The organism is Actinomyces succiniciruminis, from assembly GCF_900002405.1.
GTDB classification, from domain to species: Bacteria; Actinomycetota; Actinomycetes; order Actinomycetales; family Actinomycetaceae; genus Actinomyces; species Actinomyces succiniciruminis.
Genome location: NZ_LK995524.1, coordinates 1 through 41,765 on the forward strand (window position 1 = coordinate 1; position 41,765 = coordinate 41,765).

Consider the following 41,765-nt stretch of genomic DNA (forward strand, 5'->3'; position numbering starts at 1 on the left):
GGTGGCGGCAGGTACCCTTGCTTCAGCGCACCCGGGCGCCTCCCGTGATCATGCGGTCGTGTCCACCACCTCTTCAAAGGAGGCACTGTGACGATTCAGTCCCCTCAGCAGATGCTTGCCGGACGTTATGAGCTCCGCGAGCTCATCGGCCGCGGCGGCATGGCCGAGGTGCACCTCGGCTATGACACACGCCTGAGCCGGATCGTCGCCATCAAGCTGCTGCGCTCGGACATCGCCGGTGACCCGACCTTCCAGGCGCGCTTCCGCCGGGAGGCGACGTCGGCGGCCGCACTGAACCACCCGTCGATCGTGGCCGTGTACGACTCCGGTGAGGAGGAGCTGACCCAGCCCGACGGCACCCGCCGCGTGGTCCCCTTCATCGTCATGGAGTACGTGGAGGGGCACACGGTGCGCGAACTGCTGGGTGAGGGCGAGGCCGTCCCCATCTCCGAGGCCGTGGAGATCACCACCGGCGTGCTTGACGCCCTGGAGTACTCCCACCGGGCCGGCATCGTGCACCGCGACATCAAGCCCGGCAACATCATGCTGACCCAGGCCGGCGCCGTGAAGGTCATGGACTTCGGCATCGCCCGCGCGGTGGAGGACTCCGCCGCCACCGTCACCCAGACGCACGCCGTGGTCGGCACCGCCCAGTACCTGTCCCCCGAGCAGGCCCGCGGCGAGGTGGTTGACGCCCGCAGCGACCTGTACTCCACCGGCTGCCTGCTGTACGAGCTGCTGACCGGCCAGCCGCCGTTCACCGGCGACTCCGCGGTGGCGATCGCCTACCAGCACGTGCGGGAGATCCCCAAGCCGCCGTCGTCGATCGCGGCGGACATCCCCGACTCCCTGGACCGGGTGGTGCTCAAGGCCCTGGCCAAGAACCGGGACGACCGCTATCAGGATGCCGCCCACATGCGGGCGGACCTGCTGGCGGCCGCGCGCGGCCTGGATGTGGCCGCTCCGGCCACCGACACCTGGGCGGCCACCACCGTGCTCCCGCAGGAGGCCGAGGCCGCCGCGGCGGCCCCCTCCCCGCAGGAGCAGACGGCCGCGGAGGAAGAGGACGAGCCGCGCCGCCGCTGGTGGGTGTGGGCGCTCGTGCTGGTCGCCCTGATCGCCCTGGGCACGCTGCTGGGCCTGTACGCCTCCGGAAACCTGGGTGGCGGGGGCACCACGCCGACGCCGTCGGCCTCACCGACGGCGGTGGCCGTGCCGGACGTGTCCGGGATGAGCGAGACCGCAGCCCAGTCCACCATTGAGGGTCTGGGCCTGGTTTACGAGAAGGGCGACGACGTCAACTCCGACACGATCGACGCGGGCCTGGCGGTATCCACCGACCCGGGTGAGGGCACCTCCGTGCTGCTGGGGTCGACGGTCACCGTGCACTTCTCCTCCGGCTCGGCCATGGTGGACGTGCCCGACGTGTCCGGGCAGTCCCAGGCCGACGCGCGCACGGCGATCACCGACGCGGGCCTGACCGTGGGCGATGTGACCACCGAGGACTCCACCGAGGTCGCCTCCGGTGCGGTCATCCGCACCGACCCGGTGGCGGGCACCTCGGTTGAGCGCGGCTCGTCGGTCTCCCTGGTGGTGTCCTCCGGGAAGACCACCGTGCCCAGCGTGGTGGGCCTGTCACAGGAGGAGGCGCAGTCCGCGATCACGGCGGCGGGCCTGACCTACAACAGCTCCACGGTGGAGGAAACCACCGACGATGAGAGCAAGGACGGCCAGTACCTTGTCACCGCCGTGGACCCGAGCGAGGGCTCCAGCGTTGACGCGAACAGCTCCGTGACGCTGACCGTCACTCACTACACCTATGAGGCGCCTGCCACCACCGAGCCGACGCAGCAGGCGACGGACGCAGACACCTCCGGCTCTGCCGACAACGGCAAGGACGGCAACGAGGGCTAGCGGCCCGAGCTAGACGGTCGCCTCGCCGGACAGGTTCCAGACCTCGTTGGCCCAGGGGAAGACGACCTCGAACAGGAACAGCACCACGGCCGCCGCGAGGATGAGCGCCTCGAGGGCGCGCAGCCAGGCCGGCCCGGGCAGGTGACGCCAGATCCATCCGTACATCAGTTGACCCCCTCGTCGTTCAGCACGGAGGCCGGGCGGCCCTCGGAGCGTTCCATCCAATACTCGAACTTGGCGTGAGTGATCCAGCGGTGGTCGTTGCCCCACTCGCCGACGGTCAGGGAGTGGCAGGTGGTCATGGTCAGCATGCGCTCGGTGGGGGCCTCGCCGGGCCGGCCGGGCACCGGTGCGATGACGTCCACGTCGGTCGGCGCGACGATCTCATGACTGGTAACCGTGTACACGTACCAGGTGTCCCTGGTGGCGACGATGACCTCGTCGCCCTCCTCCAGCAGGTCGATGCGACGGAAGGAGTTGCCGTTGGTGCGGCGGTGGCCGGCGATGGCGAAGTTGCCGACGGCGCCCAGCTGCTGGGTGTCGGGATAGTGACCGGCGGCGGCCTGGTCGAGCACGTCGGCACCGATGCCCTCCAGGATCGGCATGTTGTTGTTGGTGATGCCGTACCACTTGGGGACAACCAGCATGCCGATCACCTCCCCGTAGCCGACCGGGGCCACCTCGGGCGGGTCGTCGTAGTGGCGGGTGCCCTCTACGTTCGGAGAGTCGACCTGGGTCTGGGTGAAGTCGGCGGCGACGGCGTCGGCCTTCGCGGTGGCGTCCAGGCCGGTCCACCACAGCTGCCACACCAGGAACAGCGCGACCACCAAGCCGGCGGTGATCAGCAGCTCCCCGAGCCCGAGCAGGAGCGAGTTGACTACGCTCCGTCGCCGCCGGGCGTGCCGCCTGCGCCTCGCCGTCATAATGCTCCGTTACTTCCAGCGCAGCAGGCCGAGGAAGCCGACCAGCATGATGGCGAAGCCGAGGTAAAGGTTGCCGTTCACCAGCCAGTCGCTGGCGTGGTTCTCCACGAAGTACGGCAGCGGATAGGCGCCCTTGAACAGGTAGGTGACCACCACCCACAGCAGGCCCACCACCAGGAATGTGACCATCACCGGCGCGTACCAGCGGGGCGAGCCCGTCTCCTTGACCTTCCGGGGCACGCGGGAGACCCGGTTGGCGGCGGCCCGGGACTCCTCCATGCGGGCCCGCTCCGCGGCGGCGCGCTTGGCCGGGTTGCCGGATCGCTCCGGGCGGGGGTGCTTGGCGTCGTCGGACCTGCCCCTCGGCTTGAGCTTCGACCCGGCCTTGACCTTGGTCTTGTCGGCGGCCTTTCCGGAGCCCCGGTCCGTCTCATCCTGCGTCTGCGCCACGCGCATCTCCTCACTGGTCACCGGGCCACGACGGCGGCTCGCAACTTCAAGCTTGCTGGACCCTAGCCTAAGCGATTACCGGGCGCACGCCGGTTGATCCGCCGCGGCGGGCGGAAGCGCGGTCGGCTCAACGGCTCAGATCTGCACCCGGTCGGGGTGGGAGCCGGTGCGCAGGCCACGGTCCAGGGCGTCGACGGCGGCCATCTGTGCCTCGGTGAGCTCAAAGCCGAAGACGTCGGCGTTGGTGCGCATGCGCTCGGGATGCGTGGTCTTGGGGATGACCACCAATCCGTGCTGCAGGTGCCAGCGGATGATGACCTGGGCGGGGGTGACGTCCAGTTCTGCGGCCAGGCGCGCCAACTCGGGGTCATCCAGTACCCGGCCGCGGCCCAGCGGTGACCAAGATTCGGTGATGATGCCGAGTTCGTCGTCGACGGCGCGCAGCTCGGTCTGGTTCAGGTAGGGGTGCAGTTCGATCTGGTTGACGGCGGGGGTGACTCCGGTGGCGTCGATGATGGTGTGCAGGTGCTCGGGCTGGTAGTTGGATACGCCGATGGCGCGCACGCGCCCGGAGTTGAGGATCTCGATCATGGTGCGCCAGGTGTCCACCAGGTCGATGCCGGGTGAGGCGGCCAGCGGCCAGTGCACCAGGAACAGGTCCAACACGTCCAGGCCCAGGTCCGCCATGGTCGCGTCAAAGCTGCGCAGGGCGTCGTCACGCCGGTGGTTGGGGTTGTTGAGCTTTGAGGTGATCCACAGCTGCTCGCGCGGAATGCCGGAGGCCGCCAGGGCCCGACCGACGCCGGCCTCGTTGCCGTACATCTGGGCGGTGTCGATATGCCGGTAGCCGACCGCGAGGGCGGCGGTGACGGCACGCTCGGCGTCGGGACCGGTGACCTTGTAGGTGCCGAATCCGAGCTGGGGGATGGCGACGGGTTCGGTTCCAGACGTGCCCTGGCGGAGCGTCAGAGCCTTTGCGGGAAGGGCGGTGCTCATGCCGCCAGCCTAGCGACGCCGGCGTGAGCACGGCTACACCCCTGGTGGCGGAACTGCGGGACCGAGGCCACGGCGTCGGCGGACGGGGCGGTCCGGACGCACGACGGCGCCCACCGGCCAGGACGTGGCGGGTGGGCGCCGTTGTGAGGCTGCGGGCGGCGCCGGTGCACGACGCTCGCGCGGGTCAGCGACTCAATGCCGCCGGCCCGGGCCGACGCGCTACTCGGCCGCGGGCGGCTCGGGCGCCTCCGACGGCTTCTCCTCGGCCGCGGGGGTCGGCTCGTCGGTGGAGTCGGCCCAGTACTCCTCGGCCCAGGGGTCTTCCACGGGCTGGCTGCGGCGCCAGACCACGTAGGCGGCGCCCGCGGCGCAGCCGGCGACGGCGAGCCAGCAGAACGTCTTGAGAACGGGGTGCTTCTTCTTCACTGGTACCTCCGGTGTCAGCGCCGCTTCCTTGGCGGCGACGGCGATGCGCTGGGCGCGCTCGGTCAGCGTGCCCTCGGTGTTGGCGGCCTCCTGGGCGGCTAGGGCGGCGCGCTGGGCGGCGGGGACGTACTCCTCGATCACCCGCACGCGAGCGCCCTCGGCGGCGCGCTGGGCGGCGGGAACATATTCCTCCACCACCCGGGTGCGCGCCTCCTCGACGACCGGCTGCGCGCGCAACTGCGCCTCCTTGGCGGCCTTGACGAACTCCTCCCGGGCGCGGTTGACGCGAGGCGCCGCCCAGCCGGCGGCACGGCCGGCCTGAGCCGCCAGGCTGTCCGCGAGCGTGGTCGCCTCCTGGCGGGCCTGATCGAGGTCGATCTTCTTGTCGAGGATGTAAGCCATTTCGGTCTCCCTGCTCGGAACGATGAGGTGGTTCACCTCAATGGTGGCACTGTAACGCAGGTCGCACCCACGAAGCTGGGTGCCGTTCTGCCTGGGGTGAACACCGGGTCCCGGGATCCTCCCGCTCTCCCGTGCGACGATGCGGGCATGGAAGCGACCATCGAAGCGACACTCCACACCAACCTCGGCGACATCCGACTCGAGCTGTACCCCGAGCAGGCGCCGCAGACCGTCTCCAACTTTGTTGGCCTGGCCACCGGTGAGAAGACCTGGACCGACCCGCGCACCGGCGCGCAGTCCAACGCCCCGCTGTACGAGGGCGTCGTCTTCCACCGAGTGATCCCCGGTTTCATGATCCAGGGCGGCGACCCGCTGGGCACCGGCACGGGCGGCCCCGGCTACGTCTTCGATGACGAGATCGACCCCTCGCTGACCTTCGCCGCCCCCTACGTCCTGGCCATGGCCAACGCCGGCCGGCGCCTGGGCAAGGGCACCAACGGCTCCCAGTTCTTCATCACCACCGCCCCCACCGAGTGGCTGCAGGGCAAGCACACGATCTTCGGCGCCGTGGCCGACGACGCCTCCCGCCGGGTCGTGGACGCCATCTCGGCCGTGCCCACGGACCCGCGCGACCGTCCGCTTCAGGACGTGGTTATCACCTCCGTCACCATTCAGCGGTGAGGCGGGTCCAGCGTCGTCGAGACGGGAGCGATTCATGACCGATTCGAACCCGCAGGTCGGCGCCCCTCCCGTCTGCCCGCGGCACCCGGATCGGGTGGCCTATGTGCGCTGTCAGCGCTGCGGCCGCCCGGCGTGCCCTGAGTGCCAAGTACCCAGCGCCGTCGGCATCCACTGCGTGGACTGCGCCCGCCGGTCCAGTTCCGGTCGTCGCGGCGTTCGCACCGCCCTGGGCGGCCGCCCGGTGGCCGACGCGTTGGTGACCAAAATCCTGGTGGGCGCCTGCGTGATCGTGTACGTGGGGCAGCTGGTCTACCCGGCAATCACCGGCTGGTTCGACTTCGTGCCCGCACTCGCGGCGACTCAACCGTGGCGCTTCCTGTCCACGGCCCTGCTTCACGGTTCGCTGGCACACCTTGGCCTGAACATGTGGGCACTGTGGGTGCTCGGCAATACCCTCGAGCCGCTGCTGGGGCGCTGGAGATTCATCTGCCTGACTGCCCTGAGTGCGCTCGGCGGCTCGACGGCGATCTACTGGCTGGCATCACCGAACTCGACATCGTGGATCTCCGGGACAGTGGGTGCGTCCGGCGCCATCTTCGGGCTGTTCGCGGCCGTATTCGTCATCCAGCGGCGCTTCGGGCGCGATACTTCGACCATCGTGGGCCTGCTCGTGATCAATGTGTTGATCTCGGTGCTGGGAACCAACATCTCCTGGCAGGGACACCTGGGCGGTTTTCTCACCGGCCTGCTCCTGGCCGCGATCTACGCCTGGGCGCCGCGGGAGCGCCGCACCGCCGTGGGCGCGTGGGGGACCGTCGGCGTGGCCGTGCTCCTGGTGGCCCTGGCCGCCGCCCGCATTCTCCTGGTGTAGTCGCAAGACCAGCCGCCGACCCGCGCCCCTGCGGACACCTGGTAACCCAGACCCGGATGCCGTTCCAGCTGGTGCAGGCTCTCGGGCCCCTGGTCGTTGCTCGGCACCACCTCGGCACCTCTACGGCGTCATCACACGTACGAGTTCCCGCCCCACGTACGCGTAGCTGTTCCGGCATCGGCGCAAGGGCCCGGTCCACCGCCATCCCGCGTAGCTGTTCGTACTTGTGGGTGCGGCGGGTTGGGCGCGGCTGGTGGTGTGGTGGTCGTGTTAGGGGCTCTGTTTGACGAGAACCGGCCCGCCAGGTGGTCGTTTTCGGGTTGGCGAGGTCGTGTTCGGACGCGGGAGGTCGTTGTCGGGCTGGAAAAGCCGTGTTTGGGAGGTCGTTGTCGGGCGTATGAGGTCGTGTTCGGCGGGTGCCGGTTTGCCGAAAACGTCCTCGTCGGCCCGAAACCCTCCACATTCGGGAGGGTTTCGGGCTGATGAGGACGTTTTGGCCGATGAGGACGTTCTCGGGCCAGCGGGAACGTCCTCGGGCCGGCGGAGGGCGGCGTCGGGGAGCGGACGGTTCGTGTGTTCCGGTGACGGTTCGTCAGGTAGCAGCAACGGTTCGGCATGGACGGCGACGGTTCGTACACCTACCCCACGAACCGTCGCAAGAAGTGCCGAATCTTCGACCGCAACGTACGAACCGTCACCCATCCGCACACGAACAGCCCGTCTTTGGAGTATTCCGGATGCTGAGTACGGGGACCGCCGCAAAACGCGTACGTAAGAGATGAACGCATGTATAGGGGACGGGCTCGTGCCCGAATGAGCGCCTGCACCGCCGATCGCATTTTCCACACCCGAACTCATCGCTGTGGATTCTGGGGAAGCACATCCCTGTCATTCCTCCACACCTGTGGACACTCCTGGGGAAACACACCGATGTGGTTCTCCACAGAGTTGCGCACAGCTGGGGATGATGCCGCCAGATGCGCATACTTCCGCCGAAAAGCCGGTCATCCACACCGTGGGGAGTGTTCCGGTTCCGACCTGTGCACGCGAATCGGCACCGCCTGTGGAGCAGCACTCACACGCCGAACGGCATCACGGCCCGCAGTGGATTCTGGCCAGCCACGCCCGAAACCATCGACGCGGCGTTTCCGACTTGAGGGTCGCGGCGGGTACCGCGCGAGGTCGTGGCTAGGCGCGAGAGGAGATCTTCGGGCGGACTGACGCTCATCTCGCCCCCTATGTACTCCGCACGACCTCGGGCCGCGTTCCACGACCTTAGTGTGTGTTGCACGACCACCCCCGGGTCGTGCAACACACACCGAGGTCGTGCAGTGTCGCCCAGGGTCGTGCAAAGGCACCGCCTCCGCACGCCGCCGGGCTAAAGCACACGTCCGCGAAGATTTCGGGCGCACCAGGACGGTTTCGGCAAACGCCGGTCGTACTCAGGCCGATGGGGTCGTACTCGCGCCGATCGGGTCGGTGCCGGACCGACAGCGCGCGATCCGCCCGCGGCCTTTCCAGGGTGCGCGCCCGCGGGCCAATCGACACCGCTGCGGCGGGTATCTACACCTCCGGGTCAGGGCTCGACGGCGGCGGCGTGCCGTCCTCGGACTCATTCACACCGTCGACGTCGGTGCGCTCCACCTCCAGGGTGACCTCGGCGACCATGGCGGCGATGACGCCGATGGCGGCGAGAACCGGCGCCGCCAGCACCGTGATACCGCCGACCACCGCGCTGGCCGTCAGGGGCACGCTGAGGAACTCTCTGCCGGAGGAGTCGCGCAGGATCACCCGGCGGACGTTCCCGTCTGCCACGAGCTGCTTGATGGTGGCGATCAACTGGTCACCGGCCACGGTAATCCAGTCGACGACGGTGCGCGGTGCGCCGCCCGCCGAATCCGGACCGGGGTTGTGGTTGGTACCGGAGGAGAACCCATGAGAATCTGTGCTCATGCCTCAAGTCTGACGCGACCGAAGCGCCGGCACCATGGGGAAGCGCCCTGATTCATCCCCGAGCACCCCCGGGGTCGTGCAATATCACCGAGGTTCGCCGCCGGACACGCCGTTAACAGTGTCCCGGGGTATCGCCGGTCCCGATGTGCTCGGCCGGGAGGAATGAGTGGAGCCAACGGGACTCGAACCCGTAACCCCCTGCTTGCAAAGCAGGTGCGCTACCAATTGCGCCATGGCCCCCGGTCATGCGATGGGGTCGGTGACCTCCGCCCAGGCGGCCCGCTCCGCGCGGTTGGCCGCCAGCTTCAGCCAGGCGGCGTAGCCGGCCACCCCGAGGCATGAAAAAACCGCGGCCAGTACGAGCGTTCGGCTCTTCATGAAGCCTCCTCACGTTCCACCGCGGGCGGTGGGCCTAGCTGGACTTGAACCAGCGACCTCATCCTTATCAGGGATGCGCTCTAACCAACTGAGCTATAGGCCCTTGCGACGCGGAAGAGACTAACCTACCGAGTCGCCAGCATCCAAATGCGATCACTCATCTGCGAGTGTGAGATGAACCCCACCGACGAGCGCGGCCGTGATGTTGTACAGGAACGCGCCGATCGTGGCCAGCGCGGTCGTCAGGATGATGTTGACGACGGCGATGACGGTGGCCATGGAGATGGCCCGGGAGAACTTCATGTACTCCAGCAGCGCCGAGTAGGCGTTGTAGCTCGAGTCCATGATGGTGCTCAGCAGGTCTTGGATGGTGGAGAACACGTGCATGGCGTCCAACATGAACCACACGAAGGCGGCGGCCACCACCAGCATGATGCCGGCCGCAACACTCAGCAGGAAGGACGCCTTCATCACCGACCACGGGTCGATGCGGGTCAGGGCGAGCCGCACACGGCGCGGCCCCGCAATGGTCTTGGCGGCCGGCTTGGGCTGATTGGGGCTCTGCTGGCTCGCGGCGGGGGCGGCCGGCTCGGGCGCGGCCGCGGGGGACTGTGTCGGTCCGCCCGTGGCGGGCGGGAAGGACTCCGGCTGACTCATGCCTGGACCTCACTCTCGTCGTCCTCAGACGATACCGCGTCGGCACCCTCACCCGCAGCGTCCACTCCGGATTCGGCCGCCGCCTGCTCCGCCGAGTCGGCCGACGGCGCCGAGGCCGATTCCTCGTCGTCGCCATCGAGCTCATCCTCGGCGTTGCGGGCGACGGCGATGATGCGGTCGCCCGCGTCGGGCTTGGCGAAGGTGACGCCGCGAGTGTTGCGGCCGGTGCGGGAGACCTCGGCGACGGCGCTGCGCACCACCTTCCCGGAGGCCATGATGCACATGACCTCATCGGTGGGGGCGGTGGTCAGGGCGCCCACGAGGTCGCCCCGCTCCTCCACCAGGTCGGCGACCTTCACGCCCAGGCCGCCCCGGCCCTTGACCGGGTAGTCGGTGGCCAGGGTGCGCTTGGCGTAGCCGCCCTCGGTGACGACGAACAGATCGGCGTCCTCCCAGGCGGGGTCCACCACGTCCATGGCCAGCAACGAGTCGCCATCGCGGAAGCGCATGCCGGTTACGCCGCTGGTGGCGCGGCCGGTGGGGCGCAGGGTGGCGTCGTCGGCGGTGAAGCGCAGGGCCTGGCCGTGCCGGGAGACCAGCAGCAGGTCCTGCCCGGCGGACAGCAGCGCGGCGGAGACCAGTTCGTCGGGGTTGCCGTCGGCATCCTCACGCAGGTTGATGGCGATCAGCCCCGCCGACCGGTTGGAGTCGTACTCGGTCAGGCGGGTCTTCTTAACCAGGCCGCGGCGGGTGGCCAGCACCAGGTAGTCGGCCTGCTGGTAGTCGCCCAGTTCCATCACCTGGGCGATCTCCTCGCCCGGCTGGAAGGCGAGCAGGTTGGCCACGTGCTGCCCCTTGGCGTCGCGGCCGCCCTCGGGCAGCTCGTAGGCCTTGGCGCGGTAGACGCGGCCCAGGTTGGTGAAGAACAGCAGCCAGTTGTGGGTGGAGGTGACGAAGAAGTGGTCCACCACGTCGTCCTCCCGCAGGGCGGCGCCGCGCACGCCCTTGCCGCCGCGGTGCTGGGAGCGGTAGGCGTCGGTGCGGGTCCGCTTGGCGTAGCCGGAGCGGGTGATCGTGACGACGACCTCCTCCTCGGGGATCAGGTCCTCGGCACTCATCTCCCCGTCGAAGGGCAGGATCTTGGTGCGGCGATCGTCGCCGTACTTGTCGACGATCTCGGCCAGCTCCTCGGAGACGATGCGGCGCTGGCGGGCCGGGTCGGCGATGATGTCCTTCAGGTCGGCCACGCGGGCGGTCAACTCGTCGGACTCCTGCTGGATCTTGAGGCGCTCCAGGGCGGCCAGGCGGCGCAGCTGCAGGGAGAGGATGGCCTCGGCCTGAGCCTCGTCGACGCCGAGCAGCTCCATCAGGCCGGTGCGCGCCTCATCGGTGGTGGGCGAGTGACGGATCAGGTCGATGACGGCGTCGAGGGCGTCGATCGCCTTGAGCAGGCCCCGCAGGATGTGCAGCCGCTCCTCGGCCTTGCGCAGCCGGTACTGGGAGCGGCGCACGATCACGTCGATCTGGTGGTTCACCCAGTGGCGCACGAAGCCGTCCAGGGACAGGGTGCGGGGCACGCCGTCGACCAGGGCCAGCATGTTGGCGGGGAAGTTGTCCTGCAGCTGGGTGCGCTTGTAGAGGTTGTTCAACACCACCTTCGCGACCGCGTCGCGCTTGAGCACGATCACCAGGCGCTGACCGGTGCGGCCGGAGGTCTCGTCGCGGATGTCCGCGATACCGCCGATCTGCCCGTCGCGCACCAACTGGGCGATCTTGTCGGCCAGGTTGTCGGGGTTGACCTGGTAGGGCAGCTCGGTGACCACCAGGCACTGGCGGCCCTGAATCTCCTCGACGTTCACCACCGCCCGCTGCGTGATCGAGCCGCGGCCGGTGCGGTAGGCGTCCTCAATGCCGCGTCGGCCCAGGATGGTGGCGCCGGTCGGGAAGTCGGGGCCGGGGATGCGCTGAATCAGCGCCTCCAGCAGCTCCTCACGGGAGGCCTCGGGGTGGTCCAGGAACCACTGCACGCCGGCCGCGACCTCGCGCAGGTTGTGCGGGGGGATGCGGGTGGCCATACCCACCGCGATGCCCTCGGAGCCGTTGACCAGCAGGTTGGGGAAGCGCGAGGGCAGGATGACGGGTTCCTGGTTGCGGCCGTCGTAGTTGTCCTGGAAGTCGACGCTCTCCTCGTCGATGTCGCGGACCATCTCCATGGCCAGGGGCGCCATCTTGCACTCGGTGTAACGGGGTGCGGCCGGCCCCAGGTTGCCGGGGGTGCCGAAGTTGCCCTGCCCGGCCACCAGCGGGTAGCGCAGTGACCACCACTGCACCAGGCGGGCGAGCGCGTCGTAGATGGCGGCGTCACCGTGCGGGTGGTAGTTACCCATGACCTCGCCCACCACGCGGGAGGACTTGGAGAAGGAGGCGGTCGGGCGGTAGCCGCCGTCGTACATGGCGTACAGGACGCGGCGGTGAACCGGCTTGAGTCCGTCGCGCACATCCGGCAGGGCGCGCCCGACGATCACGCTCATGGCGTAGTCGAGGTAGGAGCGCTGCATCTCCATCTGCAGGTCGACCGGGTGGATGCGGTCTCCGGTCGGCTCCAGGGCGGGGAGCTCGGTGGTCTCGTCGCTCACGAATTTCCTTTGCTTCTGCGTTAGTTGCGGTACGTGGGGGCGGCCGGATCAGATGTCCAGGAAGCGGACGTCGGCGGCGTTGCGCTGGATGAAGGAGCGGCGCTGCTCGACGTCGTCCCCCATGAGGATGGAGAAGGTTTCGTCGGCGTCGGCGGCCTCGTCCAGGGTGACCTGCTTGAGGATCCGGTTGGCCGGGTCCATGGTGGTCTCCCACAGCTCGTGGTCGTTCATCTCGCCCAGGCCCTTGTAGCGCTGGATCCCGCCCTCCTTGGGCAGGCGGCGGCCCGCCTCGGCGCCGGCCTTGAGCAGCTGGTCGCGTTCGGCGTCGGAGTAGGCGAACTCGTGCTCGGTGCCGACCCACTTGAGCCGGTACAGGGGCGGCATGGCGATGTAGGTGTGGCCCTGCTCGATCAGGGGGCGCATGTAGCGGAACAACAGGGTCAGCAGCAGGGTGGCGATGTGCTGACCGTCGACGTCGGCGTCCGCCATGATGACGATCTTGCCGTAGCGCAGCTTGGAGATGTCGAAGTCCTCGCCGATGCCGGTGCCGAAGGCGGTGATCAGGGAGCGAATCGTGTCCGAGGACAGGGCCCTATCCAGGCGGGCCTTCTCCACGTTAAGGATCTTGCCGCGGATCGGCATGATGGCCTGGTGCTCGGGGTCGCGCCCGCCGACGGCGGAGCCGCCGGCCGAGTCGCCCTCGACGATGAAGATCTCGCACTCCTCGGCGTTGCGGGAGGAGCAGTCGCGCAGCTTGCCGGGCATGGAGGCGGACTCCAGCACGCCCTTGCGGCGGGTGGCCTCGCGGGCCTTGCGGGCGGCCATGCGGGCGGCGGCCGCCTGGGAGGCCTTGGTCAGCACCGCCTTGGCGTCGGCGGGGTGGGAGTCCAACCAGTCGCCGAGCCGGGCGTAGACGGTCTGCTGCACGAAGGTGCGGGCCTCGGTGTTGCCGAGCTTGGTCTTGGTCTGGCCCTCGAACTGCGGGTCGGTGAGCTTGACGGAGATGACGGCCGTCAGGCCCTCACGGATGTCTTCACCGGTGAGGTTGTCGTCCTTGTCCTTGATCAGGCCCTTCTCGCGCCCGTACTTGTTGACCAGGGTGGTCAGTGCGGTGCGGAAGCCCTCCTCGTGGGTGCCGCCCTCGGTGGTGTTGATGGTATTGGCGTAGGTGTGGACGGACTCGGAGTAGGCGGCGGTCCACTGCATGGCGATCTCCAGGCTGATGGCACGCCCGTCGCCGAGGTCCTGCTCGGCCTCGAAGTCGATGATCTCGGGGTGGATCAGCTCGACCTTCTTGGAGCGGTTCAGGAAGGCCACGTAGTCGCGCAGACCGTGCTCGTAGCAGTAGGTGACGGACCGGTGCCCCTTGACCGGGTCGTCGGCGGTGCCCAGTTCGTCGCCGGTGATCTCATCCCCGGAGTCGGTCACGCCCTCGCGCTCGTCGGTCAGGGTGATGCGCAGGCCCTTGTTCAGGAAGGCCATCTGCTGGAAGCGACGGCGCAGGGTCTCGTAGTCGAAGACGGTGGTCTCGAAGATGGCCGGGTCCGGGTAGAAGGTCTGGGTGGTGCCGGTGACGTCGGTGGCCTCGCCGCGCTCCAACGGGGTCAGTGGACGGCCGCCGTCGCCGAAGCTCATGCGCCACACGTAGCCCTGGCGGCGCACCTCGGTGTCCACGCGGGTGGACAGGGCATTGACCACGGAGATGCCCACCCCGTGCAGACCACCGGACACGGCGTAGCCGCCGCCGCCGAACTTGCCGCCGGCGTGCAGGATGGTCATGACCACCTCGACGGTGGGCTTGTGCTCGGTGGGGTGCTCGTCGACGGGGATGCCGCGGCCGTTGTCGACCACGCGCAGACCGCCGTCCGCCTGGATCGTGACCTCGATGTGGTCGCAGTAGCCGGCCAGCGCCTCATCCACGGCGTTGTCCACCACCTCGTAGACCAGGTGGTGCAGGCCGCGCTCACCGGTGGAGCCGATGTACATGCCGGGGCGCTTGCGGACCGCCTCCAGGCCCTCCAGGACGGTGATGTCGCCGGCGTCGTAGCCGTGCTCGGTGCGGGTTGTCGCGCCGGTGTCGGCCTCCGGGGCGGGCGCGGCGGTAGGCTCGACGCTGCCGGCATTGCTGCTTGTGGTCACAGGCTGATCCAGGTCAGACACGTATCAGTTGCTCCTCGTCATGTGCGCCGGGCTGACTCCCATGCGGGCACCCAGGCGCCGGAATTCGGGCTTGGGACCCGGCGCGTGTAGGTGGGTACCTGGTGCATGGCCTTGGGCGCACCATGGGCATTTCCGCGCCGATTCTACCGTGTTCGACTCCGGTTTCGGGCGTCATGGCGCCAATCGCGACGTGGGCAACGTCACCCGGTAGATCACCCGTAGGTATCGCGTGGGCCGCGGCCGCCGCGGGCGGCACCGAAGCGACCGTGCCGCCAGGTGGGGCCGGCCGGGCCCAGGATGCGAATTTCGACGGCGCCGCCGTCCCGGCCCAGGGCCTGCTCCACCTGGCGTTCGATGCCGGGCAGCAGTAGCCGCAGCTGCTGCGCCCAGGCGCTGGAGGAGGCGCGCAGGGTCAGGCGGCCGGGTTCGAAACGCTCGATGACGGCGTGCTCGGCGATCTGTTCGCCGACGATCTCCCGCCAGCGCACCGCCACCGACGCCATGGCCAGTTTGGAGGCCCAGCCGTGCCGCTCGGCGTAGCGGCGCAGGTCTTGTTTGCCGGTGCGCGGGTCGAAGCGGGTGGGACCGGGCCGGTCGCGGCCGGGCGGCAGTCCGGGGCCACGGTCCATATCGGCACTGTCGGCGCCGCCCGCCTCGGCGTCCCGGCCCGGGCGCCGACGGCGCTGGTCCCAGGCGGCCACGCCGTCGGCGTCCGCCGCCTGCCGGGACAGCCGGCTGCGGGTCTGCCCGGCCTCCCAGGCGCGGCCGCGCTCACGGGCCAGGGCGCGGGCGGCGAGTGCGTCGGCCGGATCGGCGTCGTCCGGGGATGCCGGGGTGCGGGGTTCGGTCACGGTTGCACCTGCGAGCCGGATTCGGTGCGGGTGACGTGGAAGCGTCTTCCCGCCAGGGCCGCGGGCACGTCGTCGTCGACGGCGGCCGTGAGCAGCACCTGCTGGGCGTCGGCGGCGATCCCGGCCAGGGCGCGACGGCGGGCGTCGTCCAGGGAGGCGAAGACGTCGTCGAGGATGAGCACGGGCTCGCCGTCGCCGGCGTAGGCGTCCACGTCGTGGCGCAGCATCTCGTAGGAGGCCAGACGCAGCGCCAGGGCCAGCGACCACTGCTCCCCGTGGGAGGCGAAGCCCTTGGCGGGCAGAGCGTCAAGGAACAGTTCCAATTCGTCGCGGTGGGCGCCCACCAGGTTGGCGCCCCGGTCGATCTCGCGGGCATGCAGCTCACCCATGGCCGCCTCCAGCCGGGCGGCGGTGGCCGGCACGTCGCGCAACGGTTCTTCGGCGGCCAGGACGGCGGCCGCATCGGCCGGGTCCGGCTCGTCGGCGCCCTCGTGGGCCAGCAGGCTGGCGCGGTAGGCGATACGGGCGTCGGTGCGGCCCTCGCTGACCCGGCCGTAACAGTCGGCCACCCAGGGGCGCAGCCGCTGCACGACGTCGATGCGAGCGGCGATCAGGCGGGCGGCCGCCGCGGCCAGTTGGGCGTCCCAGACCTCCAGGGTGGAGAGCATGGAGGCGGTTGAGGCGCGGGCGGCCCGGGCCGACTTCAGCAGGCTGGCGCGCTGGGCGAGGATCTTGTCGTGCTCGGCACGCACGCCCGCGAGCGTGGGTCGCAGGGTGACGGCGAGGTCGTCCAGGAAGCGGCGGCGCACGCTCGGTTGCTCACGCACCAGGGCCAGGTCCTCCGGGGCGAAGACGACGGTGCGCAGGATCCCCAGCAGGTCGCGGGGGCGGGCGTTGGCGCGGTTAAGCCGGGCCCGGTTGGCGCGCCCGGCGATCAGCTCCAGCTCCAGGACGCTGGGCCGTTCGCCGTGGACCACCTTGGCGCGGATGACGGCGCCGGCGGGTTGGGGGGTGCCGGGTGCGGTGCGGCGTACCAGGGCCGCGTCGGTGCCGGCGCGGTGACTGGACAGGGTGGACAGGTAGGCGATCGCCTCCACCAGGTTGGTCTTGCCCTGTCCGTTGGGTCCGATGAACGCCGTCGGCCCGGGCTCGAGGGTGAGGACGAGCTGGTGGAAGGAGCGGAAGTCGTCCAGGGCCAGGTCAGAGACGTACATTCCGTCTCACCTCCCGTGGACGAGTCACGCTTGGGACCGTGTGACCACCGATTCCTCGCACCGTCACCCCGCACAGGCGGATGGTGCGGCTGAGAGCCGGAAGCATTTGGGCCGGGGCCGTCCTCAGGCACCGAAGCGGATCGGCATGATCAGGTAGCGGAAGGAGGTGTCCTCCTCGCCGTCGATGGCGCTCATGCCGGTCAGCACCGCGGGCTTGGACGGGTGGGTGAAGTCGAAGCGCACGTACGGCTGGGTGATGGCCCCCAGGCCATCGAGCAGGTACGCGGGGTTGAAGGCGGTGGCGATGTCCTCGCCGTCCAGGTGGGCGACCAGCTGCTCGGATGCCTGCGCGTCGTCACCCTGCCCGGCGTCGAGGGCCAGGTTCCCGGCGGTGAAGGACATGTGGATCGGGGCGGCCCGGTCCGCCACCAGGCTGACGCGGCGCACGGCGCTCATGAGTTCTTCGCGGCCGACGGTGGCGTGAATGGTGGTGGTCTCGGGGAACAGGCGCAGCACCGGCGGGTAGTCGCCGTCGGTCAGCAGGCTGGTGGTGCGGCGGCCGCCGGCCTCGAAGCCGATCAGGCTGGAGCCGGCCGAGTCGGCTTCGGTCAGCGCGATGGTCACGTCGCCGGTAGAGGTCAGGGACTTGGCGACGTCGGACAGGGTGCGGGCCTTGAGCAGCGCCTGCGTGGCCATCTGCGGGTCCTGCGGCTGCCAGGTCATTTCGCGCACGGCCAGGCGGTAGCGGTCGGTGGCCATGAGGGTCAGGGAGGGGCCGTCGACCTCCATCTGCACGCTGGTCAGCAGCGGCAGGGTCTCGTCGCGAGAGGCGGCGACGGACACCTGGGAGACGGCCTGGGCCAGGTCGTGGGCGTCGACGGTTCCAGCCACGCCGGGCATCTGCGGCAGCGCCGGGTAGTCGTCGGCGGCCATGGCCGCGAGTGCGAAGTGGGAGGCGCCGCAAGTGACGGTGACCTTGGTGCCCTCCACCTCCAGGTCAACGGGCTTGGCGGGCAGAGACTTGGCGATGTCCGCCAGCAGTCGCCCGGAGACCAGGACGACGCCCTCCTCCTCGACGTCGGCGGGAATCTCGCAGTGCGCGGAGACCTCGTAGTCGAAGGAGGCCAGGATCAGGGAGGTGGTGGTGGCCTCGAGGCGGACGCCGGCCAGCACGGGCACCGGGGGACGCGCCGGCACGGAGCGTGCGGTCCAGGTGACGGCGTCGGCGAGGACGTCGCGGTCGACCCTGAGCTTCATTTAGTGCCTCCTCGGCGGCCGGGCGCTCCCGGCATAAACGTGGTGTGTGCGGTTTTTCGCTGAGTGTAGACGCATCAGCCCCGTTGACGCACCGCGCGCCCGGAGCCCGTGGTCGGCGCCGGTTCACACGGAGTGTGGGCGTGGGCGGCTCGGCAGGGAATTGAGGTGCAAGTGCGGGCCGGAGTCGATGCGCGGTGAATGACAAGTCTGGTAGGGGTTGTAGGTGGTGTGGATGCTGGGGATAACCGGTGTTTGCGGCGTCGGGGTGCGGCGCGCGGATGTGGAATTACAAATTCGTGGTTCCGTGGACGCGCGACCGCGGCGGTGGATTGTGTAGTTCCTCCGCGTCGGCGTCCCCAGACGCGGTCCAGGCAGTCCACACGCCGCACCCGCGTTGTCCACCGCCGTTCCGCAGCACCGTCCACACCCCCTGACCCCTTCTAATACGAGCTCTAGTGCGAGCTTTTGCACCCTGGTACGCGGCTACGGCGTGCGCAGCAGGGTGCAATAGCTCGCAACAGGGCACGAACTCGTGTGTCAGACCGCCCCCGCGGCTGTAAGGCCGTGGGGAGGTGTCGGCGCGTCAGCCGGCGGAGGACTGGGCGGCCTGCTTGATGCGGGCGGTCAGCTCGGCGACGTGGTTATAGGTCTCGCGGCGCTCGGGCATCTGGGTGCGGATCTTCTTGTCCGCGCTCATCACCGTGGTGTGGTCGCGGCCGCCGAACTCGCGGCCGATCTGCGGCAGGGACATGTCGGTCAGCTCCCGGCACAGGTACATGCCGATGTGGCGGGCGTGGACGATGGTGCGCGACCGGTTGGCCGAGCACAGGTCGTCGATGCTGATGCCGAAGTAGTCGGCCGTCTGCGCCATGATCAGCGCGGAGGTGATCTCCTCGCTGGCCGGGTCGGTGATGATGTCCTTGAGCACCAGCTCCGCCAGGGTGCGATCTACGGGCTGCTTGGTCAACGACGCGAAGGCGGTCACCCGGATGAGGGCGCCCTCGAGCTCACGGATGTTGGTGGTGACCCGGCTGGCGATGTACTCCAGCACGTCCGCCGGCAGATCGAGTCCCTCGGCGCTGGCCTTGCGGGACAGGATCGCGGTGCGGGTCTCGAAGTCCGGCGGCTGCACGTCGGCCAGCAGGCCCCACTCGAAGCGGGAGCGCAGTCGCTCCTCGAAGCCGCCCAGGGCCTTGGGCGGCTGGTCGGAGGTGAGCACCACCTGCTTGTTGGCGGTGTGCAGAGCGTTGAAGGTGTGGAAGAACTCCTCCAGCGTCTGCTCCTTGCCCTGGAGGAATTGGATGTCGTCAACCAGGAGGATGTCCACCTCCCGGTAGCGGCGCTTGAAGGCGTCCATGCGACCGTCGGCCACCGAGGCGATGAAGTCGGAGACGAACTCCTCGCTGGAGACGTACTTGACCCGGATGGAGGGGTACAGACGGCGGGCGTAGTGGCCGATGGCGTGCAGCAGGTGGGTCTTGCCCAAGCCGGAACCGCCGTAGATGAACAGGGGGTTGTAAGCCTTGGCGGGTGCCTCGGCGACCGCGATGGCGGAGGCGTGGGGCAGTCGGTTGGAGGAGCCGGTGACGTAGGTGTCGAAGGTGTACTTCGGGTTCAGGTCCGAGTCGGCGTTAGGCGGCTCCGCCGTCGGGGAGGGTGGACCGCTCATGTAGCCGGGGACGGTTGCCGGTGCGGCTGCGGGTGGGGTTGAGGAGGTCACGGCCGGGGTGGGTGCATCGGGCAAGGGCTCGACGGCGGGGCCGGTCAGGTGGGTGGTGGGCGCCTCGGGCCGATTGGCGAGCACGGGCGCGGAGGACTCCAGCGAGGTGTCGACGATCACCTCGAAGGGGACGTCGTAGCCGGCGGCCCGGCGCAACGCCTGGGTGATCAACTCCCGGGAGCCGTCGACGACGCCCCGGGCGAACCCGGAACCGACGATGAGTACGAGCGTGCCGTCGACGTCGACGGCACGGGTCGTGCGAATGATGGATAACTTGCCCTGGCCGAGCTCGGCCGAGGAGGCAAGTATTTCGAGGGCCGAGCGCCATTGTGCTGTCGCTTCGTCGGCCACGGCTGACTCCTGACTGACTGTTTGGAAACTGGTCGATGGTTGAGGATGGGTGTTTCGATGATTGCCCGGTCGGCTGGAAGCCGGCTGGGCGGATGCGCTAGTGGAACCGTAGTCGATCCCGAACGCATGTCGGTCGGCCGTGCGTTGCACACGCCCGGACGCGCCGCCCGCTGCACAGGCAGTTGCACACAGGTTTGTCCACAGTTGGGGATGAGTATGGCACCCCGGCGCGGGTGTCGCCGGGCCCTAAGGCATGCCCCGCGACGTCGGGGACGGGTGGGGTTGCGTTGCATCGGACTCGGCCGGCACCGGCGTCGAATGTGCACAGGCGCGGGTGCCGGTAGTTCACAGGCTTGGGAAAAGCTGCCGACGGCTGGACATCGGACGTACGTCAAGGTCAGTGGACGGCTCGGCACCGCGGGTGGGTGGGGCCGGGTGGTCGGCAGGTAGGGGTTCGGCTGCTCGCCCTGTGTACGCCCAGGGTGAGCGTGGGTCGGGCGTGTTCGGGTTCTCATCACATTGCGGCCGTAATCGTTTGACCGCGGGGAAAGCCTGCCCCTATGGTGGTGCGGACGTTCGTGTGGAGTCACGTCCCGGACCATGGGGCAGCCAACACGAGCGACCGTGCCGCGACTGGCGATGCACGGTTCCGATCATCGCACCAGGAGAACACCCGTGAGCAAGCGGACCTTCCAGCCCAACAACCGTCACCGCGCCAAGGTGCACGGCTTCCGTAAGCGCATGCGCACCCGCGCCGGCCGCGCCGTTCTGGCCTCGCGCCGCCGCAAGGGCCGCGCCCGTCTCGCGGCCTGAGGTGCTTCCGGCGGCGCACCGGATGCTGCGGTCGGAGGACTTCTCCGCCGCAGTGAGGTCCGGTGCGCGCAGCGGCAGTCGCCGACTGGTGGTGCACTACTGCGCCGGACCGAATTACGGCCCCGACTCTCGTCCTGAAGCGGACGCGGCCGGGGCCGTAGACGCGCTACCGCAGGCCCGCGTCGGCGTCGTCGTCTCTAAGAAGCAGGTTGCCCGCGCCACCCACCGCAACCGGATCAAGCGGCGTGTGCGCGCACTGATGCGCGCGCGCCTGGACACGTTGGAGCCGGGTGCGCGTGTGGTCGTGCGTGGCCTGGCCGGTGCCGACGGCGCCACCAGCGAACAGCTGGCCGCCGACCTGGACCGCTTGCTCGCCCGCAGCCGCCACCTCGCACACACCGGACGGCGTCGATGACCTCCTCACCACAAGCTCCTCTCCCCTCCGCCGCGGCCCGCGCGGCCCTGGCCCTGATGGGCCTGTATCAGCGCTGGATCTCCCCGGCTCTGCCGCGCCGCTGCCGCTACTACCCCACCTGCTCCGCCTACGCCGTCGAGGCGATCAAGGTGCACGGTGCGCTCAAGGGCACAGTGTTGGCCGCCTGGCGGCTACTGCGTTGCAACCCGCTCACGCGCGGGGGCGTCGACCACGTCCCCGACCCGGGGCGGTGGCGCTACCAACTGCCCCCCGACGTGCCGCGCTTTGCCGCCAACACACAGCACTGCCCGGATGGTCGGCCCGCTCGGGCGCCCCGCCCGACGCCGAAGGACGCGTGCTGCCAGCGGGTGCCACCGCCTAGCGCCGCCGCCCCCACCGCAAGTCCGCCGGCCCACCCCGCGCCGATAGCGCCCGGGCGGTCGGCAGCCCATCAGGCGCCGTCGGCGTCGTTAGCGTCGTAAATTCGTAAACAAGGAGTGCAATGGACACGATCCTGTGGCCCCTCAAGGTCGCGGTCGCCTGGGTCATGGTCACCATCCACCGATTCCTGGTCTTCATCGGATTCTCCGATGGGCCCGGCGTCGCCTGGGTGATCTCGATCGTCGGCCTGACCATTTTCGTGCGGCTGCTGATCATGCCGCTGTTCGTCAAGCAGATTCGCGCCTCCCGCGGCATGCAGCTCATGCAGCCCGAACTGCAGGCGTTGCAGGAGAACTACAAGGGCAAGAAGGACCCCGCCTCGCAGCAGCGCCAGCAGGAGGAGATGATGGCGCTGTACCGCAAGCACAACACCAACCCCTTCTCCTCCTGCCTGCCGATTCTGATCCAGATGCCGGTGTTCTTCGCGCTGTTCCGCGTGCTGGCCAACCTGGAGGCGGTCGCCACCGGCACCTACCCGGACCACGACTCCATCGGCCCGCTGACGGCCGCCCTGGCCGAGCAGGTGCAGGCCTCGACGCTGTTCGGTGCGCCGCTGTCGGCGTCCTTCATGAACTCCAGCGATGTCACGGTCAAGCTGGTGACCGTGGTGATGATCATCCTGATGAGCGTCACCCAGTGGTACACGATGGCGCAGCTGAGCATGAAGAACATGCCGGAGGCGACCAAGAACTCCGATAACCCGGCCATGCGCTCCCAGCGCATGATGATGACGATCATGCCGATCTTCTTCGCCTTCACCGGCGTGCAGTTCCAGATCGGCGTGCTGGTGTACTGGGTGACCACGAACCTGTGGACCATGGGGCAGCAGTTCTTCACCATCCGCAAGATGCCGGCACCGGGATCCGAGGCCGAGAAGAAGATGCGGGCGCGCGAGAACGCCCGCCGCGCCCGCAAGGGACTGCCCTCGCTGGAGGAGGAGGAACGCGCCAAGGCCGAGGCCGAGGGCACCATCCGCACCGGGCAGCGGGCCCAGCCCGTCCGCAAGGACCGGCAGAAGAAGCGCCCGCAGAACGCCTCGACCGCGGCGAACCTGGACAAGACCGCGCCCGAGGACACCGAGTCGGACATCAACGACGCCGACCAGCGCACCAACGCCGTCGGCCTCACCCAGGAGGAGATCGCCCGGCGCCGCTACGAGCGGCGTGCTCGGGCCCGCAAGCAGGCGGCCGCCAAGCGCAAGGGTCAGGCCGGCAAGAACAAGAAGAACAACAAGCGCAAGCCCCGCTGAGTCCGGATCACCGGAGGCAGGGCACCCACGAGAGGCGAAGCAGACAGTCCCATGAGTGAGCACGCACAGCACCCCAAGCACCAGGCCAGCAGCGTCAAGGACCTCGAGGAGGAGGGCGAGATCGGCGCCGACTACCTGGAGGAGTTCCTCGACATCGTCGACCTCGGCGGCGACATCGACATCGACGTCGACCACGGCCGGGCCTCGGTGGCGATCATCGCCTCCGAGGCGGGCGACGAGCGCGAGTTGGCCGACCTGGTCGGCCGCGACGGCGAGGTCCTGGAGGCGATCCAGGAGCTTACCCGCCTGGCCGTCCAGGCGCGCACCGGCAATCGTTCCCGGCTGATGCTGGACATCAACGGCTACCGTGCGGCGCGCCGTGCCGAGCTGACCAAGGTTGCCGCCGAGGCGGTCAACAAGGTCAAGGCGACCGGCGAGCCGGTGGCGCTGGAGCCCATGAACCCCTTTGAGCGGAAGGTCTGCCACGACGTCGTCGCCGCGGCCGGCCTGTTCTCCGAGTCCGAGGGCACCGAGCCGCACCGGCACGTGGTGGTCATGCTCCCCGACGACGAGCCGGAGGACGTCGATGAGGTCGACGGCTCGGATGAGGTGGAACAGAGCGCGCCGGATGCGGGCGCCGCCGACGAGCCGACCGCCGACGAGCAGGCCTGAGCCGATGACGACGCCCGACCCCGCCGCCCCGCAGTCCGACGAGCCGGTGGTGGTGGAGCAGCCGACCGCGGAGATGCGGGCGATGTTCGGCCCCGCCTTCAGCGCGGCCGAACACTTCGCCCTCATGCTCGCCGAGGAGGGTGAGCTGCGCGGGCTGGTGGGGCCGCGCGAGCTGCCGCGCCTGTGGACCAGGCACATCGTCAACTCCGCCGCCGTGGTCCCGTTCCTGCCCGACCATGGCAGGGTGGCGGACATCGGTTCCGGCGCCGGCTTTCCCGGCATCGTCGTCGCCCTGCTGCGGCCGGACCTCGATGTGGTGCTGGTGGAGTCCATGGAGCGGCGTACTCAGTGGCTCGACGACGTCGTCGCGCAGCTCGACCTGGACAATGTCACCGTCCAGCGCGCGCGGGCGGAGGAGTTGCGCGCCAAGTACGACGCCGTCACCGCACGCGCAGTGGCGAACCTCTCAAAGTTGGTAAGGCTGACCTCACCTCTGCTGCGGCCGGGCGCCAGCCTGCTTGCACTCAAGGGCGCGCGGGCGGAGGCCGAGGTGGCGGACGCCAAGTATGTGATCAAGCGGGCACGTCTCGAGCCGGCCGTCATCCACGAGGTGGTCACCCCCGGCGAGGAGGTCACCAAGGTCGTTGAGGTTCGACGGCCCGCCTCGCGCTGACCGATCGGCGGCGGCCGCTCACGTAGACTGAAGCGCCGAAAGGCGTACGCCAACCGGACGCCGTAGGAGAAGCAGATTGTCAGGATCGTCCATCTTCGATCAGCTCCGCGCTGACCGCTCAGCCCTGGATGAAGTCGCCGAGGGCGGATTCCCCCGGCCCGAGCACACCCGCATCATCGCCGTCGCCAACCAGAAGGGCGGCGTGGGCAAGACCTCCACCGTGGTCAATGTTGCGGCCGCACTGGCCGAGGCCGGGCTGCAGGTGCTGGTGGTGGACGCAGACTCGCAGGGCAACGCCTCGACGGCGCTCGGGGTCGAGCACGACGAGGATCAGGCCTCGATCTACGACGTGCTGGTGGAGGGCGCCCGCATCCAGGACGTGGCGGTGCGCACCCGCTTCGCCGAGACCCTGTGGTGCGTGCCCTCGACGCTCGACGTCGCCGCAGTGGAGATCGAGTTGATCAACTCTTCGCAGCGTGAATCACGCATGCGGCTGGCGCTGGAGGAGTTCCTGCGGGACCGTGAGGCGCAGGGGCTGCCTCGCATGGATTACGTACTCATCGACTGCCCGCCCAGCCTCGGCATCATGACGATCAACGCCTTCGTGGCCGCCGGGGAGGTGCTCATCCCCATGCAGGCCGAGTACTACGCACTCGAGGGATTGGCGCTGCTGACGCGCTCGGTGGATCGCATCGCCCAGATTCACAACCCTGACCTGAGCGTCTCCATGATCGCCCTGACCATGTTTGACGCGCGCACCACCTTGGCCAAGGAGGTGGAGGCGGAAGTACGCACCTACTTCCCGGCGGCCACGCTCACAACTCGCATACCCCGTTCCGTGCGCGTGGCGGAGGCGCCATCCTTCGGTTCCCCGGTCGTATTCTGGGATCCCCGCTCGAGCGGCGCCGTCGCCTACAAGAAGCTCGCGATGGAGATCGCCGCGCGCGGTGTTGAGCAGGCTCGGCAGGACGAACCCACGGAGGCATGACGATGGCTCAGAAGAAGCGCGGCCTGGGACGCGGGCTGCAGGCACTCATTCCCGACGCCCAGGTGGAGAACCCCAGCCGCCGCCCCTCCGACGTCTTCTTCCCCGAAAGCCGCAGCGCCGATGCAGCCGTGGGGACCGAGCCCGAAACGGCGCGCCACGCGGATGACATCGCCGCCACCCTGCTCGCCCCCTCCAAGCGCTCCCGGCGGGGCGGGCGCGGCGCCGGATCACGTCTTCGGACGGCGGCAAGCCCTGGCGCGGCGGATAGTGCCCGGATCGCCGCCGCCGGCTCCCCGGGCACCGACCAGGGCCCGGCGGAATCGGCCGGTCTGACCGAGGCGGCCGCGGCGAGCACCGTCGATGTTTCACGTGAAACATCGGCCGCCGGCGCTGACACAGAGGCCGACGTCGAGCTGGTGCCCGTGCCGGGAGCGACCTTCGCCGAACTGCCGGTTGCAGCGATCGTGCCGAACCGGCGTCAGCCGCGGCAGGTCTTCGACGAGGACGACATTGCGGAGCTCGCCGACTCCATCAGGGAGGTCGGCCTGCTCCAGCCCATCGTGGTGCGCCGTGTGGACGCGCCAGTGGACGGCTCCGTCGGCTCCGAGAGCGCGGACGCGGCGGAGGACGCCGCCTACGAGCTGGTGATGGGTGAACGCCGCCTGCGCGCTGCGAAGGCGGCCGGGATGGAGACGATCCCGGCGGTGGTGCGTTACACCGCGGACGAGGAACTGCTGCGCGACGCGCTGCTGGAGAACCTGCACCGGGTGCAGCTGAACCCGCTCGAGGAGGCGGCCGCCTACCAGCAGCTGCTGGAGGACTTCGACTGCACCCAGGCGGAACTGTCCGAGAAGATCGCCCGGTCCCGCTCCCAGATCTCCAACACCCTGCGGCTGATGAAGCTGCCGCCGCTGGTGCAGCGGCGGGTGGCTGCGGAGGTGCTGTCCGCCGGCCATGCGCGCGCCCTGCTGGGCCTGCCCGACGCCGCCGCCATGGAGCGCGTGGCGCAGCGAGTGGTCGCCGAGGGGCTGTCGGTACGCGCCACGGAGGAGATCGTGGCCGTGTACGGAGAGCCGGCCGAGGCGCATCCCGGTGCGAAGACGGTGGGGCACTCGCGCAACACCCCCCTGCCGGCCCTGTCCACGCGCCTTTCCGATGCCTTCGACACGCGCGTCAAGGTCACCCGGGGCGCCAAGAAGGGCCGCATCACCATCGAGTTCGCCGGGGATGAGGATCTGGCGCGGATCGTGGAGGCGCTGGCGCCGGGAACCTCGCTGGACGAGGGCTGACAAAATCGCTCATCCAGCCACGGGACTCAAGGGCCTTGAGACGACTCGTGCGCGTGAGTCGAATCGGACCGAGTCGGCTGCGCCATGGAGATGCGCGTCGGCGGGATCGAATGAGCTGATGGCGTGCGGTGCCCGGCCCGGACCGGAAGCGGTTATCAGATGAAGGCGAGAGGGCCGCGATGTTTCACGTGAAACATCGCGGCCCTCTCGGCTCGAGGATGCCGGTCGGTCAGGGGCGCACCGCCGGATGGCGCACGATCTCGTCGTACAGCTTCGGCAGGTCGCCGGCGGCCTGCGCGGCCATCGGGAACAAGGAGACCTCGGTCATGCCGGGGATGACGTTGGCGTCGATGAACCAGGGCTGGCCCTCGGCGTCGACGATCAGATCGGTGCGCGAGAGGTTGCCGAGTCCGAGCGCGCGGTGCACGGTTACGGCCATCTCCTGGGCGCGCGCCTGCACCGAATCGTCGACGCGGGCCGGGACGAAGTACTCCGAGCGGCCGGGGTTGTAGCGGGCGTCGAAGTCGTAGCGGCCCTGGGAGACGACCTCGACCGCGGGCAGTGCGCGCGGGCCTTCGCCCGTGTCCACCACGGACACCGCGAGCTCGGTGCCTTCGACGTACTTCTCGATCAGCGCACGCTCGTCGTAGGCGAAGCAGGAGACCATCGCGGTGCGCAGTTCGTCGGCGTTCTCGGCGTAGGAGACGCCGAGCCCGGAGCCGCCCTGGTTGGGCTTGACCACCACGGGCAGGCCCAGATGACCGGCGACGACGCCGAGCACCTCCTGCGCGCCCAGCTGGCTGAAGTAGGCCTTGGGCAGCGTCACCGAGTCCGGTGTGAGGACGCCGGCGGCGCGCACGGACGCCTTGGCGGTCGGCTTGAAGGATGCGCGCTGGCAGCCGTCGGAGTGCGTGCCCACATACGGCAGGTCGAGGGCGATCAACACGTTCTGCAGCCCGCCGTCCTCGCCGTGACCGCCGTGCACCAGCGGCCACACGACGTCGGGGCTGAACGCCTTCAGAGAGGCGATGGTGCGCGCGTCCACGTCCATGACCAGCACGTTGTGGCCCAGGTGCTTCAGGACGCTGGCGACGCGGTGCCCGGAGCGCAGCGACACGTCGCGTTCGTGGCTGAGGCCGCCTGCAAGTACGGCTATGCGCAGCGGCGCGTCGGGGTTGGTTTCGGCGGTGTCGGACATGGACGGCTCCTCGTTGTTCAAGGTCGATTCAATGTAGGTGCGTCGGTGCGGGTTATGGGTCAGACCTGGTCCGGTGAGGGCGCGGAGACGCCGCCCGAAGGCCGCTGGCAGGCGGGTCCGAACAGGTTGACCAGTTCCAGGTCGTGTGCGACGACTTCGGACAGGCGCCGCACTCCCTCGCGGATGTCGACGGGCTCCGGATAGCAGAAGGACAGACGCATGTGGTCGCGGCCTGCGCGGCCGCCCGCGTAGAAGGCGGTGCCGGAGACGTAGGCGACGAGGTTGGTGACGGCCCGCGGCAGCATCTCCTTGGCGTCGAGGCCATCGGGCAGCCCGACCCAGACGTAGAAGCCGCCCTCGGGCACGTTCCACGTGCACATGGGCATGAACTCGGAAAGAGCGTCCACCATGGCGTCGCGGCGCCTGCGGTACATGGTGCGGAAGTCTTGGATCTGACCGCGCCAGTCGAAGTTGTCCAGGTAGTTGGAGATCGAGAACTGGCCCACCGAGCTCGGACACAGGATGGCGGCCTCGGAAGCCAGCTTCATCTTCTCCCGCACCGCCGGCGGCGCCACGGCCCACCCGACGCGGTAACCGGGTGCGAAGATCTTTGAGAAGGATCCGAGGTAGACGACGTCGTCGGGCGCCAGGGTCTTCAGCGCGGTGTGCGTGCGGCCCTGGAAGTCGAGCAGGCCGTAGGGGTTGTCCTCGATGATGAGGATGTGGTGGCGGCGGCAGATCTCGATGACCTGCGGGCGCCGCTCCTCCGAGAGGCTGACGCCGGCCGGGTTGTGGAAGTTGGGCAGGCAGTAGAAGAACTTGACGTTCCGGCCCTGCCGCTCCAGGTCGGTAATGGTTTGCTCGAGCGCTTCGGGAATGACGCCGTCGGCGTCTATGGGCGCCTGTTGGACGTCGGCCTGGTAGGTGGAGAAGATGGACAATGAGCCCACGTATGTGGGCGCCTCGGTGAGGATCACGTCGCCGGGGTCGATGAACAGCTCGGTGACGATGTCCACCGCCTGCTGGGAGCCGGTGGTGATGACGACGTCCTCGGGGTCGGCGTCGATCCCCTCCAGCGCCATGACTTCGGGGATCTGCTCGCGCAGTCGCGGCAGTCCCTGTCCGTTGCCGTACTGGAGCGCGCGACCGCCGTTCTTGCGGATCATGCGGGCCGTCGCCTCGGCCAACTCGTCGAGCGGTAGGTCCTTCAGGTTGGGCATGCCGCCGGCGAGGGAGACGACTTCGGGCCGGGAGGCGACGGCGAACAGGGAGCGAGTCTCGGACTCGCGGAGGCCGTACGCTCGCGTGGCGTAGGAGTCGAGCCAGGGGTCCAGCCGGTTGCCTCGTTGTGGGTTCGTCTCGTTCACGTGGTAATCCCTCCCGGCGGGTGGTGCTTCGTCAGAGGACAGTCTGCCACGCTTGGGCTTGGCGGCGATGTTTCACGTGAAACATCACGCGACCGGGGAATTCGCTGCGGCGGTGAGTGAGGCCGCCGTCGGCGCGGCCACCGCGGGTGAATGTGAGGGCTGAGTGAGTCGCTGCCAATGACGCAGCATGTGCGGTACGCACGTTGATGTTTCACGTGAAACATCAACGGCCGACGCGAGTGTTTCACGTGAAACATGCCGGCGTCGTCGGCTTGGCGGCCCGCCTTCAGGGACGCAGCGCGTCGGTGGCGATAAGCGCCCGCAGCCGCGACTCGTCGCAGGGGATGCTCACCACGTGCTGCTCGGCGTCGAGAAGACGCTGAATCGTCGCGGGCACGGGCTGCGGGGCGCCGAGCGCCTCGGCGACGGTCTCCGGGAACTTCTCCGGCCGGGCGGTCTCCAGCACGAGGGTCGGAACCTCGGCTTCCATCAACCGCAGGGCCACGGTCACGCCGTCGGCGGTGTGCGGGTCGATGGGCGCACCGGTGGCCTCGTGCACGCGCCGGATCACGGCGAGCCGGTCGGCATGAGTGGAGGTGCCGGAGACGAAGCCGAACTCATCGCGCATCCGTGCCAGCTGATCGGAGAGGTCCAGCACCCCGGTGCGCTCCAGCTCGGGCCAGCGGGAGTGGAACTCCTCGGCACCGAGCAGAGTCCAGATGAAGCGCTCGAGGTTGGAGGCCTTGGAGATGTCCATGGACGGACTGGAGGTGGCCAGGGTCTGTGCACTCGAGCGGGGCCGATAGACACCGGTGGAGAAGAACTCATCCAGCACGTTGTTCTCATTCGTGGCCAGGATCAACCGGCGGATCGGCACCCCCATGGTGCGGGCGAGATGACCGGCGTAGATATTGCCGAAGTTGCCGCTGGGCACGGTCACGTCCACGCGGAAGGTGCGCTCGCCGGTCGGCTCACCAACCCCGGCTCCCGCTGCCGCCCCGGCGAGGCCCTCCGCGACGCCGTCCGAGGCGCGCAGCCAGGCCCACACGTAGTAGACGACCTGGGCGGCGATGCGCCCGAAGTTAATGGAGTTGACCGCGCCGATGGCGTATTCGGCCTTGAAGGCGGCGTCGCCGTTGATCGCCTTCACCAGGTTCTGGCAGTCGTCAAAGACCCCATCGACGGCGATGTTGTGAATGTTCGCGTCGGCCAGCGAGTACATCTGCGCGCGCTGCACATCGCTCATGCGGCCCTGCGGTGAGAGCATGAAGACGCTGACGGCGTCGCGGCCGCGGAAGGCGTGCTCGGCGGCCGAGCCGGTGTCCCCGCTGGTGGCACCGAGGATGTTGAGCACGCGTCCCTCGCGGGCCAGCTGGTACGGGATGGCCTGCCCGAGGAACTGCATGGCGAGGTCCTTGAACGCCATGGTCGGTCCCTCGGACAGTCCCACGAGGGCGAGCCCGGGAGCGACGGCGTCGAGCGGGCGCAGCGGCACCACCGGCGCCGGGAAACGCTCCGGACCGTAGGCGGCTGCGGTCAGCGCCCGCAGATCGGCGGCCGGGATGTCGGTGGCGTACAGGCCGATGACCTCGGCGGCGAGCTCCGGGTAGGTCAGTGTCCGCCAGGACTCCAGAGTGGCGGCGGATACCCGCGGGACCTCCGCGGGGACGGCGAGGCCGCCGTCGGGAGCCAATCCGGACAGGAGCACGTCAAGGAATCCGGTGGGCGCCATGCCGCCCCGGGTGGAGATGTAACTCGTGTCCTGCGTCCGGTGCATGTGCCGCCCTCCCGTGCGCCGTGGTGAACTGGGGCCCATCCTATGCGACCGGGTGACGGCGACGGAGGAGGGCCCGGCGGCCCGCCGGGCGACTCAGGCGATGACCTTCTCCAGCTGCGCCTTGAAGGAGGCCTTCGGGCGGGAGCCGGCGAACTGGTGGACCACCTCGCCGCCCGAGACGACGGCGAAGGTCGGGATGGAACGCACGCCGAAGGAGCGGGTGGTGGCCGGATTGGCGTCCACGTCCAGCTTGACGAACTTGGCCCGCTCGCCCAGCTCGGCGGCCACCTCGTCCACGATGGGGGCCATCTGCCGGCACGGCCCGCACCACTCGGCCCAGAAGTCGATTACGACCGGGACGTCGGACTGCATGACCTCCGCCTCGAAGGTGGCGTCGGTGACGGCGAGGGTGTCAGACATGGGTCACTCCTAGTCAACAATGAGTCTGAATACGTATGAGTTGATATGAATGAACTTGCGTACCGTGTGTCGTCGCCTCAGGCGTCCAGGTCGGCCAAGTAGGCCTCCGCGTCCAGGGCCGCCCGGCACCCAGAACCGGCGGCGGTTACCGCCTGCTGGTACTCCGGGTCGGCGACGTCGCCGCAGGCGAAGACGCCGGGAATGTTGGTGCGCTGGGAGGGAGAGTCGACCTTGATGTAGCCGGCGTCATCCAGCTCCAGCACGCCCTTGACCAACTCCGAGCGCGGGATCTGCCCGATGGCCACGAACAGGCCCGCGGCCGGAATATCCCGGCGCTCGCCGGTGATGGTGTCCTCCAGGGTCACCGACTCCAGACCGTCGGTCCCATTCAGGCCGACCACCCGGGAGTTCCAGGCGAAGTCGATCTTCTCGTTCTCGCGGGCACGCTGGGCCATGACCGCGCTCGCGCGCAGCTGGTCGCGCCGGTGCACCACGGTCACCGAGGAGCCGAAGCGGGTCAGGAACAGCGCCTCCTCCATGGCGGAGTCGCCGCCGCCGACCACCACGATCGGCCGGTCCTTGAAGAAGAAGCCGTCGCAGGTGGCGCAGTAGGACACCCCGTGCCCGGACAGGCGCTCCTCGTCGGCCAGACCCAGCTTGCGGTACTCCGAGCCGGTGGACAGGATCACGGTGCGCGCCTCGTAGACGGCGTCGTCGGTGGTGATGCGCTTGATGTCGCCGGTCAGGTCGAGGGCAATCACGTCCTCGTAGCGGATATCGGCGCCAAAGCGCTCGGCCTGCTCCTGCATCTGCGTCATGAGGTCCGGGCCCATGACGCCGTCGCGGAACCCGGGGTAGTTCTCCACCTCGGTGGTGTCCATCAGGGCGCCGCCGGCGGTGACGGAGCCGGCGAGGACGATCGGGTGCAGCTGGGCGCGGGCGGCGTAGATCGCCGCGGTGTAACCGCCGGGGCCGGAGCCGACAATGACGACGTCGTGGACCATGACTCTCCTGATTCTGCGTCTTTCTGGTATGTGCCGGGTGCCGCCGCGTCTGCGGGCAGCGCCCGCCCGATGCCCGATGAACCGGGGCGCGGGGCGCTTTGTTCCGGCGGGGCCGGCTACTTGAAGGTGATCTCCGAGATGGTCACCTTGAACTGACCGTCCGCGGCGGCGGGCAGGTCGGTCACCCAGAGCACCACGGACCCGGTGGTGGTGGGATCGAACTCGAAGGAGGTGGTGCCCTCGGTGAACGCGCCCTCGGCCAGCAGCGTCCCCCCGGTGGGATCGTCGGCGCCGGTGGCGCGCACCTGCACGTTCCCGCCGGTGCCGGTGCCCTGCACGTCGATGCCGGAGATCTCGGCCTCCTGCTCCAGCGTCACCGCCATCCCGATGCCCTGCTTCCAGGCCAGGGAGGCGTCGTAGTAGTAGCGCGACGACCACGCCTGATCGGTAGCGCCGTCAATGACCAGGCCCGCGTTCTCCGGGTGCTCATTGTTGTCCCCGAAGGGATCGAGGGACTGGGCGGAGGCGGGCTTGATCGCCGCGGCCGGCTCGGCCTGCTCCTCCTGCGGCTCCGACTCCGGCTCGGGCGTGGGGGTGGCCGAGGCGGTGGGCACGGTCTTGGCGGCCGGGATGTTGTCGTCCTGGAACTTCACGCCGGCCAGTCCGAGCAGGTTGTTCACGGCGAAGGCCACGCCAACCAGCACCGCCAGCACTACGGCGATCAGCACGGCGGTGGTGGTCCGGTTGACCGCCCGTTCCTGCGCGTCCTCCTCGTAGTCCGCTTTCGGCTCCTGCGCGGCGAAGTCGAGGGCCTCCAGGTACTCCTGACGCGGCAGCGCCGCGGTCTCGGAGGACGGTGTCGGCGCCGCGGTAGCCGCGCCGCCTACCGGAGCCGTGGTCGGCTCACGCTCCGGCTGGGTGGCGGCCTGCTCGCCTGCGGCGGGGGCCGGCGCGGATTCATCCACGGAAGCCGCCGGGCGGGCGCTGGACCGACGCCGTAGCCGCGCCAACACCCCGCCGGCCATGCCGGTCCGCGCGCCGGCCGACTCCGACGCCGCTGCCGACTCCGGCTCGGCCGGTGGTTCGGGAGCCGGACCGGGCGCGGTCGGGGCGGCGAGTGCGGCAAGCGCGCCGGCGTCCCAGGGGGCCAGGGCGCCCGCGACCTCGGCGGCGGAGGTGGGCGCACCGGCCGCGTCACCCCAGGTGCGGGCCACCAGCCGGTCCAGGGCGGCATCGACGTCGTCGGGCGTGCGCGCGATCTGGGAGGGGGGTACGGGGGCGCCGCCGGCCATGGGGGCGGCGGGCAGGCCGGCGCGCTTGCCCGGCCAGCGCCGGGTCAGTCCGAAGTACAGCAACTCGACCAGGGCACGGGCGTCGGCGCGGTCGCCCGCGAGCGGGTCGGCCTGCGTGCTCCCCTCCAGCCCCAGCACCGCCGCTTCCACGCCGATGCCGGAAACCTGCACGGTGCCGTCGGGCCGCACCCGCACCGACTCCGGCGACAGGTTCAGGTGGTGCAGGCCGCGGCGCGAGCAGGCGTCCAGGGCCTGGGCGGCCTCACCCACGATGGCGCGCACCTGGTCGGCCCGCAGCCCGGAGTTGACCAGCGCGGAGAAGGTCCGGCCCGTCATCGGCTCGGTGACAATGAACGACGGGGTGGCCGCCTCGACGTCGTAGACGCGCTGAATCCGGGTGTCGTCGACCAGCACGGCGCGGGTCGCCACTTCCAGCACGTCCCGGCGGTGCGGGGTGGCGTCGGTGAGCATGAGTACCGTGACCGGGCGGTCCAGGATCGTGTCCCGGCCCAGGTGCCGCACAATGCGCGGCAGCGTGGCCGGCATGGTGGACAGCAGCTCATACCGGCCGGAGCCGATCGGCGTCGCGTCCGCCATGAGGCCGCCTCCCACGACTGGTAGTGCCTGCGTATTAAAGGCGAGTCTAGCCGGATCTGCGGGCCACACCGCGGCCGGGGCGAAACCGATATGCGAGGCCGCCGGTGCCGGCCTGGGCGCGGGCGGGAACGACGGCGGCAGGACCGGGGTCGGCTCCACCGGCGCGTGCGCGGCCAGCGGCGGCGGTGGCGCCAGGGCGCGGCCCATGCGCACCACCGCCCGGCCCACCGGCCCGGGCAGCATCCGGCCGACCTTCGCCACGATCCGCGAGAGCGGGCCGAAGAACACGTCCAGTTCCTGCACCCGCAGCAGCTTGGCCACGGCCAGGTACACCAGGGTCATGACGACGGCGACCACCAGCACGGTCACCAGGGCATCCACCTGCCGGGTTCCGGTCAGGGAGCCGTCGGCCGAGCCCAGTAGGCGGCGCACCCCCAGCCCGACGAGGATCGCGGGCAGTGCCGCCACGATCAGTCGCACATAGGTGCCCACCACCCGCGGCCCGTCCAGGTCCGGCAGGTGGCGGCGGATCAGTGGCACCAGCACCAGGAATCCGGCGATCTGGCAGGTGGCCGAGCCGACCGCCGCCCACACCATCCAGTGGTTGGCGGGGGCCAGCAGGTAGGCCATCAGGCAGATCAGGACCGGGATCAAGCCCACCACCGCGTCGGCGATCAGCAGCCGCTTGGTGTCCGCGTAGGCGAGCATGACCCGCTGCATGGTGAACCACACGCCCTGCCCCACGATGCCGACGGCCAGCACCGTCAGGATCGGCGCGGAGGCGTGGGCCTGCTCCGTGGACAGGGAGGGGACGAACACCTGCAGCGCCGGGGCGGCCAAGGTGCCGATACCCGCGGCGAACAGCACCGTGAACACCGCGATCGAGCGCAGCCCCAGGGACAGGTCGTCGCGCACGCCTGCGCGGTCCCCGGCGGCGGCCTTCTCACTCATGCGGGTGAACAGGGCGGTGATGATCGAGGTGGTGATCAGGGACTGCGGCAGCATGTACACCAGCTGGGCGTTGGCGTACATGGTCGTCGACGGGACGATCACGTCCGCGTAGGCGGGCGACTCGGCGGCCGTGACCGCCCGTGAACCCAGGTTGGTGGCGGCCAGGTCACCCAAGGAGACGATGGCCGTGCCCAGCAGCGCCCACAGCGCCACCTTGGACATGTTGCCCAGGCCCATGCCGCGCACGCCGAAGATGAGCCTGGGATGGAAGCCGGAGCGGACCAGCGGGATGTACAGGATCAGTGCCTGCGCGGCGATGCCCAGCGTCGTCGTCGCCCCGATCAGGGCGATACGGCCCGCGTCCCAGATGCCCGGGTCCTGCCCGGAGGTGTAGCCGCCGTAGATATGCAGGTAGGCCAGGATCGAGGCGATGGAGATGACGTTGTTCACCACCGGTGACCACATGTACGGCCCGAAGCTGGAGCGGGCGTTGAGCACCTGCCCCCACAGGGCGTACAGGCCGTAGAAGAAGATCTGCGGCATGCACCAGAAGGCGAAGGCGAAGGCGAGCGGCTGCCAGCGCCCCAGGCCGGAGGCGTAAAGCATGATCACCAGTGGCGCGGCGACCGTCAGCAGCGCGGAGACGGCCGCGATCACCATGGAGGCGGCCGTCAGCAGCCGGTTGACCAGCTCCTCGCCGTTGCGCTGGCGCAGCGCCCGCACGATCTGCGGCACCAGGATTGCGTTGAGGATCCCGCCGATCAGCAGGTTGTACAACTGGGTCGGCACGGTGTTGGCGGTGTTGAAGGCGTCGGCCGCACCCGAGGCGGTGGCGCCCAGGGCGGTGACCAGCAGGGCGTTGCGCACCAGGCCGAGGATGCGGGAGGTGAGCGTACCCGCCGCCATCACGGCGCTGGAGCGGGCGATGGACGGCGCCGGCTTACCCGTCCGGGAGGGTTGCTCCGTGGCCGGGCCGGCGGTCTGGGACTGGGCCCCGTCCTGCTTCATCTACGCTCCCTGGGTGTGGCGGTGCGGCGCCCCCGGCGCACGGTACGGATAATCCCGGCGACTAGCAGGATCACCAGGATCCCGCCGAGTACGCGCGTGCCCACATTCTCCCAGTCGGCACGCACGCGCAGGTGCACCGTGGAGGGCGTGCCGACATTCGTGCCGTCCTGCGCGCGCAGCTGGATGGTCAGGTCGACGTCGCCGGAGCCGACGGCGGTCACCGGCACGCTCGCCGTCACCTGCCCGCCCGCCGGCACGGTGACGGTGACGTCCTCATCGGTCTGCAGGCGGGTGGAACTGGACTCCAGGTGCACCTCGACGGTCACGTCTTGGTCCAGGGTGGACACGATGCGCACCGGCAGGTCCGCGGAGGAGGAGATCAGGTTGATGGTGCTCGACGGCGCCGCCGCCAGGGCGTCGGAGACCGCCTTCCCGCGGGCACGGGACTGGGCGATCATGGTGGTGCAGGCGGACTCGTCGGCCCGCCAGGACGCCGACGCCGCCAGGGCGACCACGTCGGTGGACATGCCCAGGGCCCGTTCGGGGTCGTCCAGGATCGAGGCGACCGAATCCAGGTGGCCCTCCGCCGCCCGTGCCGCCGACAGGGTCATCGCGGTCACCTCGCCCTGTCCGCTGGCCGAATCCGGCAGCGGCACGCGGGCCACCTCCGCCCCGGACTGAGCGGAGTCGGCGGCCGATTCCAGCAGCGCGTGCAGGCTCTGCGGCTGCGTCCACGTGGAATTGGTCAGGGCGGTAAGGCGCTGGGCCAGCACCTGCGGGTCCAGCTCGGCGGCCGCCTCACGGGGGACAACCACCACCATGTCGCGGCTGACGGCCGGCGCCTGCCGGGTGACGATGGCGGTCTGGCCGCGCAGCAGCTGGACGGCGTCGAGGTCGGACAGCTGCGCGTCCCCCTCGTCGGTGAGCAGGCTGCCGCCGATCGCCGCCGACACTCCCGCCTCCGGGATGAGCACCGTGCGCCCATCCAGGGTCATGGTTCCCGACGGCGTGTAGGTCAGGTCGACGGCCACGGGCGCATCGCCGGGGGCGGCGACGACGGTGGTCACCGAGTCGGGCAGAGCCGCGAGCGTGGTCGCATCCAGTGCGCCGGCCGCCCAGGCGACGGAAGTGTCGGCACCGGCCTGCGCCGCCGCACTGTCGGCGCTGCGCTGCAGGGCCGAGGCGAGCAGATCCGTCTCGCCCAGGTGTGCCAGGGCGGTCAGGTCGGCGTCGCCCCAGGGCAGGGCGACCACGTCTCCGGCAGCGACCGCGGCGGCGAGCGCCTGCTTGAGGTCGGTGGCGTCGGCCGTCTCGGATGGGCCGCCGTCGGCGGCGGCCGACGGGGTGGGTGAGCCGGTGGCGGCGGCGCTGGTGGGCGCGGTCGATTCCACGCCGAGGACGGCGAGCAGGGCCGGGTCCACGGCGAGCACCACGCCGTCGCCGGCGAGCTCCAGCAGGCCCAGCACCCGCTCATGCAGCGCCGCGAGTGTCTCGGCATAGTCGGTGCCGGAGTCGGTGGCGGTTGCGGAAGCGGTAGCGCTCGCGGTCGGCGTCGGGGGGCCGGCGTCGTCGGGGAGCGAGCCCGGGGCGGGGGCGGTCAGTGCCAGCAGCTCGGCCGACGAGGCCGTGACCGGGACGAAGGCGATCACCCGCGTGGGGCTTACCTGTACGCCCGGGTTCCACAGGACGATGGTGCGGTCCTGCGTGAGCGTGGTGTAACCCTGGGTCAGTGCCACCTGTATGCCGCGCGGGCCCCACTGCTCGGTGTTGCGCAGCGGCAGGTTGTCGGCGCTGATGGTGAGCCGGAAGTCCACCGCCGCGCCGGGTGCCACGTCATCCGTGAGGGTCTCCAGGGCGATGGTCGCCAGCGGCGTGTCCTGCTCGTCGGCGAGCCAGGAGGCCAGGCCGTCCGTAGTCATCTCGGTGCGCGACTGCATCTGCGCCACCAGCGTGGCACCGGAAAGCGTCTGGTCGGTGCCGTTGGTAATCGTGCCCGTCAGCGTGACGTCCTCGCCGGTGCCCAACACCTGCGGCGCCAGGCTGGTGACGGCCAGGGTCACCCGTCCGGCGGACTCGTCGTCGGTGTCGGCTGGGAGCACGGTGGTGGCAACCGCCCCGGGCGGGACGTCGCGGGCGGCCGGGCCGGCGGTGCCTGCGTTGGCGCGCGCCGGGGATAGGGGCAGCGCGCCCACCAGCACGAGCACCGCGGCCAGCACCGTCAGCGCTCGCCGGGCGGCGCGGGCGACCCCCGAGCGGCGCGGCGTGGCGGAGCTCACCCGTCACCCACCAGGATCTCCCTGGCGGCGGCGACGATCCGGCGCTCATTGGGGTAGGCCAGGCGGCGGGCGACGTCGTCCAGGGTCACCCACTCGACGTCCTCCGCCTCATGGTCGGGATCGTTCTCGGTGGTGAGGCTGCCGCCGAGCGCCTCCAGCAGGAAATGGTGGACGACCTTGTGCACGCGGTGATCCTCACCGGCGAACCAGTAGTCAACGGTGGCCAGGTGCCGCAACACACGGCCGGTGATGCCGGTCTCCTCCGCGATCTCCCGCACGGCCGCCTGCTCGGCGGTCTCGTTGCCCTCCAGGTGCCCCTTGGGTAGGCACCATTCCAGCCGGCCGCCCCGGTTGCGCCGCGCAATCACAGCGGTCACGGCCCGACCGTCCTGCACGTCGATGATCAGTCCGCCGGCGCTCGTCTCGTCGACCACCGGCAGCGAGCGTGCGGCCGTGCGCCGCGGCCGGGTGCCGGCGCGGGGCATACGAGAGCGGTGGGAGGACATGGGGACACTCTAGGCGGTTCACCGCCCGATCGGCTCCCTTGGGTTCCGCGTGGCAGGCTTAGGCCGATGACCGACCGCCCGACCGCCCCCGCCCACACCCCCGCCTCCCGCCCCGGACGCGGCCCCCGCAGCGCCGTCGTCCCCGACGAGCGCCCCGACGCCGACGGCCTGACCCCCACCGCCCGGCGGGCCCTGCGCGCCCTACCGGACTCCCTGCATGAGTTGGGTCGCCGCTTCGCCGACGCCGGGCATGAACTCTCCCTGGTCGGCGGCCCCGTGCGCGACGCCTTCCTCGGCGTGGTCCCGCACGACCTGGACTGCGCCACCTCCGCCCGCCCGGAGGCGACCGAGGCGATCATGAAGGCCTGGGGCGACGCCTGCTGGGACGTCGGCAAGGCCTTCGGCACCATCGGGGCCCGCAAGGGTGACGACGTCGTCGAGGTCACCACCTACCGCACCGAGGAGTACGAGGCCGGCTCCCGTAAGCCGGCTGTCGCCTACGGTGACAGCCTCACCGGCGACCTCACACGCCGCGACTTCACCGTCAACGCCATGGCGCTGCGTCTGCCCGAGCTGGAGCTCGTGGATCCCCACGGCGGCTTCGACGACCTGTGTGCGGGCGTGCTGCGCACCCCGGTGTCCGCCGAGCAGTCCTTTGACGACGACCCCCTGCGCATCATGCGGGCCGCTCGCTTCGCCGCCCAGCTCGGCTTCGACGTCGAGCCCGACGTGCTGGCCGCCATGACCGATATGGCGCCACGCCTGAAGATCGTGTCCGCCGAGCGGGTGCGCGCCGAGTTCGAGCGGCTGCTGCTGGCGCCCTGGCCGCGGCGCGGGCTGGAACTCATGGTGCACACCGGGGTGGCCGACGTGGTGCTGCCCGAGCTGTCCGCCCTGCAGGAGACCGTCGACGAGCACAAGCGCCACAAGGACGTCTACGAGCACACCCTGACCGTGCTGGAGCAGGCCATCGACCTGGAGACCGGGCCGGACGGGCCCGTGCCCGGCCCGGACCTCGTGCTGCGGCTGGCAGCGATCTTCCACGACATCGGCAAGCCCGCCACCCGGCGCTTCCTGCGCGACGGCACCGTCACCTTCCACGGGCATGACCACGTCGGCGCTCGCATGACCGCCAAGCGCATGCGCGCCCTGCGCTTCGACAAGCAGACCATCAAGGACGTCTCCCGCCTGGTGGAGCTGCACCTGCGCTTCCACGGTTACGCCGACGCCGCCTGGTCCGACTCCGCCGTGCGCCGCTATGTGGCCGACGCCGGGCCCCTGCTCGAGCGCCTGCACCGGCTGACCCGCGCGGACGTGACCACCCGCAACAAGCGCAAGGCGCACATGCTGGACGCGGCCTACGACGACTTGGAGGACCGCATCGCGCAGCTGCGCGAGGAGGAGGAGCTGGCCGCCATCCGCCCGGACCTGGACGGCAAGCAGATCATGGCCGAGCTCGGCGTCGGGCCCGGGCCGGTAGTCGGCGAGGCCTACCGCTTCCTCATGGACCTGCGCATGGAGAAGGGCCCGCTGGGCGAGGAATTGGCGCGCGAGGCACTGCACTCCTGGTGGGCGGCGCGCGGCAAGAAGTAGGCGGCGGGCGCGCGCGGCGAGCCGACACTGCGGGTGTCGCCGTCGGCAATCGCCCTGGTCAACTCGCCCTGATCCACTAGCTGGAGGGTGCGCTCTCTTCGTCTGCAACGTCTTCCCCGTTAACGACGTCTGCAACGCCTCTTCCCCGTTAACAACGCTACTTAACGTTCTGCTGAAGGCCTCGGAGGTATACAGCAGACGGTTAACTGGCGTTGTTAACCCCGAACCGGCGTAATAGACGGGCTTGTGAGTGCCCTTGTCCGCAACTGGGCTGACTATTGGTGCCGTGTGTGTGGCGCTCGACCGGGCCACCCCCTGGTCAGCGCCGTCATGACATCTCACCGGCGTCCACAGGTGGCGTTCGCGACACCCCAATCCACAGAGATCGCGGGGCGCGGTGGCGCCGCCGTCGGGCCGCGGCGATTCTGCTGACATGCAGCGCTACCCGACCCCGCCGGAACGTCCCCGCATGTTGTTCACCGCCGACCGCTCCAACGGAGACCTGGCCGGTCGGCGCGATCTCATACGGGTGGCGCATGGCAGCTACATGTTCATTCCCGACCGGGATACGCCGACCTGGCGCCTGAAGGAACTCGTCACCCTGGCGCGCTGCGAGGCGGCGCTGCGAGCCTCGCCGTCGGCAATTGCCCTGACTCACGAGGCGGCGGCGGTGGTGCTGGGGCTGCCTGTCTTAGAGTCCGAGCCCTGCATCCGCCTGGCGGTGCCCGGGAACCGATCGCGCAGCACCATCGTTTTCCCAACGGTCAGGTACGGGCCGCCGGAGGGCCGACGTCATGGTCGGTCGGTGACGCTGTTGCGTTCGACGACCGCGCCGGCGCCGGAGGAGGTCGTCAACGTGGGCGGGTTGCGGGTGACGACGCCGCTGCGCACCGCCATGGACTGCGCCTTCGACCTGCCGGTGCGCGAGTCGTTGCCGGTGGTGGACGCCGCGCTGCGGGCGGTGTGCCGTCCCGACCGCTTCAACCGACGCTGCTACGGGGAGATGGAGATCGACGCGGCGCGCGAGCGGTTGATGCGCATGGTGGAGAGCCAGGGGCGCCGTCACGGCAAGCGTCGTGCCAGGGTGGCGGTGGCGCTGGCGGATCCCTTCGCGGAGTCGCCGGGCGAGAGCGTGCTGCGCTGGGCGGTCGGTGTTGCCGGGGTGGCCGAACCGGTGACGCAGCGGCGCTGGATCGGCGACGATGCGCACGAGTACTTCCTCGACGTCGCCGTGGACAGTGCCATGGTGGACCTGGAGTTCGACGGCTACGGCAAGCTGGCGACGTCGGCGGACGTGCGCGCGGAGAAGCAGCGGGAGATGGTGCTGCGGCGTGGCGGGTGGGCGGTGCACCGCTTCGAGTGGCGGGAGTTGGCCGATCCCGAGCGGTTGGTGCGG

At 69.9% G+C, this 41,765-nt stretch carries 34 protein-coding genes, 2 tRNA genes and 1 pseudogene; 13 read left to right on the forward strand and 24 right to left on the reverse strand.

The features are described from left to right. The first annotated feature begins 87 nt into the window (after positions 1 to 87). Positions 88 to 1,914, forward strand: a complete 1,827-nt coding sequence (gene pknB, locus BN1056_RS09985) for a Stk1 family PASTA domain-containing Ser/Thr kinase (RefSeq protein WP_210580841.1) — start codon at positions 88 to 90, stop codon at positions 1,912 to 1,914. A gap of 9 nt (positions 1,915 to 1,923) precedes the next feature. On the opposite strand, the gene BN1056_RS09990 is transcribed toward pknB, so the two are convergent. The 5 genes from BN1056_RS09990 to BN1056_RS10010 all read right to left on the reverse strand — a co-directional run bounded on the left by BN1056_RS09990 (position 1,924) and on the right by BN1056_RS10010 (position 5,111). Then, a complete protein-coding gene (locus BN1056_RS09990; protein ID WP_210580843.1) occupies positions 1,924 to 2,079 on the reverse strand; it encodes a hypothetical protein in 156 nt (51 codons plus the stop codon). After that, complete coding sequence (locus BN1056_RS09995; protein ID WP_210580845.1) at positions 2,079 to 2,837, reverse strand: class E sortase; 759 nt, start codon at positions 2,835 to 2,837, stop codon at positions 2,079 to 2,081. The genes BN1056_RS09990 and BN1056_RS09995 overlap by 1 nt, the downstream gene beginning before the upstream one ends. A 9-nt stretch (positions 2,838 to 2,846) precedes the next feature. Further along, positions 2,847 to 3,293 carry a cell division protein CrgA gene (locus BN1056_RS10000; protein WP_210580905.1) on the reverse strand — a complete coding sequence of 149 codons (447 nt, stop codon included), beginning with the start codon at positions 3,291 to 3,293 and terminating at the stop codon, positions 2,847 to 2,849. A 129-nt stretch (positions 3,294 to 3,422) separates the two neighbouring features. Continuing rightward, entirely contained in the window at positions 3,423 to 4,283 is an 861-nt protein-coding gene (locus BN1056_RS10005; protein WP_210580847.1) for an aldo/keto reductase, read from the reverse strand. A 219-nt stretch (positions 4,284 to 4,502) separates the two neighbouring features. Then, the gene (locus tag BN1056_RS10010; RefSeq protein ID WP_210580849.1) at positions 4,503 to 5,111 is read right to left on the reverse strand and encodes a hypothetical protein; all 609 of its coding nucleotides are present in this window, start codon (positions 5,109 to 5,111) and stop codon (positions 4,503 to 4,505) included. A 159-nt stretch (positions 5,112 to 5,270) separates the two neighbouring features. Between BN1056_RS10010 and BN1056_RS10015 the strand changes: the two genes are divergently transcribed. Continuing rightward, positions 5,271 to 5,792 (forward strand): peptidylprolyl isomerase, encoded by a 522-nt coding sequence (locus BN1056_RS10015; RefSeq protein WP_273042170.1) that lies wholly within the window; start codon positions 5,271 to 5,273, stop codon positions 5,790 to 5,792. A 34-nt stretch (positions 5,793 to 5,826) separates the two neighbouring features. Continuing rightward, positions 5,827 to 6,663, forward strand: coding sequence for a rhomboid family intramembrane serine protease (locus tag BN1056_RS10020; protein ID WP_210580853.1), 837 nt, complete (start codon positions 5,827 to 5,829; stop codon positions 6,661 to 6,663). A 1,563-nt stretch (positions 6,664 to 8,226) separates the two neighbouring features. Here the strand turns inward: BN1056_RS10020 and BN1056_RS10025 are convergent. The 11 genes from BN1056_RS10025 to dnaA all read right to left on the reverse strand — a co-directional run bounded on the left by BN1056_RS10025 (position 8,227) and on the right by dnaA (position 19,840). Continuing rightward, the gene (locus BN1056_RS10025) at positions 8,227 to 8,616 is read right to left on the reverse strand and encodes a DUF4342 domain-containing protein (RefSeq protein WP_210580855.1); all 390 of its coding nucleotides are present in this window, start codon (positions 8,614 to 8,616) and stop codon (positions 8,227 to 8,229) included. 167 nt (positions 8,617 to 8,783) lie between these two features. Then, positions 8,784 to 8,856: transfer RNA gene (locus BN1056_RS10030), tRNA-Ala, on the reverse strand. Positions 8,857 to 8,859: 3 nt separating this feature from the next. Beyond that, positions 8,860 to 8,994, reverse strand: coding sequence for a DLW-39 family protein (locus BN1056_RS10035; protein WP_210580856.1), 135 nt, complete (start codon positions 8,992 to 8,994; stop codon positions 8,860 to 8,862). 29 nt (positions 8,995 to 9,023) lie between these two features. Continuing rightward, a tRNA-Ile gene (locus BN1056_RS10040) sits at positions 9,024 to 9,097 on the reverse strand. Positions 9,098 to 9,147: 50 nt separating this feature from the next. After that, positions 9,148 to 9,651 carry a DUF3566 domain-containing protein gene (locus tag BN1056_RS10045; protein ID WP_210580858.1) on the reverse strand — a complete coding sequence of 168 codons (504 nt, stop codon included), beginning with the start codon at positions 9,649 to 9,651 and terminating at the stop codon, positions 9,148 to 9,150. Next, entirely contained in the window at positions 9,648 to 12,287 is a 2,640-nt protein-coding gene (gene gyrA / locus BN1056_RS10050) for a DNA gyrase subunit A (RefSeq protein ID WP_210580860.1), read from the reverse strand. Before gyrA ends, BN1056_RS10045 begins: the two co-directional genes overlap by 4 nt. A gap of 48 nt (positions 12,288 to 12,335) precedes the next feature. Further along, complete coding sequence (gyrB, locus tag BN1056_RS10055; protein ID WP_210580862.1) at positions 12,336 to 14,447, reverse strand: DNA topoisomerase (ATP-hydrolyzing) subunit B; 2,112 nt, start codon at positions 14,445 to 14,447, stop codon at positions 12,336 to 12,338. 212 nt (positions 14,448 to 14,659) lie between these two features. After that, positions 14,660 to 15,298 (reverse strand): DciA family protein, encoded by a 639-nt coding sequence (locus BN1056_RS10060; RefSeq protein WP_210580864.1) that lies wholly within the window; start codon positions 15,296 to 15,298, stop codon positions 14,660 to 14,662. After that, a complete protein-coding gene (gene recF / locus BN1056_RS10065) occupies positions 15,295 to 16,512 on the reverse strand; it encodes a DNA replication/repair protein RecF (RefSeq protein ID WP_210580866.1) in 1,218 nt (405 codons plus the stop codon). Before recF ends, BN1056_RS10060 begins: the two co-directional genes overlap by 4 nt. A 123-nt stretch (positions 16,513 to 16,635) precedes the next feature. Then, positions 16,636 to 17,769, reverse strand: coding sequence for a DNA polymerase III subunit beta (dnaN, locus tag BN1056_RS10070; RefSeq protein ID WP_210580868.1), 1,134 nt, complete (start codon positions 17,767 to 17,769; stop codon positions 16,636 to 16,638). A gap of 583 nt (positions 17,770 to 18,352) precedes the next feature. After that, positions 18,353 to 19,840: a chromosomal replication initiator protein DnaA gene (gene dnaA / locus BN1056_RS10075; RefSeq protein WP_210580870.1), complete on the reverse strand. Its 1,488-nt coding sequence runs from the start codon at positions 19,838 to 19,840 to the stop codon at positions 18,353 to 18,355. A gap of 675 nt (positions 19,841 to 20,515) precedes the next feature. On the opposite strand from dnaA, the gene rpmH reads away from it, so the two are divergent. The 8 genes and pseudogenes from rpmH (at position 20,516) to BN1056_RS10115 (ending at position 26,380) form a co-directional block, all read left to right on the forward strand. Then, positions 20,516 to 20,653 (forward strand): 50S ribosomal protein L34, encoded by a 138-nt coding sequence (rpmH, locus tag BN1056_RS10080; protein WP_073333441.1) that lies wholly within the window; start codon positions 20,516 to 20,518, stop codon positions 20,651 to 20,653. Between the two features lie 22 nt (positions 20,654 to 20,675). Next, the gene (rnpA, locus tag BN1056_RS10085) at positions 20,676 to 21,068 is read left to right on the forward strand and encodes a ribonuclease P protein component (protein WP_244671644.1); all 393 of its coding nucleotides are present in this window, start codon (positions 20,676 to 20,678) and stop codon (positions 21,066 to 21,068) included. After that, positions 21,065 to 21,355: pseudogene (gene yidD / locus BN1056_RS14790) on the forward strand (membrane protein insertion efficiency factor YidD); the annotation flags it as partial. The gene rnpA and the pseudogene yidD, both read left to right, overlap by 4 nt. Positions 21,356 to 21,570: 215 nt before the next feature. Then, entirely contained in the window at positions 21,571 to 22,758 is a 1,188-nt protein-coding gene (yidC, locus tag BN1056_RS10095; protein WP_210580876.1) for a membrane protein insertase YidC, read from the forward strand. Between the two features lie 51 nt (positions 22,759 to 22,809). Continuing rightward, on the forward strand, positions 22,810 to 23,430 hold the full coding sequence (locus BN1056_RS10100) for a Jag family protein (protein WP_210580878.1): 621 nt from the start codon (positions 22,810 to 22,812) through the stop codon (positions 23,428 to 23,430). A 4-nt stretch (positions 23,431 to 23,434) separates the two neighbouring features. Continuing rightward, the gene (gene rsmG, locus BN1056_RS10105; RefSeq protein WP_210580880.1) at positions 23,435 to 24,103 is read left to right on the forward strand and encodes a 16S rRNA (guanine(527)-N(7))-methyltransferase RsmG; all 669 of its coding nucleotides are present in this window, start codon (positions 23,435 to 23,437) and stop codon (positions 24,101 to 24,103) included. Positions 24,104 to 24,179: 76 nt separating this feature from the next. Beyond that, on the forward strand, positions 24,180 to 25,091 hold the full coding sequence (locus BN1056_RS10110; protein ID WP_210580882.1) for a ParA family protein: 912 nt from the start codon (positions 24,180 to 24,182) through the stop codon (positions 25,089 to 25,091). A 2-nt stretch (positions 25,092 to 25,093) separates the two neighbouring features. Beyond that, positions 25,094 to 26,380, forward strand: coding sequence for a ParB/RepB/Spo0J family partition protein (locus BN1056_RS10115; protein WP_210580884.1), 1,287 nt, complete (start codon positions 25,094 to 25,096; stop codon positions 26,378 to 26,380). Positions 26,381 to 26,609: 229 nt separating this feature from the next. Here the strand turns inward: BN1056_RS10115 and BN1056_RS10120 are convergent, their stop codons facing one another. From BN1056_RS10120 to BN1056_RS10155, 8 genes are all read right to left on the reverse strand, one after another. Beyond that, positions 26,610 to 27,578 (reverse strand): D-alanine--D-alanine ligase family protein, encoded by a 969-nt coding sequence (locus tag BN1056_RS10120; protein ID WP_210580886.1) that lies wholly within the window; start codon positions 27,576 to 27,578, stop codon positions 26,610 to 26,612. A 59-nt stretch (positions 27,579 to 27,637) separates the two neighbouring features. Then, positions 27,638 to 28,945 (reverse strand): aminotransferase-like domain-containing protein, encoded by a 1,308-nt coding sequence (locus tag BN1056_RS10125; RefSeq protein WP_210580888.1) that lies wholly within the window; start codon positions 28,943 to 28,945, stop codon positions 27,638 to 27,640. Between the two features lie 286 nt (positions 28,946 to 29,231). Continuing rightward, complete coding sequence (gene thrC / locus BN1056_RS10130) at positions 29,232 to 30,722, reverse strand: threonine synthase (RefSeq protein ID WP_210580890.1); 1,491 nt, start codon at positions 30,720 to 30,722, stop codon at positions 29,232 to 29,234. Positions 30,723 to 30,815: 93 nt separating this feature from the next. Beyond that, positions 30,816 to 31,142 (reverse strand): thioredoxin, encoded by a 327-nt coding sequence (gene trxA, locus BN1056_RS10135; RefSeq protein WP_210580892.1) that lies wholly within the window; start codon positions 31,140 to 31,142, stop codon positions 30,816 to 30,818. Positions 31,143 to 31,219: 77 nt separating this feature from the next. Continuing rightward, on the reverse strand, positions 31,220 to 32,146 hold the full coding sequence (gene trxB / locus BN1056_RS10140) for a thioredoxin-disulfide reductase (protein WP_210580894.1): 927 nt from the start codon (positions 32,144 to 32,146) through the stop codon (positions 31,220 to 31,222). 116 nt (positions 32,147 to 32,262) lie between these two features. Continuing rightward, complete coding sequence (locus tag BN1056_RS10145) at positions 32,263 to 35,994, reverse strand: lipid II flippase MurJ (RefSeq protein ID WP_210580897.1); 3,732 nt, start codon at positions 35,992 to 35,994, stop codon at positions 32,263 to 32,265. Next, positions 35,991 to 38,270, reverse strand: a complete 2,280-nt coding sequence (locus BN1056_RS10150; protein ID WP_210580899.1) for a DUF6049 family protein — start codon at positions 38,268 to 38,270, stop codon at positions 35,991 to 35,993. Before BN1056_RS10150 ends, BN1056_RS10145 begins: the two co-directional genes overlap by 4 nt. After that, entirely contained in the window at positions 38,267 to 38,776 is a 510-nt protein-coding gene (locus tag BN1056_RS10155; RefSeq protein WP_073333394.1) for an NUDIX hydrolase, read from the reverse strand. Before BN1056_RS10155 ends, BN1056_RS10150 begins: the two co-directional genes overlap by 4 nt. A 66-nt stretch (positions 38,777 to 38,842) precedes the next feature. Between BN1056_RS10155 and BN1056_RS10160 the strand changes: the two genes are divergently transcribed. Both BN1056_RS10160 and BN1056_RS10165 read left to right on the forward strand, forming a co-directional pair. Continuing rightward, on the forward strand, positions 38,843 to 40,369 hold the full coding sequence (locus BN1056_RS10160; protein WP_210580902.1) for a CCA tRNA nucleotidyltransferase: 1,527 nt from the start codon (positions 38,843 to 38,845) through the stop codon (positions 40,367 to 40,369). A 433-nt stretch (positions 40,370 to 40,802) separates the two neighbouring features. Next, positions 40,803 to 41,765 (forward strand): hypothetical protein (locus tag BN1056_RS10165; RefSeq protein WP_210580904.1); only part of this gene is annotated, 963 nt, incomplete at its 3' end.

Bases quoted from the DNA above. Each gene is read 5' to 3' on its own strand.
- BN1056_RS10005 (WP_210580847.1), bottom strand. From the start codon at position 4,283: ATGAGCACCGCCCTTCCCGCAAAGGCTCTGACGCTCCGCCAGGGCACG.
- BN1056_RS10035 (WP_210580856.1), bottom strand. From the start codon at position 8,994: ATGAAGAGCCGAACGCTCGTACTGGCCGCGGTTTTTTCATGCCTCGGG.
- BN1056_RS09990 (WP_210580843.1), bottom strand. From the start codon at position 2,079: ATGTACGGATGGATCTGGCGTCACCTGCCCGGGCCGGCCTGGCTGCGC.
- BN1056_RS10115 (WP_210580884.1), top strand. From the start codon at position 25,094: ATGGCTCAGAAGAAGCGCGGCCTGGGACGCGGGCTGCAGGCACTCATT.
- BN1056_RS10000 (WP_210580905.1), bottom strand. From the start codon at position 3,293: ATGCGCGTGGCGCAGACGCAGGATGAGACGGACCGGGGCTCCGGAAAG.
- rnpA (WP_244671644.1), top strand. From the start codon at position 20,676: ATGCTGCGGTCGGAGGACTTCTCCGCCGCAGTGAGGTCCGGTGCGCGC.
- BN1056_RS10155 (WP_073333394.1), bottom strand. From the start codon at position 38,776: ATGTCCTCCCACCGCTCTCGTATGCCCCGCGCCGGCACCCGGCCGCGG.
- BN1056_RS10020 (WP_210580853.1), top strand. From the start codon at position 5,827: ATGACCGATTCGAACCCGCAGGTCGGCGCCCCTCCCGTCTGCCCGCGG.
- BN1056_RS10145 (WP_210580897.1), bottom strand. From the start codon at position 35,994: ATGAAGCAGGACGGGGCCCAGTCCCAGACCGCCGGCCCGGCCACGGAG.
- rsmG (WP_210580880.1), top strand. From the start codon at position 23,435: ATGACGACGCCCGACCCCGCCGCCCCGCAGTCCGACGAGCCGGTGGTG.
- trxB (WP_210580894.1), bottom strand. From the start codon at position 32,146: ATGGTCCACGACGTCGTCATTGTCGGCTCCGGCCCCGGCGGTTACACC.
- BN1056_RS10120 (WP_210580886.1), bottom strand. From the start codon at position 27,578: ATGTCCGACACCGCCGAAACCAACCCCGACGCGCCGCTGCGCATAGCC.
- recF (WP_210580866.1), bottom strand. From the start codon at position 16,512: ATGTACGTCTCTGACCTGGCCCTGGACGACTTCCGCTCCTTCCACCAG.
- BN1056_RS10045 (WP_210580858.1), bottom strand. From the start codon at position 9,651: ATGAGTCAGCCGGAGTCCTTCCCGCCCGCCACGGGCGGACCGACACAG.
- BN1056_RS10025 (WP_210580855.1), bottom strand. From the start codon at position 8,616: ATGAGCACAGATTCTCATGGGTTCTCCTCCGGTACCAACCACAACCCC.
- BN1056_RS10160 (WP_210580902.1), top strand. From the start codon at position 38,843: ATGACCGACCGCCCGACCGCCCCCGCCCACACCCCCGCCTCCCGCCCC.
- BN1056_RS10100 (WP_210580878.1), top strand. From the start codon at position 22,810: ATGAGTGAGCACGCACAGCACCCCAAGCACCAGGCCAGCAGCGTCAAG.
- trxA (WP_210580892.1), bottom strand. From the start codon at position 31,142: ATGTCTGACACCCTCGCCGTCACCGACGCCACCTTCGAGGCGGAGGTC.
- thrC (WP_210580890.1), bottom strand. From the start codon at position 30,722: ATGCACCGGACGCAGGACACGAGTTACATCTCCACCCGGGGCGGCATG.
- dnaN (WP_210580868.1), bottom strand. From the start codon at position 17,769: ATGAAGCTCAGGGTCGACCGCGACGTCCTCGCCGACGCCGTCACCTGG.
- yidC (WP_210580876.1), top strand. From the start codon at position 21,571: ATGGACACGATCCTGTGGCCCCTCAAGGTCGCGGTCGCCTGGGTCATG.
- BN1056_RS10010 (WP_210580849.1), bottom strand. From the start codon at position 5,111: ATGGCTTACATCCTCGACAAGAAGATCGACCTCGATCAGGCCCGCCAG.
- BN1056_RS09995 (WP_210580845.1), bottom strand. From the start codon at position 2,837: ATGACGGCGAGGCGCAGGCGGCACGCCCGGCGGCGACGGAGCGTAGTC.